Source organism: Ruegeria sp. CRTD044, assembly GCF_059613485.1.
The window spans coordinates 277923-333134 of the sequence record NZ_JBXWSP010000019.1; the positions used below are offsets into that span (position 1 = coordinate 277923).

A 55212-nucleotide genomic window follows, 5' to 3' on the forward strand; every position below is an offset into this window, starting at 1 on the left:
TTCGTCCAGATGGCGCAGCAACTCGGGGATTCCCGGAATCACGGGAACACCCGCGCGCAGCACATCATAGATTTGCGCATAGATCTGCTCGGTCCAGTCATCGGGCAGGTCAGCGCCCATCTTGCGCGCCGTGTCCCGGACGCCTGACATGGTGCCGCCCACGAACATTGACATGCAGTCTTGCAGGGACAGGTTCAGCCCATACCCGGCCAGGTTGTCGACCATTACTTGATTGGAGATCGTTTCACTGTCGACCAACACACCGTCGCAATCAAAGATCACCAGATCGTGCATTGGGCTCTCCGTCGCAGGTTTCGCACCTGCCTAACCCGGGGGAAACGCAGGCTCAAGCCGGACCCCTGGCGGGGTCCCGCCACATCAGCGAGATATGGGTGTCGCCGTATTTGCGCGCATCGTTCAGCGCAAAGCCTTCGGGCGGGGCCATCGGGGCGTTCTCTTCCCAGACCACCAGCGCGTCATCAGCCAGCCAGCCATTTTGCGCGGTCGCCGCCAGCGCCTTTTGCCCCAGACCCTTGCCATAGGGCGGGTCGAGGAAGATCAGGTCATAGGGGGCGCCGGGGTTTTCGCCCAGTCGCGTCGCGTCGCGGCGGATCAAGGTCGTTCGGTCGGCGCTGCGGGTCAGGTCGATATTCCTGCGGATCAGCCCCTGTGCCACCCGCCCGTCATCGACGAAGGTGACATGCGCCGCACCGCGCGACAGCGCCTCGAGCCCCAGCGCGCCGGTGCCGGCGAACAGGTCCAGCACCCGCAGCCCGTCAAAGTCGATCAGGTGGTTCAGCACGTTGAAAAGGCTTTCGCGCACCCGGTCGGTGGTGGGGCGCAGATGCGCGCCTGCATCCCCCTTGCCGACCGAGGCCAGCGCCCGGCCCCGGAAGTCTCCGGCGATGATCCTCACGCCTTGAGCAGCGGTTTCAAATCCGCTGCCGGGTCGGCCACCACCGCCGGATCGGCGGTTTTCCCCGCGTCGATCAGGCGCTTGCCGACCATGTAGGCGCGCGGGTCGTTCATCGCATCCACCGCCAGCAACTGATCGCCCTGGTAATACCAGAACGAGGTGGTCGCCCCCTCGCCCGGTCGGGTCACGACGCGGTCATAGCCCGTGTTCAGCCCGGCGATCTGGAGTTTCACGTCATACTGGTCCGACCAGAACCACGGCGTGGCCAGGTAATCCTTGCCCGCGCCCAGCATGTTCTGCGCCACCACCTCGGCCTGGTCGATCGCGTTGGGCACGCTTTCCAGACGGATGCGCCGCCCCTTGTAGGGGAACGAGGCGCAATCGCCGGCGGCCCAGATCGACGGGTCAGAGGTGCTGCCCTGCGCATCGGCCTTGATGCCGTTCTCGATCTCGAGCCCGGCCAGTTCGGCCAGTTCGGTGGCCGGGGTGATGCCCACGCCGACAACCACGAAATCGACCGCCAGTTCCGTCCCGTCGCCCAGCACCGCGTCGGTGACCTTGCCATCCGTGCCGGTGATCCGGTCAAGCCCGACGCCTTCGCGGATGTCCACCCCATGCGCGCTGTGCAGCGCGCGGAAATAGTCGCTGGTCTCGGGTGCGGCGACACGTTGCAGGATACGGTCGGCCATCTCGACCAGTGTCACCTGCACGCCGCGCTTGGCGCAGACGGCCGCGGCCTCGAGCCCGATATAGCCGCCGCCGACGATCAGCGCCCGGGCGCCTTCGGTCACGGCGGGGGCCATCGCGTCCACATCGGCCAGTGTGCGCACCACATGCACGCCCGTCAGGTCTCCGCCGATGGCGGCAGGCAGGCGGCGCGGGTGCGAGCCGGTGGTCAGGGCAAGCTGGTCGTAGGAGATCACCTCGTCGCCGATGGTCACGGTCTTGGCCACCGGGTCGATCGCCGTCACCTGCTGATCCAGCCGCAGGGTGATGTCATTCTCGGCATAGAAACTCTCGGGGCGCAGGAACAGCCGTTCCAGATCCATCTCGCCCAGCAGATAGGCCTTGGACAAGGGCGGGCGCTGATAGGGCAGCACGGGTTCCGCCCCGATCAGGGTGATCGCCCCATCAAACCCGCCCTTGCGCAGCCCGGCCACCAGGGATGACCCCGCCTGTCCGGCTCCGATCACGACGATATGGCTCATCTGGTCCGCCCCCTGTCGATTTCCCATGGCTTGTGCCACCCGCCCACCTATATTGCGGCAAGGAGCGAGTTTGCAATTTCAATCGACAGGAGCATGAAGATGATTTCAACCGGCGACACCCTGCCCGAAGCAACCCTGATCCAGATGGGCGAAAACGGACCGGAAGAGGTGCGGGTCTCCAGCAAGGTCAAGGGCCGCAAAGTGGTAATCTTTGCCGTGCCCGGCGCGTTCACCCCTACCTGCCACTCGGCCCATGTGCCCAGCTTCATGCGCACCAAGAACCAGTTCGCGGCCAAGGGCGTGGACGAGATCATCTGCGTGTCGGTCAACGACCCCTTCGTGATGAAGGCCTGGGGCGAGGCCACGGGAGCGACCGGGGCCGGGCTGACCATGCTGGCCGATCCGGCCTCGGAATTCACCAAGGCGATCGGCATGGATTTCGACGCCCCGCCCGCCGGCCTGATCGCGCGCTCCAAGCGCTACGCGATGCTGGTCGAAGACGGCAAGGTCGTGGCGCTGAACCTCGAGGAAAGCCCCGGCGCCTGCGAGATTTCGGCCGGCGAAGGCTTGCTCGAAGTCATCTGACAGGACGGCCCCGGTGCGCACCGGGGCCATGCCACAGGTCACGTTGGATGAAGGCCAATTAACTTGGCCCGCACCGTCGGAATGTGTCAGTGTTCCTGCATGGGAACCGGGAGCTCATTCATGAAAAGATTTTTAGCAGTCATTACTTTGGGCGGCGCGGGGCTGTTGACCGCGTGCGGGCCTGCGCCAACACCGCAGCAACAGGCTGCGCGCCAGCACGAGATCGCCTGTCTTGGCGGCACTCTGGGCGGAGCGTTGATCGGCGGCGCCATCGGCAACCAGTTCGGAGGTGGGTCGGGCAAGGATATTCTGACCGCAGCCGGCGCCGTGGCCGGCGGGGTCGAAGGCCAGAGATTCGCATGCTGAGGAGCGCCAGGATGAAACACTCGGTTCTATTGATGTCGGCCCTGATGATGGCAGCACATGCCGCAGCAGACAGCGTGGCCGAACTGAATGAGCGCGAATTGAACGCGATCGACGCCAACAACGACGGTTTCCTGTCGCGCGACGAATTCGATACCTTTTCGGATTACGCCTATCAGGAAATGGACGATGACAAGAACGGCACGCTCGGTCTGGACGAGGCTAAGCCGTTCATGGATCTCAAGATGTTCCAGAAGATTGACCGCAATCGCGACAACTCTATCTCTCGGTCAGAGTATGACTCGCAGATGAATGACGATTTCCTGTCTGCGGACAAAGACCGGAACGGTCAGTTGGATTGAGGCCCGGCGCCCCGGAACGGCTGACCCTGTGACCAACAGGAGCGCAGGCATGAGAGTATTTTATTGGCTTGGTGCGGTCGTTTTGCTGGCAGCGTGCGACGTCCCGCAGGCGCCGGTCGTGACCGGGCCGGACGGGCAAGCGCGCATTCAGATCAATACGGCTGGTCTGACCTGCTATCAGACGCGCTGTCTCGACATCAATCCGGCGGCGCGCAGCGTACGGATGATGGGCAACCGCACCGCCGGGATCCCGCGCGACATCGACGTGAGCGACGGCACCGTGACCCCGGCCGAGTTCCGCCGTCTGGGCGAGGTAGCGATGCTGGCTGGGGGCATGGGGTCGCGGGGCGACCGCGGCTAAAGCAGGCTGTCCATCTTGCGGGCAAGCTTGGCGTCCTGAGACGACAGGCCGCCTACGTCATGGGTGGTCAGCACCACCTCGACCGTGCGGTAGACGTTGGACCATTCGGGGTGGTGGTTCCACTTTTCCGCAAAGATCGCCACCTTGGTCATCCAGCCGAAGGCATCGACGAAATCGTCGAAGATGAAGGTCTTGGTGATCGCGTCACGATCCTTGACCATGGTCCAGCCGTTCTTGAACAGCGGATCCAGCAGCGGGCCACGGGTCTCGGTCGACAGAAGTTCGCTCATTGCTGTTCCTCCGGGTTGGCTTTTCTGAACGGGCCATAGTCCGTCAGAATCTCGATCTCTTCCCCCACCGCGCGGGACTCGGCCTCGAGATACCGCGCGACGGCGTCCGCAAAGCCTGGATCGGCGATCCAGTGCAGGCTGTGCGTGCGCGTGGGCAGATAACCCCGCGCCAGCTTGTGTTCTCCCTGCGCGCCGGCTTCGACCCGGTCCAGACCATGCGCGATGGCAAAGTCGATCGCCCTATAGTAGCACAGTTCGAAATGCAGGCAGGGGTGATGTTCGTTGCAGCCCCAATAGCGCCCGAACAAGGTCTCGCGCCCGATGAAGTTCAGCGCGCCGGCCACCGGGTATCCGCCCCGCTCGGCCAGCACCAGCGCCACGTCATCGGCCATGGTTTCGTGAACGATGTCAAAGAATTGCCGCGTCAGATAGGGTGAGCCCCACTTGCGCGCGCCGGTGTCCTGATAGAATTCCCAGAACGCGTCCCAGTGTTCGGGGCGCAGATCGGCACCGGTCAGTGTGCGGATTTCGCCGCCAAAGGCATTGGCCTGTGCCCGTTCCTTGCGGATGTTCTTGCGCTTGCGCGAGGACAGGGCGCCCAGAAAGGCATCGAAATCGGCATAGCCGTCGTTCAGCCAGTGAAACTGCTGCGAGTCGCGCGCCAGAAGGCCCATCTGCTGCCCGGCCAGCGCCTCGTCCTGGGTGCAGAAGGTAACGTGCAGCGACGACAGGCGATTGTCGGCGGCCAGTTGCACCGCCCCCTGCACCAGCGCCGACATGGCGATCCCGTCATAGCTGGGCCGTGTCAGGAACCGCCGCCCGGTGGCCGGGGTGAAGGGCACCGCGATCTGCAGTTTGGGGTAATACCGCCCGCCCGCGTTTTCATAGGCATGGGCCCAGCTGTGATCGAAGATGTATTCGCCCTGGCTGTGCGACTTGGCATACATCGGCGCGGCCCCGATCAACAGGCCGTCCAGATAGGCGGTCAGGTATTGCGGCTGCCAGCCGGTGCCCCGTCCAACCGAGCCGCTGTCTTCCAGCGCGCGCAGGAACCGGTGCGTGGTGAACGGGTCCAGCGGGCGGGTGCCGTCGGCGGCCTCGGGGCAGGCGCAACTGTCCCATTCGGCCGCCGGGATCTGATCCAGCGTCGACAGAACCCGTATTTCGATCTGTGACTGGTCCATGTGCCCTCCTGCGTCCCCTGAACTATCTGTGACGCCGGCAGCCGGGTTCAACCCGGAATGGCGGCCAGATAGTTCTCGAAGGTCACGTTGTCGGCCACCTTCCGCGCCTCGGCCTCTTGTTCGGCCGAGCGCACCGTCCAGCACAGGATCGGTACGCCTTGCGCCTTCAGCTCGGCCACGCGGGGACGGGACAGATCCTGCACCTCGTGGCTGATGAAGCCGGCGCCAACCCGGTCGAAATCGGGGATGTCGCGCAGGTGGTCGCAGACCGCGGCCGGCAGATGCTCGACTTCGGGCTTGTAGGAACAGGTCGTCACCCCACGCGGAATCTCCGGCGCCAGCCGGGCCAGCTCGGCCACCGAGTTGGGGTTGAATGACATCAGCGCGACCGGACCGTCATAGGACTTCAGCAGCGCGACCGCGTCCTGTTCCAGCCGCCCGTCCACAGGCCCCATCGCACCGTGCTGATCCTTGAACTCGATCAGCAACGGCACGCGGCCCGCCACCAGTTGCAGAACTTCCTCAAGCGAGGGGATCCCCTCGTCCCCGTGCAGCAGCGAAAGGTCCGCGGCCTCGGCCCGGGTGATCTGCTGAATGGCGCCCGGCCGCCCGGTCAGGCGCGTCAGGTCATAGTCGTGGAACACCACGGCATGGCCGTCCGACGTCAGCTGCAGGTCAATCTCGATCCCGTAGCCCGCAGCAATGGCGGCCCGGATGGCAGCCCGGCTGTTTTCCGGGCGGTTCTGGCGAATGTCATGCAGCGCCCGATGCGCGATCGGCGCGCCCATGAACACACGAGGCAGAGACGGTGTCATTGGATCTCGAAAATCCCTTCGATCTCGACGGCCACGCCCAACGGCAGCGACGCGGCGCTGACGGCCGAGCGCGAATGGCGGCCCGCATCGCCCAGCGCCTCGACCAGGAAGTCCGATGCGCCGTTGATCACCTGCGGCTGGTCGGTGAAATCGGCGGTCGAGTTCACGAATCCGGTCAGCTTGATCACCCGCACCAGCTTGTCGATGTCACCACCACAGGCCGCCTTGACCTGGGCCAGCAGGTTGATGGCACAGACCCGCGCCGCCGCCGCACCGGCAGCGACATCCATATCGGCGCCCAGCTTGCCGGTGATCAACGCATCGTCCTTCGAGATCTGACCCGACACATAGACGATGTTGCCCACCCGCACGAACGGGACGTAGTTGGCTGCCGGTGCGGGGGCGTCCGGCAAGGTCACGCCCAGGGATTCCAGTTTGGCTGCGATGCTCATGTGATTGTCCTCAATTTCATGTGACTCGGGCGGACGCTAACCGGGAACACCGCCCACGGAAAGCCGGAAACCGGCAGTTTCGCATTTGCCCGCGATTTGGGCAGGTCTCCACTCATGCGGATGTGTTGAATGCAGGCCACTTTACCCGGGTCCGGCGCGCGGGTTAAACGCTAGGAGTTTCCTTTCGGGTGCGAAACGACTATGTGCCGTTGAATTGGTCCGTTGTGCCAACGAGAAAACGTATTGATTGAGTGTCCGGCTGGATTTCATCCGGACGATCGGGAGTAACCAAGACCGTGTCCAACCGGATCCGTTTCAAGCACATCGTCGCAGTGTCGCTGTTCGCGGTTCTGTCGGCCTGCGCGTCGCAACCTCAGGACGCAGCCGCCCGCGGCGAGGTCTTCGACCCCTACGAAAACGCAAATCGCGGCATTCACAAGTTCAACCTGGGCGTCGACCGGTTCCTGTTCCGCCCGGCCTCGAAGGGCTATGTGAAAATCGTACCCGACCCGATGGTCACCAGCTTCAATAACTTCGCTGAAAACATCTCGTTGCCCGGACAGGCCGTCGACTATCTGTTGCAGGGCAATCTGAAACAATCGGGCAACGCCCTGCTGCGGTTCGTGATCAACTCGACAGTGGGCGGGTTCGGTCTGTCCAAACCGGCGGATGAGTTGAACCTACCGCCGGTTGATACCGATTTCGGCGAAACGCTTCATGTCTGGGGCTTCGGCGAAGGGGCTTATGTCGAACTGCCGTTCTACGGCCCCTCGACGACCCGGGATGCGGTCGGCGTTGTGGTCAACCTGTTCTCGAACCCGATCAACTTCTCGCCGACGCGACCGGCCGACAACCTGGGCGTCTATGCCGAGGTGGTGCGGCGGATGGGCGATCGGGGCAGATTCTCGGACACGGTCGACTCGATTCTCTATGAAAGCGCAGACAGTTACGCTCAGGCCCGCCTGATCTATTTGCAAAACCGCCGGTTCGAACTGGCAAGGGACGATGAGGATGCCTATCTGGGTCTGTATTCCGATCCCTACGCCGATACCGGCACCGACCCGGTCAGGGACCCATACCTTGACCCTTACGAGGACCCATATGAGGACCCCTATGCTGAATAACGCCATGAACCGCCGTACCTTTGCCGCCACCGCCCTGGCCGGGCTGGCCGTGGCTGGCCTTCCGCAGCAGACCCTGGCGTTGACCGAGGCCAGCGCCACGCAACTGGTCAACAACGTCGTTGCCGAAATCACGCGCGTGATCGACTCGGGCAAATCCGAAAGCGCCATGTTGCGCGATTTCGAAAAGATCTTCGTGCAGTATGCCGACGTTCCGATCATGGCGCGCTATGCGCTGGGCGCCGACGCGCGCAGCGCCAGCAAGGCGCAGATGCGCGAATTCACCAAGGCTTTCCAAGGGTATATCTCGCGCAAATACGGTCGACGCTTCCGCGAGTTTATCGGGGGTGAGGTCACCGTGAAGAATGCCCGCAAGATAAAGGCCGGCTACGAGGTTCGCAGCAGCGTCAAGCTGCGCGGCGAAGCGCCGTTCGAGGTGACCTTCCTGGTGTCGGACAAGTCGGGTCGCGACAAGTTCTACAACATGTTCATCGAAGGCGTGAACCTGCTGCTGACAGAGCGGACCGAGATCGGCGCCATGCTGGATGCGCGCAAGGGGAACCTGGATCAGCTGATCAATGACCTGAAAAAGACCGGCTGAACCAACCGTTCAGAGTAGTGATGACGCCGCGCAGGATCCCTGCGCGGCGTTTTTTGTGGCTCAGTTCAGGCGTTCGCCTGTCGCTTTCGCAAAATAGGATACTTTGCTCATGTCAAAGGCCAGGTTCAGCATCTGACCGGCCTTGGCACTGGTTTCGGCATGCAGGCGCGCGGTGACCTGTTTGCCGCCGAGTTCCGACACGACATAGGTGTCCGCGCCCGCCGGCTCGACCATGTCGACCAGGCAGGCGGCCTCTTGCACACCGGCACCAGCGCGGAACCCGGCCTCGGCGATGTCCTCGGGGCGCAGGCCCAGGATCACCTCTTCGGGCAGGTCCAGATCGCGCGTATCCGTCAGCACGATCGGGTCAGCCCCATCCCGCGCAATGGCGACCTGCGTGCCGGTCCCGTTGCGCTGGACCCGCGCCGGGATCAAGTTCATCGCCGGCGAGCCCATGAAATCGGCCACGAACAGGTTGGCGGGGCGATTGTAGATCTCGGCCGGGGTGCCGATCTGCTGCACCACGCCGCCCTTCAGCACCACGATCTTGGTGGCCAGGGTCATCGCTTCGATCTGATCATGGGTCACATAGACGATCGAGGCATCCAGCGTCTGATGCAGCTTCTTGATTTCGGTCCGCATCTCGACCCGCAGCTTGGCGTCTAGGTTTGACAGCGGTTCGTCGAACAGGAACAGCTTGGGGTCGCGCACCAGAGCCCGGCCCATCGCCACGCGCTGACGCTGGCCACCCGACAGTTGGCTGGGGCGGCGGTTCAGCAGCGGCTCGATCTGTAGCAGCGAGGCGACCTCTTTCAGCTTGGCGTCCTGTGTGGCCTGATCGACGCCGCGCACTTTCATGCCAAAGGTGATGTTCTTGGCCACCGACATGGTCGGGTACAGGGCGTAGGACTGGAACACCATCGCGATGTCGCGGTCCTTGGGGCTGACATGGGTCATGTCCTTGCCGCCGATCGACAGCGTCCCGCCTGAGATCGGCTCGAGCCCGGCGATGCAGTTCAGCAGGGTCGACTTGCCACAGCCCGAAGGGCCGACCAGAACCAGGAAATCTCCCGGTTCGATCGAGATGTTGATGTCCTTCAGAATCTCGGTTGCGCCGTAATTCTTGTATAGGTTTTGGATATCGAGGATGGGAGCCATGGGTTATCCCTTCACGGAACCGGCGGTCAAGCCGCGGATGAAATACTTACCGGCAACGACATAAACGAGCAGCGTCGGCAGCCCCGCGATGATCGCGGCGGCCATGTCGACGTTGTACTCTTTGACGCCGGTGGTTGAGTTGACGATGTTGTTGAGCGCCACGGTCACGGGCTGCGTGCCCGCCTGGCTGAACGAGACGCCGAACAGAAAGTCATTCCAGATCTGGGTGAACTGCCAGATCACGGTCACCACGATGATGGGCAGCGACAGCGGCAGGAAGATCGACCAGAAGATCCGAAAGAACCCGGCACCATCCACCCGCGCCGCCTTTGTCAGCTCGGCCGGGATGGTGACGTAGTAGTTGCGGAAGAATAGCGTGGTGAAGCCAAGCCCATAGATCACGTGGACGAAGATCAGGCCCGGAATGGTTCCGGCAATCCCCATCAGGCCCAGCAGACGCGCCATCGGCAGCAGGACCACCTGGAATGGGATGAAGCAACCGAACAGCATCAGAGAAAAGATGATGTTGGCCCCTTTGAAACGCCACTGCGCGACGACAAATCCGTTCAACGCCCCCAGAAGGGTCGAGATTGCCACGGCAGGGACCGCAATCAGGACCGAGTTCCAGAAATAGGGCCGCAGGCCTTCGCACTGGATACCGGTGCAGGCGCCTGACCACGCGGTTTTCCAGGCATCCAGACTGACCTCGCGCGGCAGCGAGATCAGCGATCCCGTACGAATTTCCTCGAGGCTTTTGAGCGATGTGGTCAGCATCACGAAAAGCGGCATCAGGTAGTAGAGCGCAAAAAGACCAAGCAGGACATACAGCAACCAACGCAGGGCAATCTTGCCCGTGGCACTCTGGCTGCGGGTTCGGGTTTGGGGCATCGACAGATCAGTCATTTTTCGCCCTCAGTTCTGAGTAGAGGTAAGGAACCACGATGGCAAAGACGACCAGCATCATGATCATTGCGGACGCCGCCGCCTGGCCGATATCGCCGCGCGAAAACGCCATGGCATACATGTATGTTGCGGGCAGATCGGTCGCATAACCCGGACCGCCGCCTGTCAGGGCGATGACAAGGTCAAAGCTCTTGATCGCGAGGTGGGCCAACACGATGAAGGCCGACAGAAAGATCGGAGCCATCGACGGAATGATGATTGCCGTATAGATCCGCCAGGTGGGGATGCCATCGACCTGTGCGGCCTTGATGATCTCACCATCCACCGACCGCAGTCCGGCCAGGAACAGAGCCATGACAAAACCCGAACTCTGCCAGATCGCGGCGATGACGATCGTGTAGATCGCGTAGTCCGGGTTCACCAGCCAGTCGAACTTGAAATTCGGAAAGCCCCAGCCTTGGACCATGGCCTCGATACCCAGACCCGGGTTCAGGATCCACTTCCACGCGGTGCCGGTCACGATCATCGACAGCGCCATCGGGTACAGGTAGATCGTACGGATCGCGCCTTCGACGCGGATCTTCTGATCCAGCAGGATCGCCAGCAGCAGGCCCAGAACCATCGCGATCACGATGAACAGCGCGCCAAAGACGTAAAGGTTGTTGATCGCCGTGTCCCAGCGGGGCGAGTCAAACAGGCGTTCATATTGGATGAAGCCCTTGATCTCGTATTTCGGCAGAAGTTTCGATCGGGTCAGCGACACCCAGGCGGTCCATCCGATAAATCCGTAGACAAAAATCAATACGGCGATGAACGACGGTGCCAGCACCACCTTTGGAAGGTGGTTTTCCAGCCATTCAGACATTTTTTCCTCCGGGGAAAGATGCTCTGCCCCGCAGTATAGGGGGCAGAGCGTGTTGGATCAGTAGCTGTTTGCCACCGCGTCCGCCAGTTGCTGAACCGCGTCAGCCGAGGACATATCCGAGTTGAAATGCGCGGTCACGACGTCGGTGATCGCACCGGCCTGCGCACCGCGCAGCGCCATACCATGCGCGTAGGACGGCAGCAGCGAGCCATTGGCGGACGAAGCGCCCATGTCTTCGGCCGAGATCTTGGCGCAAATGTCGAACTTGTCCAGCGCCACATCGGTCCGCGCCGGGATCGAACCCTTGTTCAGGTTGAACACTTCCTGGAACTTGGGGGCAACGATCAGCTTGGCCAGCAGTTCCTGACCGGCGCGCTTGTCGTCGCCGTCCACGTCGAACATGGCAAAGCTGTCGACGTTGTACAGGTATCCGTCACCGGGGGTCGAGCCACACAGGAAGTCTTCGCCCGGGACTTTGCCCGCGGCCAGGAATTCACCCTTGGCCCAGTCACCCATGATCTGGAAGGCGGCCTCGCCGTTCATGACCATCGCGGTGGCCAGGTTCCAGTCGCGGCCCGAGAAGTTCTCATCAACGAACCCGCGCAGGGTGCGCATCTGGTCAAAAATCTGAACCATCGTGTCCGAGGTCAGAGTCTCGGGGTCCAGATCGACAAAGGCCTTCTTGAAGAACTCGGGTCCACCGATGCCCAGCGCAACTGCTTCGAAAACGGTTGCGTCTTGCCAGGCCTGACCACCGTGGGCCAGCGGGATGATACCTGCGGCCTGCAGCTTCTCGGCAGCGGCGTTGAACTCTTCCCAGGTGGTCGGCATCTCGATGTCATTGGCGGCCAGGATGTCGGCATTTGCCCAGATCCAGTCGATACGGTGCACGTTGACCGGTGCGGCGCACCAGGCGCCTTCGCACTGCATATGCGCCGCGATCGAGGCGGGCAGGACTTCGGCCCAGCCCTCGGCCTCGGCAACGTTCGAGATGTCCGCCAGAACACCCTCTTCGTACCATTCCTGGATCGCCGGGCCTTTCAGCTGAACGGCGGTCGGCGCGTTGCCGGCCAGAACGCGGGCGCGCAGCGCGGTCATCGCCGCGTCTCCGCCGCCGCCCGCAACGGGCATATCCGTCCAGGTGCCGCCATTGGCCGCGAATTCTTCCTGCAGAACGGCGACCGACTTGGCCTCGCCGCCCGACGTCCACCAGTGCAGAACTTCGGCCTGCGGTTCGGCCATTACCGACGTGCCAGCCAGAACGGCCAGCGATGACGCCGTGGCGAGTGCGAAACGTTTCATGTTTGGTATCCTCCCAGATCCTTGTTTGCTGCCGCGGGGCAGCGATGCGGGACATTACCGGCAGCCGCTTGCCGTCTGGCAATGGCAAATTCCCATGTATCCGGCGCGGGCTGCAAATTTTCCCGCCTTTTGTTACAGCGTGTTACGTTGACCTTGAATCTGTTGCAGTCCGTTACAATTGAGGGCAGCGTCGAGGGGGAAATCGGGGAGGAACAGCGTGAGCATTCCACGTCTGCTGGTTGTGGATGACGATCCGGAAATCCGGTCGATGTTGACCCAGTTCTTTCACCAGAACGGGTTCATTGCCCTGCCAGCAGCAACCGAGCGCGAGGTGCTGGCGCACCTGAAATCAGGCCGCATCGACCTGATCCTGCTGGATGTGATGCTGGGTGATGAAAACGGTGTTGATATCTGCGCCCGGCTGCGCCGCGAACAGGACGTGCCGATCATCTTCGTGTCGGCCCTGTCTGCCGATCATCAGCGTATGGCCGGGTACGAGGTGGGCGCCGATGACTACATCGCCAAGCCGTTCAACCCGCAACTGCTGCTGGCGCGCGTGCGCGCGGTGATGCAGCGCGCGCGGCGCACGCCATCGCTGGCCTATCGCCGGCGGATCCGCACGTTCCGCTTTGGCGGATGGGTCTATGACGGCAAACGCGACGAGGTGCATGCCCCGGACGGGTACCAGGTGTCGCTGTCGCAGCGCGAAACCGCGTTGCTCAAGGTGCTGCTGGCCAACCCGCACATTCCGCTGACCCGCGACGAGATCGCCGCCGCGCTGGACGTGACCGGTACCGGTGACAAGCCCGAAGCGCAGGGTCGGGCCATCGACGTCCTGGTGGGGCGGCTGCGGTCCAAGATCGAGACCAACCCCAAAGATCCGCAGATGCTGCGCACGGCCCGCGGTGTCGGCTATGTCTTCGCCTGCGAGGTCACCGTGGAACAGGAGGCATGACCCTGCGCTTGCGGGATCTGGGCTGGGCCTGGAGCCTGGGTGCGTTTGCTGCCGGGTTGCTGGCGGCAGGACTGTGGTTTTCATCCGTTCGCAACTGGGACTCCTATCTGACCCGGGCCTATGTTGCCGGGTTCTCGGTCTACGAAGATCTGCGCACAGGTCGCGCCTCGCATCCCGACGTGTTGATCACGCCACTGCCGCCCGAGGCCGCAAGTCTTGCCGATGCGGGTGAATTCGAGCAGTTGCCCGACCTTGCAGGACGCCGGTTTCTGACCAACCTGTCCATTCTGACCGACAGTTCCGCGCCGCTCAGCGGGCGGAACCTGACGCTTGCGGCCTTGTCCGACCGGCTGGTCTATCCGGTATCCGACATCGTGTCGGGCAGCGATCAGACCGGACCGCAGAAGATGGGCAACCTGACACGCCTGCTGGCCACCTATTGCAGCGAACCCATTCTGGTGGCCCGGTTCGGACAGGGCGCGTGGCAGAAGATCGACGGTACGCAGGTCTGGGGGTGCGATGCGGCCCCGGCCGACCTGCGCCTGCCTGCGATCTTTCTGGCCGTCGTGGCACTTGCGATCATTCTGACATCAGTCGGCAATGTGACAGACAGCTTTTCGCGGTTCTCGCAGTCGCTGCGTGACCGCCGGCGCAGCGGGGGTCCGGACAGCTACGATATGTCCGGGCCGGCCGAACTGCGCGACATCGTATCGGCGGTCAATACGCATCTTGAGGACGAACGCGCACAGCTGGAGAAGCGTGCCACGGTCCTGTCCGGCGTCAGCCACGACCTTGGGACGCCAGCAGCCCGCGTGCGTCTGCGCGCGGCGCTGATCCCGGACGCCGAGTTGCGAGAGAAGCTGGAGTCCGATGTCGACCAGATGACAGGCATGATCGAAAGCGTGTTGACCTACACCCGCTCGGAACTGAGCATCGAGGACCCGCGCCAGATCTCACTCACCTCACTGGTCGAGTCGCTGGTTGCCGACTATCAGGACATGGATCTGCCTGTGACCCTGAAACAGGTCGCCCCGGTCGAGGTGGAGGGCGCGGCGTCGCTCTTCATGTCGCGGCGCGGGCATGGCTCGCTTCCAGAGACCCGCCGCATCCTTGTCATGGCCAGGCCGATCTCATTGAAACGGGCGTTGACGAACCTGATCGACAACGCGCTGAAATACGGGCGCCACGCGACGGTTGAACTGGCAACCGACGCGGAAACCGCCACGATTGTCGTCGAAGACAAGGGAACCAACTTGTCCGTCTCGGATATCGAGGCGCTGATGGCCCCGTTCCGGCGCGGTTCGAACATCGGGTCGTCCGACGGGTTCGGGCTGGGCCTGACAATCGTTGCAACCGTGGCAGAGCAGCATGGCGGCTCGCTGCGCTTTGAAGCGGGTGATCAGGGTCTGCGGGCACGGCTGCAGATCCGGCGCTGAGACCGTCCACACGCAGGCTAGGAATAGCTTCGCACCAAGGCGCTGGCGATCAGGGACCACCCATCCGCAATCACGAAAAACGCCAGTTTGAACGGCAGCGAAACCGTGGCGGGCGGCACCATCATCATCCCCATCGACATGAGTACCGCGGCCACTACAAGATCGATGATCAGAAACGGTAGAAATATCAGGAATCCGATCTGGAACGCGCGGGCAACCTCGGACAGCATGAACGACGGCATGAGAACCGACAGAGGCGCCTCCGGCGACAGCTCCATCGACGCGGTGTCGGGGCGCAAGGCCGCCATGGCCCGAAACGTCTCACCGTCCAGCCGCGCCGCCATGAACTCGCGGAACGGCACCATCGCACGTTCCAATGCAGGCTCTACCGCAAGCGTTTCTTCGACCATCGGGCGGATTCCGGTGTCCCAAGCCTGGGCAAAGACCGGCTCCATGATGAAGTAGGTCAGAAACAGCGCCAGGCTGACGATCAGCATGTTGGGCGGGGACTGTTGCAATCCGATCCCCTGCCGCAGAATGGCCAGTACCGTGACCAAAAAGGGGAAACAGGTCACCATGATCGCAAGGCCGGGTGCCAGGCTGAGCACCGTGATCAGCAGGATCAACTGAATGGTTCGCGCCGATATGGATCCGCCGTCGCCCAACGACAGCGACAGCTCCTGAGCCGATCCCACTGCTGGTGTCAGCACAAGGATCGCCAATGCACACCAGGCCGCCCGACACATCATCCAAGTCCGTTCTGGAAATCCGAAATCTCGGTCAGACGCACCGCCAATTGGCCGGCATTGTCCCCCTCCATTTCCTCGAGCAAACCACGGGCGACCAATTGGTCGCCGACATATAGATCCACCGGATCTTCGACCCGTTTGTCCAAGGTCAGAACGGCGTTCTCACCCATGCTCAACAGGTCGCGTATCAGGGGGCGCGCCCGACCGACGGAAACCGTCACCTCGATGGGAACGGCTTCGAACGGATTGGGTCTTTCAGGTTTGGATGCAGGTGCGTCACTCATTTGACAAAGCCTCTTTTGCCTCAAAAACATATGCGTCGAAAGCGGCGGCGATCGCGTCCAGCAGCGCGGTGCAATCAACCTCGGACCGGGCGGTGCCGACCTGCAACCGCGCCTGACCCGGCAGCAACTCGGGGTCCGCGACGACCTTGGGGAGAGGCGTTATGTCGGCGGGCAACATTGCATCGACATCCCCTTCAACACCGGGTGGAACCAACAGAAGGATCGGTTGTGCAACCTGCGCCTTGGCCATTTCGTTCAACTGCTCGATCACGCGGGTGGCAAGCCCCCGATCCAACGCCTGGGGAAGGACGGTCTGAACCAGAGCACTGAACATCGGTTCAAGCGACAAGGTCATCCGGGTCAGAGCTTCCTGGTAGGTGAAGGACATGTCGGAGAAAGCCGCCCGCATATCCTCGGTCATTGCAGCACGACCTTGGGCTTGGGCCTGCAACGCATCCTCCCACCCCGCACCATATCCGCGTTCGAAAGCGGCGAGCCGCTCTTCCTCCAATGCCTCTTCGTCCAGCAACCGCAGATTCGCGCCGTCGGCCTGAGCCGTGAAATCCTCGAGCAGGTGGGCGATCGACATCACACCTTCTCCTTGTTTTCTTCCAGCCAGCTCCGCAGAATTTCGACCGTCTCTTCCTGTTTGTCCCCGATCATGGCGCGCAGACGGCCGACCGCATCTTCGCTTGCCGACGAGCCAATCGCAGGCACAGAGCCTCCGTTTTCACCCTGGCCTGTGAGAGCGCTGAATTCCTGTCCATCCGCATCCGAGATTTCACCGACAAGATATGGCGCGCCGCCCTCGGCAGGGGCCGCGGCAGGCGGCAAGGCTGGCACTGCGGCCGAACCGGTCAGGATCGGCCGGATCACGAACAGCCCCATGATCAGCGAGACCATGGCCAACACTGCCATCTGTATCAGCGACATTGTATCCAGATGGATGCTTTGCCAGACCGAAGCGGTCGCCAATGTTCCCTGCGGTTCGACATTGGGCAGTTCCAGGGATTTCAGCGTGATGACATCCCCGCGATCCGCGTTGAAGCCCACGGCCGAGGCGACAAGCTCTTCCAGAGCGTCCAGTTCCGGCTGTGCCATCGGTACAAAAACCTCGGCTCCGGTGGCGTCCGTTGTGCGGGTACCGTTGACGAGAACGGCAACCGTCAGACGTTTGATGGCCCCGGGCACCCGCAGAACTTCAAGCTCGGTCTCTGAAACCTCATAGTTGATCCGCTCGCGGGTTTGCGTGGCTGAAGAATTCGATTCATCGCTGCCATTGCCGTCCCCGTCCGGCAGGTTGGACGCGACCGTCACATCAGACGACTGATTGCGGGAGGTATCCGACCGTTCCTCGACATCGGTGCTGATTGCGACACGGCCCTTGGGGTCGAACCGCCGCTCTCTTATGGATTCTGTCTCGGTGACCGTGTCGACGCTGACTTCGACCACCGCATTGCCGGGTCCGACGCGCGCCTCGACCAGCCGCAGGACGCGGTCGCGCAGGACCTTGGCCTTGTCATCGGCAGTGTCGGCGGCGACCGCCGTCTCTTGGGGGCCGATCACCGCACCGTTGGAGTCGATCACCGCAACATCCTCGGGCGCGAGGCCGGTCACGGCGGAGGCCACCAGAAAACGGATCGCCTTGGCCTGTTCGACCGTGATCTTGGCCCCGGATGGCACCAGATAGACTGAAGCAGTTGGCGGAACGCTGGGCTGGAACGGGCTTGTGGACCCGCTGGCAATGTGAACCCGCGCCTGCCCCACATGAGGACTGCTGACGATGGTTCGCGCCAGTTCACCCTCCTTGGCGCGCCAATAGGCAGCGTCGAACATCTGCGAGGTCGTACCGAACCCACTCAGCGTGTCCAGCAGCTCATAACCCCGGTTGCCATTTGCAGGCAGACCCTCGCTTGCCAGGGTCATGCGCAACTCGTCGCGTTGCGAGCCCGGAACATAGATTGAGCCGCCACGAATCTCGTAGGTGACACCGCGTTGATCCAGGGCCCGGACGATATCCCCCGCTGCCCCGCTTTCAAGCCCCGCATAGAGAAGTGTCATGGACGGAGATGTCACCAACCGCGACATCGCCAAGACACTCAGGAACACGACGACAGCCGCCCCCGCCACGATGATTTGTTTGCGCCTGCCCAAACTTGCCCAGACAGTTCCGATCTGCTGCACGCTCACCTCCGACTCGCCGACATTCTGTGCGGCTCGTGCCCTGTTTGACCGATTGCCCTTAACAATCGGTTAGTCCCTGCGGGGTTATGACGGGTGCCGAACGCAAGAATGAGGACGCCATGACAGACGCGACCGTGGATGAGGCAGAAGGCCCGAAGAAGTCGGGCAAAAAGGGACTGATGATTGGCGCGGTTCTGGCGCTGCTGGGTGCCGCGGGCGGGTACTATGTGACCTCGTCCGGGCTTTTGGGCAAAGCACCCGAAGCCGAAGGAAAAACAGCGGAAAATGCGGACGCCGGAGATGCGATCGATGCGTTGCCGGACGTCGGGTTCGTCGACCTGCCGCCCGTGATCGTGTCCGTGAATTCCGGCGATTCGCGGCATCTGAAATTCCACGCTCAACTTGAGGTGGCCGCCGGTCACGAGGCCGAGGTGGAAAAGATGATTCCCCGCATCATGGACGTGATGAACGGCTATCTCCGGGCCATCAACCTGTCCGACCTCGAAGACTCGCTGGCCCTGGTTCGCATCCGCGGGCACCTGCTGCGGCGCATCGGCATCGTCGTTGGCGAAGGTCGGGTACGTGACGTTCTGGTCACGGAATTCGTATTGAACTAGGAGGCGAAATTGGAACTGATCTCGGACATTCTGCTGGTCGCCGGCGCCTTGGGGGCCGGGTTGTACTGTTTTGTTCTGGCCCGACGCCTCAGGCGGTTCACGGATCTGGAGCGGGGCGTCGGTGGCGCGGTATCCGTTCTGTCCGCACAGGCGGAAGAACTGAAAAAATCCCTGGATGCCGCGCGGGCGGCATCTGACCAATCCGGACACAAACTGCAGGATCTGACCGAGCGCGCCGAGTCAGTCGCACAGCGGCTTGAGTTGATCATGGCGTCGATGCACGACGTGATCCCCGAGGACAAACCCGCGGCTGAAGAGCCTGCAAATTCCTCGGACGAAATCAAAAAGCCGTCACCTCTCGAGGCGGAACCGGTTTCGCTGAAAGCGGAATCCGGGCCCCAAGCACCCAGGCAACCCGCCGAGCCTGAGGCGGTGGAACAAATGCCATCCAGGCCGGAAGCCGAGGTCAAATCCACCAACGACCCCGCAGAGGATCCGGGCCCGATTCCCAAGGGCGTGTTGTTCTTCAGGCACAAGGCTCAAGGTAGCGAGGCCCGATCCTGATGCGCAGCCTGCAACCTGCCCAACGTCGACCGCGTGGTGGCGTTCTGACCCTCATTTCAGCCTTGATGATCAGTGCCGCCATCATACGGCTGGGGCTGGAGGCTGGGCCGGCTTTGGCAAGGGGGCCTGACCCCTCGGAACTCTCGGCACACAGTGCCGGCTCGGACGAAAAGCCGGACATGCAAACCTTGCTGACCGAATTGCTGCGTCGGGAAGCGGCCGTCAAACATCGTGAGAGCGCGCTGCGCGACAGGGAGCGTGCCCTGGAGATTGCCAACGAGGCCATTTCGACGCGTCTCTCTGCTTTGCAAGAGGCCGAGGCATCGCTGCGCGAGACATTGGCCGTGGCGGACAAGGCGGCTGAAAACGACCTTACCCGTCTGACCGATGTCTATCAGAACATGAAGCCCAAGGACGCCGCGGCGCTTTTCGAAACGATGGATCCGGTTTTTGCGGCCGGTTTCCTGTCGCGTATGCCGCCTGAGGCTGCTGCGGGTGTGATGGCCGGTCTCAGCCCCGAGGCCGCCTATACCATCAGCGTCGTAATGGCCGGACGCAACGCCAACGCCCCCACTGAGTAGCCGCCATGAGCCCCACCCTCAAAGACCGCTCTGCCGGAGAGACCACATGATCGGAATTCTTGGAATCGTCTTTATTTTCGTAATGGTGTTCGGCGGCTACCTCGCCGCCGGCGGCAAGATGGCGATCATCCTCAAATCTCTGCCGTTCGAGGTGATGATGATCGGCGGGGCCGCCATCGGCGCTTTTCTGATCAGCAATGACCTGTCGGCGGTCAAACACACGATCAAGGATCTGGGCAAGGTTTTCAAAGGCCCGAAATGGAAGCCCGAAGACTACCGCGATCTGCTGTGCCTTCTGTTCTCGCTGATCCGGCTTGCCCGTTCAAATCCGGTCGAGCTCGAGCAGCATATCGAAGACCATGAAAACTCGGCCATTTTTGCGGCCTTCCCCAAGATACAGGCGGACAAAGAGGCGGTTGACCTGATTTGCGACACCATGCGGTCGGCGGCGATGAACTATGACGATCCCCATCAGGTTGAAGAGGTTCTGGAAAAGCGGATGGATGCCAATTTCCACCACGCCATGCATTCCAGCCACGCCCTGCAAACCGTGGCGGACGGGTTGCCGGCACTGGGGATCGTCGCGGCCGTTCTGGGCGTGATCAAGACCATGGGCTCGATCGACCAACCGCCCGAGGTCTTGGGCAAGTTGATCGGAGGTGCCCTTGTCGGGACTTTCTTGGGCGTCTTTCTGGCCTACGGGCTGGTCGGCCCCTTCGCCGGAAAGCTGAAAGCGGTCGTGGAGGAAGACAATCACTTCTATCAACTGATCCGGGAAGTTCTGGTTGCCAACCTGCACAATCACAACCCCGCTATGTGTATCGAGGTTGGTCGCCAGAACACGCCGACCCACAATCGCCCCGGCTTCACCGAATTGGAAGAAGCCTTGAAAGAGATCAAGCAGGCGGCAGCATGATCCGGGTTTTGCTCCTGACCCTTGGCCTGAGCGCATTGGCAACTGGAGTGCTGGCGAAGGACGTTCCGGTGCGGTCCGGCGAACATGACGGCTTCACGCGGCTTGTTCTCAGCGTTCCTGCGGGCACCACCTGGAGCCTCGCCCACCGGAAAAACGGCGCTCGCCTGGCGGTCGATTTGGACGACGTGGAATTCAAGACCGGATCGGTCTTTGCACGATTGTCCGCAGGCCGGCTTGAGGCCATATCGCAGGCCGATCCCGGCGCGCCGCTTGAGCTGGACTTCGGCTGTGATTGCGCGGCGACCGCTTTTTTGTACAAGGATACGATGATCGTTGTGGACATCGCGGCACAAAAAACCTTGCCTCCGCCAAGTCTGGACATTCCATCGATTGTGATCCCAGAGCAGACTTCTGAAGGTCTTCCGCCGGCCGAAGCCCCATCAATTGAATTGGTTGCCCCCCTTCTGCAACTGGATCGTGATGACCTGCAGCAGCGCCTTTCGACCCGTCTGTTGCAAGGCGCAGATCGCGAGCTTGTCGACCTGAATGTCACACCTCCGGGTCCGCGTGCCTCGGCGACTGAAACGCTTCCGGGCATCGCGCGGGATTTGCCTGCCCATATCCGGGTAAGCTCGATCCTTGACGAGTTGGGCAAACTGGGAGAGCCACCACTGCAACCTCTGGAGTCGCTGCCAGCCTGTATTTCGGATGCCGAATTAGGGTTCGACACCTGGTCTGACGGTCGGCCCTTTGCGCATCAGGTGGCTGAGCTGCGTGCAAGGCTGTTCCTAGAGTTCGACAGGGTCGACAGATCCATCGCACTCAAGCTTGCAAAGCTGTTGGCACACTGGGGTTTCGGTTCAGAGGCCATTCAGGTTCTGCAGTTGATGGAAGATGCATCGCCGGAACAGGAATGGGTTCGAGCGGTCGCGCAAATAATTGATGATCAGCCTGTATCAGAGCCTAACCAACTGCTTGGGTTGCAACGCTGCGACGGCGCGGTTGCCATGTGGGCCGCGATGGCGGATGGCCAGTTGCAGGATTATGCGCAGCAGGAACGGATGGAACAGGCGTACCTGAGGCTTCCTGAGCATCTACGCCGGATCCTTGGGCCCCGGCTGGCCGACATATTCGTCAAATCCGGTCAGCTTGAGGCCGCCCGGCGGGTATTACGTTCGGTGGATCGCGTCCAAACTCTGCAAGACCCCGAGGTGACACTCGTGCAGGCAACTGTTGCTGCCGCTGAGGGTGATGCGGACACCAGCGACATTTTGTTGAACGACGTCATCGACAACCCAAGCTCGGATTTGGAAGCCCCGCTTGCCCTGGCCCGGCTTGTTGAAAAGAAGTGGGCAGAGGGTGGCGCCGTTTCGCGACGGCAAATCGACCTGATCTCGGGCTATGCAATCGAACTGCGCAATTCTGAATTGGGTCCGGTCATGGCCCGCGGTCACGCCCTGGCGCTTGCCCTGAGCGGCGAGTTTTCCGCGGCCTTCGATATTCTTGATGCCCATAGCCGAGACGAGACCTGGTCCGGCACGCGCAATCGTATCTTGCAGCTGGCAGCAGAGCGCGCGGATGACCTGACCTTCCTACGGTATGCAAGCATCCTAAAAAATCACGAATTAGAGTCTGCTTCGACCGAGACTTCGCTGTTGCTAGCCAAGCGTTTTGCGGACCTCGGCTTTGCCAAGCAAGCCCGAGACTTGACGGGCGCAGGTTCGGATGGGACGCGCAGGCGCGAACGCGCCATCCTTCGGGCACGGGCCGCGCTGCTGGAAAACCGACCGGATCTGGCCCTGCGCGAATTGGCCGACGATCCCTCCGATGACGCTGAAAGGCAGCGGGCCCAAGCCCTGACGGATATGGGAAATTTCGCGGCCGCCGTTGAGGCTTGGCGGGACATAGGGGATGAGGATACCGCCGCGCGCCTGTCATGGTGGGCAGGGTTCAACTTGGAAGAGTTTGGGGCGAAGGACACCACGCTGGGGCGGGTCATAGATCTGAGCTCGACCCTGCGTGCGCCAGTGCAGCGAACACCGGACAAGCCGATTTTGGATGCAGAACAGCTGCTTGAGGTCAGCGCCGACGCGCGACAGAAGATAGCCGAATTGCTGAACGTGACAACTGAATTGGAATAGTCAGGATCGGCGCGACGAACGGCCGGCTTATGCGGCTCGCATTGAGAGCATGCGCTTGTCTGAAAATGCAAGCACCGGCAGACTGCCCAGCAAATTCAACCTTATCCAGATCAGGGGCAACGGATGTCCGGAGCGCTCATTCGGTGTTTTGTCGCCATTCCCGTATCTTCCGAAATCGCCCAGCTATGCACCGACGTCGCGCGCGCAGCACATAGCGGTCGAAGTTTGCCTGCTGAAAACCTTCATCTGACGCTGGCTTTCCTGGGCGACCGGACCCGGGACGCCTTGATTGAACTGAATGATCATCTCGAGGCGATTAAGTGCCGGACCTTTTCCATCAGACTGTCCGGGCTGGGCAGCTTCGGCAACTCGCTGCACATGGCGGTAGAGCCCGATCCCGAACTCCTGCACCTGCATGAAAGCGTCCTGCAGTGCATTAGGCTGGCCAGGATGAGGCTGCAACGCCGCCGCTTTCGACCACATATCACCATCGTTCGGGGTATTGAATCGGCTCTAAACAGGGGCTTTTTGCAAATCCCAGTTCCCCAAGCCACCATGTTCGTGACCCAGTTCAACCTGAAGTCGTCGACATTACGGCCGGACGGGGCACGATATGAAACGCTGTCGACCTATCCTCTGCAGCTGCAAGGTTGGTCCGGTCAGGCTGACGACTTGGCCGACCGGTAGAGAGGCTGCACCATGTCACTAAACCGGGTGCCGGGATCGGTAAGGTTCAAAACCGCCCTGCTCAGATTCTTGGCAGCAAACTCTCCGATTTCCGGAGAAGAAAACTCGACAAACTTGTCGATGACGTCCTGTCGCGACATCGGAGCCTCAGGCCCGCCCCGGGCATGGATGTCACCCGAGCGGAAAACGCGACCGTCTTGCGTCGTTACCTGAACGTCGGCCCAGCGCCCGGCGGGAAAGCGGGAATTATGGCGGTCCGACTCGGATACGGTGATGCGGTTCAGGAAATCGGCGACGATCGGATCGGATAGCCCATCGCCGCTGATGTGCTCTACCCCGATCCGCCCGTGTACTGCAAAAGTCGAGACGGCAAATGGCAGCGAGTATTGCGCCTGCGACGTTGTCTCGGGCATCCCCGAATACAGTTGAACCGCTTCGTGAAAACTATTGATCTCGACGCGGGCGATCTGGTCATGGGTCAGACCGTGCGCGTTCATCACAGTGCGCAGCCCGTCGATGGCGGCATGGGCCCAGCGGCAGATCGGATAGGGTTTCACGTATTGATGTTCCATCTGCCAAAACGTGCCGAGGTCCTGCCAATAGGGTGCGGCGCGGTCTTCCTCGATGGTGATCGCGGGGGCGCCGGTAAAGCCGCGCTCGGCCAGAATCGCCGCCGACAAGCCTACCATCGCGCCCCAGCCCGAGCCGTCATGCAGCATGGTCGGGTTGGCGATTTCGCGCATCATCTGGCTGCGGGGACCGTGATATTCGGCAATGCCAAGGCCTTGGCGCAACTGGTCCGGTGAATGGCCCCGCAAGCGGGCGGCCATGGCAACCACGCCCAGTGCGTTCCACGCCCCCGAGGTGTGGTAGTCACTGACGGTGGCGTGCAGCGCGATACCCGCGCGGCCCGCAATTTCGTAGCCGGTGATGACGGCGGCCAATGCATCGGGTCCCGACAGATCAGGGCAGTGCTCGGCCAATGCGCACAGCGCGGGCACGACCACCACGCCGATATGCCCCTTGGTCGGGTTGTAGCCGTCGTGCCCGTCGAGATTGTCGGTCTGCGTGGCGGCCGCGTAGGCCGCGCCCGCCAGACTGACCCGACGCCCATCACACAGCATCCGCGCTGAGAACGCAGAGTCGGTCGTTCCGTACAGCAATGCCGCAGTGTCGCGGGCGATCACGCCGGCCTCAATCGGGGTCGATGCGATCACGATGCCCAAAGTATCCAGCAGCATCAGGGCCGCCGCTTCGCGCGCACTGTCGGGCATCTGGTCCGCCGGGCGGTTCAGAACAAACTCGGCAACGCGGGCGAAGGTTTCGGTCACTTGGCACCCTCCATCGCCGGTTTTTGGTCACGCAGGCGCAGGCCCTTGGGGTCGAACGGAGGCGCATGCAGGATCCGCGCCCTGTGCGGCTTGCCCAGGATGAAAACATGCACCTCGTCACCCGGCTGAGCCACGGCTGGGTTGGCATAACCAATGGCCAGCGACTTGCCGACCGTATAGCCATAGGCGCCCGAAGTGACGCGCCCCACGGGCGCACCATCTGGGGTGAAGATCGGCTCGCCTCCGCTGGCATCGGCATCGTGGGTGACATCGACCTCGAAAATCGACAGCACCTCGCGCGCGGGATTGTCCTTGATCGCCAGCCAGGCCGCCTTGTGCAGGAAATCCTTGTCTGGCTTGATCAACCCATCCAGACCGACCTCGTGCGGCCAGTACTCCTGCGAATACTCACGACCCCACGAGCCATAGCCTTTTTCGATCCGCAACGCGCCCAGAGCCCGGCTGCCGACCGGCCCGCCACCGCAGGCGCGGGCCGCGTCCAGAAGCGCTGTGTAGAGTCTGATCTGATCACTTTCGGCGCAGTGCAGCTCCCACCCCAGATCGCCGGTGAAGCTGACGCGGATGGCCAAGCAGGTGACCCCGGCAACTTCGATCGTGGCCGAGCGCATGAAGCGGAACGCCTCATTCGACAGGTCGGCGTTGGTCAGCCGTTGCAAGGCCTCGCGCGATTTCGGGCCAGCGATGTTGAAGCCCGCGATGCGGTTGGTGGCAACTTCGAAGGTGGTGCCCTCGGGCAGGTCCACCATGTTGAAGAACCGTTGGTGATAGCGTTCGGCCATACCCGAACCAATCATCATGTAGTCGTCGTGGGCCGTCTTGGTGATGGTGAAATCACCCGCCACGCCGCCACGCACGGAAATCAGCGGGGTCAGGCATGAACGTCCCACTTCGGTCGGCACCCGGTTGGCCACCAGCCGATCCAGCCAGTCACGCGCGCCCGGCCCTTTGATGACGTAGTTGGCAAAGTTCGAGATGTCGATCACGCCCACGCGCTCGCGCAGCATCCGGGCCTCCTGCCCCACCGGTTCGAACCAGTTCTGGCGGGTAAAGCCACTGGTCTCGACCGTTCCGGGTTGATCGGCGAACCAAAACGGGTGTTCCCAGCCGCAGTTCAGGCCGAAGACCGCGCCCATCTGCTTCTGCAACTCGTAGGCGGGGCGCACGCGGGCCGGACGGCCGGCGCTGCGTTCCTCGTTCGGGAAATGGATGGCGAAGCGGTGGGAATACTGGTCGGCGACCCGCGCCTTGGTGAAGTTCTTGTCGGCCCAGTCGCCGAATCGCGCCAGATCCCAGGCGAACATGTCGTATTGCGGCTCGCCCTCGATCATCCATTGCGCGGCCAGCAGGCCCAGCCCACCCGATTGCGAAAAGCCGGGGATGATACCGGTGCAGCAGAAATAGTTGCGCAGTTCGGGCACCGGCCCCCAGATGGCGTTGGAGTCCGGCGACCAGATCATCGGGCCGTTGATCACCCGTTTCACGCCTGCGGTCGCGGCCACCGGCACACGTTCGGTCGCGCGGATCACGTTCTCCATGATCCGGTCCAAGTCGTCGGGAAACAGGTCATGGGCGAAATCCAGCGGCGTGCCGTCTTCGGCCCAGAACCGCATGTCTTTTTCATAGGCGCCGATCAGCAACCCGTTGCCTTCCTGCCGGAAATAATACTCGCCGTCGCGGTCGGCGATCGAGGGCAGGCGGCGGCCAAGGGTTGCGACCTCGTCAATCGCTTCGGTCACGAAATACTGGTGCTCGGTCGGTTGCAGCGGCAGGGCCAGCCCGGCCAAAGCCGCCACCTCACGCCCCCACAACCCGGCTGCGTTGACCACCCAATGGGTGTGGATGTCGCCCTTTTCCGTGCGTACGATCCACGAGCCGTCGGGCTGCGGTTCAGTCCCGATTACGGGGCAAAACCGCTGAATCTCGGCCCCCAGCGCCCGCGCCCCGGCCGCATAGGCGTGGGTCACCCCCGAGGGGTCCACGTTGCCGCCGTCGGGTTCATACATGATGCAGCGGACATCATCGAACTGCGCCAGCGGGTGCAGCTCCATCGCCTGCTCGCGGCTGATCTCATGGAAGTTCAGGCAATAGAACCGCGCCTTGGCCTCTTGCAGGCGCAGCTGGTGCTCGCGCGCTTCGGTCTGGGCCAGATACAGCGAGCCCGGCTGGAACACACCGCAGCCCTGCCCGGTTTCCTGCTCCAGCTGCTTGTAGAGGTTCATCGTGTAGTGCTGGATGCGGGTAACGTTGTTGTTGTCGTGCAGCCCGTGGATATTGGCCGCCGCATGCCAGGTGGAACCGCTGGTCAGCTCGTCCCGTTCCAGCAGGATCACGTCGGTCCAGCCCAGCTTGGCAAGGTGGTAGAGGATCGAACATCCGACAAGGCCCCCTCCGATCACGACGGCCTGTGCATGGGTTCTCATTGGACTTCTCTCCTGACTGGCGGGGGCGCGTCACCCCTCTGCATCAGAAGTCAGCCACAGTGTCCGCACACCGTATGCTCTGTTCCCGACCCCAAATGTCGGGAACAGTGCAAGTTGGGCCGGAATCCCGGTTTGGGATCGCCTAGTAGGGTGCCTCGACGTCGTTCATCGAGACATAGACGGTTTTCATTTCCGAATAGTGGTTGATCGCCAGCTTCGAATTCTCGCGCCCGACGCCTGACATTTTCGACCCGCCGAACGGCGCTTCGACCGGGGCCAGGTTGTAGGTGTTGATGTAGCAGGTGCCCGCCTCGAACCCGGCCACCACGCGATGAGCGCGGGTCAGGTCGTTGGTGAAGACGCCGGCGGCCAAGCCGAACTCGGTGGCGTTGGCGCGGGCCATCACCTCGTCTTCGGTTTCGAAATCCAGCACCGACATGACGGGGCCAAAGATCTCCTCGCGGGCGATGGTCATGTCGTCGGTCACGTCGGCAAAGACCGTGGGCTGAATGTAGAAGCCTTCGCGGTCCAGCCGCGCTCCGCCATGGACCAATCGCGCGCCCTCGGCCTTGCCCTTCTCGATATAGCCCAGAACGATGTTCATCTGGGCCTCGCTGACCATCGGGCCGAAATTCACGGCCTCGTCCATCGGGTCGCCGATCTTCACATTGGCAAGGCGTTCGGTCAGACGGGTCAGGAAGGCTTCTTTGATGCCTTTCTGCACGAAGACCCGCGTGCCGTTGGAACAGACCTGACCCGAGGAATAGAAGTTGCCCAAGATCGCACCCGAGACGGCGTTTTCGATGTCGGCGTCGTCGAACACGATCAGGGGCGACTTGCCGCCCAGTTCCATCGTGACGTGTTTCATGCCCTCGGCCGCGGCGGCATAGACCTTGCGGCCCGTGGGCACCGAGCCCGTCAGCGACACCTTGGCCACGCGCGGGTCGGTGACCAGCGCGGCGCCCACATCGCCATAGCCCTGAACCACGTTGTAGATACCCTTGGGCGCGCCGGCCTCGATCAGGATCTCGGCGACTTTCAACGCCGACAGGGGCGTGGTTTCCGAGGGTTTGAACACCATCGCATTGCCGCAGGCCAGCGCCGGGGCGCCTTTCCAGCAGGCGATCTGGGTCGGGTAGTTCCACGCGCCGATCCCGACACAGACGCCCAGCGCCTCGCGGATGGTATAGACGAAATCGCCGCCGCCCAGCGGGATATGCTCACCGGTCAGTGACCCGGCCAGCCCGCCGAAATATTCCAGCGCATCCGCGCCCGAGGTCGCATCGGCCACAAGCGTTTCCTGCAACGGTTTGCCGGTGTCATGGGTTTCGAGGATCGACAGCTCGCGGTTGCGCTCGCGCATGATGTCGGCGGCGCGGCGCAGGACGCGGCCGCGTTCGGTCCCGGTCATGGCCGCCCACGCCTTTTGCGCCCTTTTTGCGCTGTTTAGAGCCTGTTCAATGATCTGCGGCGTCGCCGAATGCAGGCGAGCGATGACCTCGCCCGTGGCCGGATAGATCACGTCGATCGGGGTGCCTGCGGTGTCTTCGACATATTCGCCATCAATAAAGTGGCTGGCCTTGGGCTGAACATTCATTGCGGATCCTTTTTTCTCGGGCCCCGGGGAGCCAGGTGCCGGTCGGTTTCATCCGCAGGTAATGATTATTGATTGATCAGTCAATAAAGTGCTGCCTTGGGCGAATTCTTGCCAACAAAAAAAGGGGTCCTCTTGAAAAAAATGGTTAATGTTCCATTTCTGTTCTACATGATCGGAGGATCACCAGATGGAACAGTCATTGCGCAAATCCACCCCGATGGGGCCGACCGACGACTACCACATTCTGCCCGTCACGGACCGTCAGATGCGCTATGCGCGCGCGATCGCCCAGCAGTCCGCTCTGGAGATCCCGGTCGAGGCGCAGCGCGACCGGCGATCCATGTCCGATTGGATCTCGGCGCACAAGCCGCACGATCCCTCCCCCTTTGCCGACTACCCGACGGGTAAACAGGTGGCCTTTGCCGAGCGGATCTCGCGCACAAAACGCCGCCCGATCCCCAGCGAGTGCTTCCGCGACAAACGTGCGATGTCGCAATGGATTGATCGGAACAAGTGAAGAAGTGTGGCCGGCGGGCTCAGGCGTCTTTGTCATGGCGATGGCGATGCGACCGACCATACAGCCCCACGGCCGCTGCCACGAACAGACCCAGTAGAATATAGCCGGTAATCGCCTCAGCTACGGCAAGGGCGCGGCACACACCAACTGGCCGCAAGTCACCAAAACCAACCGTCGTGAAGGTAACATACGAGAAATACAGGACATCCGCCGGACCGCGGGCGCCTTCAACGCACAGATCGAAGTACCCGTATGACCCGTAGACTGCAGCGAACAGAAACGGCACGACCTGGATGAAGGAAATTCCCATCAGCAGCAACTGCCGCTTGGGCGAGCGCACAAGCGCCATGTAGTACCAGGTTTGAGAGAACAGCCAAATCGCCAACCCGATGGTGGCCGCGGCTCCGATCGTGTCGCCGGCGGCGGATTCGGTCAGGTGTGAAAGGATGTACCAAGCCAGAGCACTGAGCATGACAAGGCCCATCGCTGCGATCAGCGTGGGCTTCCAATCCTGCAATGTGGTTGGATCATGCGCCATCGTCCCCCCTCCCCAAGCACGGGTACCGGCCATATTTTAACGCCGGGCGCATCATCGCAAGCTTTTTTGCGGGATTCGAAGCTATTGTCCGCCGATATGCTCTTCGCCCCGCGCCCGTGCCAGCGTGATCTGTTTCTGCCGTTCGCGGAACCGCGCCTTGTCGGCCTCGGACGTCTCGTGGATGCACTGGTGGCAGGACACGCCATGCTCGTATTCGGGGCGGTCCCTGTCCTGAGGCAGGATCGGGCGGCGGCAGCCATGACACAGCTGGTGCGGCCCCTCGACCAGCCCGTGCCCGACCGAGACGCGATTGTCGAACACGAAGCATTCGCCCTTCCAGGTGCTGTCCTCAGGCGGGACCTCCTCAAGATAGCGCAGGATGCCGCCTTTCAGGTGGTACACATCCTCGACCCCCTGCCCAAGCAAATAGTTGGTGGATTTCTCGCAGCGGATGCCTCCGGTGCAGAACATGGCGACGCGCTTGTTGTGGAATCGGTGCTTGTTCTGCTCCCACCAGGTGGGAAAATCGCGAAAACTGGCCGTTTTAGGGTCGATTGCGCCGTCGAACGTGCCGATCGACACCTCATAGTCATTGCGCGTGTCGATCACCACCACATCATCCGAACGGATCAGATCGTTCCAATCCTGCGGCTCGACATAATGGCCGGTGCGGGCGCGCGGATCGACATCCGGCTGGCCCATGGTCACGATCTCTTTCTTCAGGCGCACCTTCATCTTGCCAAAGGGCGGCTGGCTGGCGGTGGCCTCTTTCCATTCCAGATCGGCACAGCCCGGCAGCGCCCGGATATGCGCCAGCACCGCGTCGATCCCGGCGCGGGGGCCGGCAATGGTGCCGTTGATGCCTTCATGCGCCAGCAGCAGTGTGCCCTTGACCGACTGCGCGCGGCACAGCTCCAGCAGCGGCACACGCAAGGCCTCCGGGTCGGCAAAACGGGTAAAGTGATACAGTGCGGCAATCGTGTACATGGCCGCGATCTAATGCGCGGCCCCCCGCAACGCAAGAGACCGCATTGACGACCCCTGCCCGCCCCCCTACCGATAGGACACGCAAAGGAGGCCGCCATGACCCATGCCCTGATCGTGATCGATGTCCAGAACGACTTCTGCCCCGGCGGCGCGCTGGCGGTTCCCAGCGGGGATGAGATCGTCGCCCCGATCAACGCCATGATGCCCGATTTCGATGCGGTGATCCTGACGCAGGACTGGCACCCGGCGGGTCATTCCTCGTTCGCGTCATCCCATCCGGACAAGGCGCCTTATGATGTGGTCGAGATGGCCTATGGCCCGCAGGTTCTGTGGCCCGACCATTGCGTGCAGGGCACGCCCGGCGCCGAATTCCACCCCGACCTGCGCACCGACGCCGACCTGATCCTGCGCAAGGGCTTCCGCAGTGCCATCGACAGCTATTCGGCCTTCTTCGAAAACGACCGCACCACCCCTACCGGCCTGGAAGGCTATTTGCGCACGCGCGGGATCGACCGGTTGACGCTGGTGGGGCTGGCGACGGATTTCTGCGTGCATTATTCGGCGGTGGATGCGGCCCGGCTGGGCTTTGACGTGACCGTCAGAACCGCCGCCTGCCGCGCAATCGATCTGGATGGGTCGCTCGCAGCGGCGGAACAGGCCATGCACGACTCGGGCGTTACGCTGGCTTAGCGGTTCAGGGCGTCGCTCCGGCCGCAGCCAGATATTTCAGCAGGACGAACACGATAACCGCAAGGCCAAGGGCAAAGCCAATACGCCCAGGCACGGTTCTTCGGTCAGGTTTTGCGGGCGCAGGTGTGGCCGGTCGCGGGCGGCGCACCGGATCGCGGCGTTTGATGCCGATCCCAGGCTGCGCGGTGCGGACATGGCGCAGAAAGCCGCGCAGATCGAATTCACCGCAATACTGGCCGCGCAATCCCGTGGCCCGAATATTTGCAAACAGCTGGCGCAGGACCTTTTCGCGGGCCGCGGCGTCTTCGGGCGGATAGAAACCACGCGATTCACCACTGCCGTGGCTGTCCAGAATGAATCCGGCATCTACGAACACCTGACGCAGATTCGGTGACGCCCCCCTCAGAGCATCAGCCGTCTTCACATCGCGAAAACGCGCGCAGACCGTTGCGGTTTTCGGCTCAGTCGTAGCCGACGAACCGCAATCGCCCCCATCTTTTGCAATCGTTACAATATCAAAGTCGTAAGCCAGACCCATTCAACCAACTACTACCTTCTCGTACCATCCCACCGTTTAACTAGACCGCGAAAAGAACAGACATTATGCCCGCATTATGGCCTGTCCTTGGCATTGTTACCAAATCCGCGACTCTTGCCATTCACCGCCCCGATTGATCTAACAACGGAAATGGCAGGAGTTCCCCATGGTCGACATCGCGACCCGTGTCTACAATCACAAATGGAAGATCGACCCGATTGTCCGGTCTTTGATCGACACAGACTTCTACAAACTGCTGATGTGCCAGTCAGTGTTTCGAAACCGACCTCAAACAACGGTCGAGTTTTCCTTGATCAACCGGTCGAATCACGTCCCCCTGGCCAATCTGATCGACGAGGGCGAGTTGCGCGAACAGCTGGATCACATCCGCTCGCTCAGCCTCAGCCGGGGTGAAAGCACCTGGCTGCGAGGCAACACCTTCTACGGCAAACGCCAGATGTTCCGCCCCGATTTCATGGAATGGTTCGAGAATCTGCGCCTGCCGCCCTATCACCTCGAACGCCGCGGCGATCAGTACGAGCTGACCTTCGAGGGCAAATGGCACGAGGTCATGCTGTGGGAGATCCCTGCCTTGGCGGTGCTGATGGAGCTCCGCTCACGCGCGGTTCTGAACGACATGCGCCGGTTCGAGCTTCAGGTTCTCTATGCCCGCGCCATGACCCGTGTCTGGGAAAAAATCGAAACGCTGCGCGGCATTCCCGGTTTGGGGATCGCAGATTTCGGCACCCGGCGGCGGCATTCCTTCCTGTGGCAGGACTGGTGCGTGCAGGCGATGATCGAAGGGCTGGGCCCGGCCTTCACGGGAACGTCGAACTGCCTGATCGCCATGCGGCGCGAGGTCGAGGCGATCGGCACCAATGCGCATGAACTGCCGATGGTCTATTCGGCGCTGGCCGAAACCGACGAAGAACTGGCCCGCGCGCCCTATGACGTGCTGAGCGACTGGCATGACGAACATGACGGCAACCTGCGGATCATCCTGCCCGACACCTATGGCACCAAGGGGTTTCTGGACCGCGCGCCCGACTGGCTGGCCGGCTGGACCGGTATCCGCATCGACAGCGGCGATCCGGCCAAGGGCGCCGAGATCGCAATCGACTGGTGGAAATCGCGCGGCGAGGATCCCAGCCAGAAGCGGATCATATTCTCGGACGGGCTCGATGTGGACAAGATCCGCGAATTGCACGGCCAATTCGCGGGCCGGGTGAAGGTCTCGTTCGGGTGGGGCACGTTGCTGACCAACGATTTCCGCGGTCTGGTGCCGGGGGATGCGCTGGCGCCGTTCTCGCTGGTGTGCAAGGCGGTCTCGGCCAATGGGCGGCCGACGGTGAAACTGTCGGACAACCCCGAAAAGGCGATGGGGCCGAAAGAGGAGATCGAACGCTACAAGCGTGTCTTTGGCGTAGGGGACCAAGAGGCGATCGAAGTGATCGTCTAGCCCGGCTCAGCCATGATGCGCGGCTACGGTTTTCAACTGGGAAAAACCGTACAGCGCCTCGAACCCCTTTTCGCGGCCATGGCCCGATTTTCCGACCCCGCCGAACGGCAGCTCGACCCCGCCGCCCGCGCCGTAATTGTTGATGAACACCTGCCCCGCGCGCAGCCGTTTGGCCAGCCGCATCTGCCGCGCGCCGTCCCGCGTCCAGACCCCGGCCACCAGCCCATAGTCGGTGCCGTTGGCGATTTGAATGGCCTGCTCCTCGGTGTCGAAGGGGATCAGAACCTGGACCGGGCCAAAGATTTCCTGCTGCGCCAGCGGATGATCGGGCGGCACGTCACCAAACAGCATCGGGCGCACATAAGCCCCGCCCGGCGGCGCGTGATCCACGATCCGGCCTTGTGCTGCGATCTCAAGATCGGCCCCCTGCGCCAGAAAGCCGGTCACGATCTGCTTCTGCCGGTCCGAGATCAGCGGCCCGACACGCAGATCCTCGGTCGCGGGGCCGACGGTCAGGTCGGCATAGGCGGCGGCCATGCGCGCCTTGACCTCGGCATAGACGCCGCGCTGCACCAGAACACGCGACCCGGCCGAGCAGGTCTGACCCGCATTCTGGATGCCCGCATTCACCAGAAACGGCAACGCGGCCTCCAGATCGGCATCATCGAAAACCAATTGCGGAGATTTCCCGCCCAGTTCCAGCGTCACCGGCACCACGTTGCGCCCCGCCGCCCGCTGCACCAGCGCGCCCGTCGCCACGGACCCGGTGAACGAAATGTGATTCGCACCCGGATGGCCGGACAGCGCCGCCCCCGCCTCAGCCCCGATGCCGGGCACCACGTTCAAAGCCCCGGGCGGCAGACCGACCTCGGTTGCCAGATGGGCAAAGGCCAGTGCTGTCAAACCGGCCTCTTCCGCCGGTTTCAGCACGCAGGCATTGCCCATCGCCAGCGCCGCCCCGACCGAGCGGCCGATGATCTGCATCGGATAGTTCCACGGCACGATATGGCCGGTCACGCCATGCGGCTCGCGCAGGGTATAGACGGTGTATCCGTCCAGATAAGGGATGGTCTCGCCCGTCACCTTGTCCGCCGCACCGCCGTAGAATTCGCAATACCGCGCCAACGCCAGCGCATCGGCGCGCGCCTGGGTCAGCGGTTTTCCAACATCCAACGCTTCGAGCAGCGCGAGTTCTTCGATCCGGTCCTGCACCAACTGTCCAAGACGGGTCAGGATGCGGCCCCGCTCCAGCGCGGTCATCCGGCCCCAGTCGCCGTCCAGCGCGGCCTGCGCGGCCTGCACGGCGGCATCGATCTGCGGCACCCCACCACGCGCGATCCGGCAGAGCGGCGTGCCGTCGGACGGGTTGGTCAAATCCAGCGTGTCTTCGGTCGCGACCCAATCGCCGCCGATCAGGCACAGGGTGGGATCAAACCAGATGGGATTTTGCATATCTGCCTCCAAAACAGGCTCTAACAAAGCGGTATCATGCCGCGCCCTGCCCGATCTGGGGCAATTTCGGCACGGCTTGGATCAGGGTTTGCGTATAGGGGTGCTGCGGGTCCGCGAAAACGCGCTCGGTCTCGCCCTGTTCGACGATCCGGCCCGCCTGCATCACCATCACCCGGTCGGTGATGGTGCGCACCACGCTCAGGTCGTGGCTGATGAACAGATAGGTCAGGTCATAGGCCGCACACAGCTCGGCCAGCAGATCGAGGATCTGCGCCCGCACGGACACGTCGAGTGCCGAGACGGCTTCGTCGAACAGGATCAACTCGGGCCGGATGATCAGGGCGCGGGCGATGGCGATGCGCTGGCGCTGCCCGCCCGAGAATTCGTGGATGTATTTGCCTGCATCGTCGGGCGAGAGCCCCACGGCGGTCAGCATCTCAGCGATGCGATCCTGCCGTTCAGACCCGGTGGGCGGCGTTTCAATCAGGTGGAAAGGCTCGGTGATCAGGCGGGCGACCCGGTGGCGGGGGTTGAAGCTGCCGAACGGGTCCTGGAACACCACCTGCATCTTGCGACGCACGGCCAGATTGGGTTTGTGCCCGGTGAACACCGGCTGGCCGTCCAGCAGGATCTGCCCGCCCTGCACCTCCTCAAGCCCCAAAATGGCCCGTGTTAGGGTCGATTTTCCGCAACCGGACTCTCCAACAAGCCCAAGGCGCTCACCCCGGTTCAGCGTGAAACTGACATGGTCCACGGCGCGATGATGGCCGGGCTTTTCGAACAGCCGCGCACGCGGCAGGCGATAGTCGCGCTCCACCTTCGAGACCGAAAGCAGAGGCGCCGGGGCCGCCGGGGCGGGCAGTTCGACTTGGTGGTTCGAGGCCTCGAACAGCATCCGCGTATAGGGATGCTGCATGTTGGTCAGCAGCTGACCCGTAGGCCCGGCCTCGACCACTTCGCCGTTGCGCATCACCACGATCCGGTCGGCCATGTCCGCCACCACGGCCAGATCATGGGTGATCATCAGCAGGCCCATGCCGTATTCCGTGACCAGACCCTTGAGCAGATCGAGGATCTGCGCCTGCGTGGTCACGTCCAGCGCCGTCGTCGGCTCGTCCGCGATCAGCAGCCGGGGGCGCAGCGCGATGGCCATGGCGATCACCACCCGCTGGCGCTGCCCGCCCGACAACTCGTGCGGGTAGCGGTCCAGCGGGAACCTCTCGGGCGGCAGGCCGACGCGGGTCAAAACCTCGCGGGCACGGGCCTCGGCCTGATCGGGCGGCATCGCCTTGTGGATCAGGATGGTCTCCATCACCTGCGCCCCGATGGTCTTCACCGGATTGAGCGCCGTCATAGGTTCCTGAAACACCATCCCGACGACCGCGCCGCGCAAGGCGCACATTTCGTCCTCGGGGCTGTTCAGAACCTCGTGCCCTTCAAGGCGGACCGAGCCGCCGGCCACGGCCCCTGCGGGCAGCAACTGCATCACCGCCAATGCTGTCATCGACTTGCCCGAGCCGCTCTCACCGGTGACGGCCACGATCTGACCGGGGTCGATGGACAGGCTGACCTGGTCCAGAACGGGGACCCCGTGGATCGAAAGCGACAGGTTATGGATTTCCAGCAAGCTCATGCGCGGGCCACCCGGATTCGAGGGTCCAGCCAATCGCGCAGCCCGTCGCCCAGCAGGTTCAACCCCAGCACCGTCACGATGATCGCCAACCCCGGAATCAGAGCCAAATGCGGGGCAAAACTGACCATCGTCTGCGCATCCGCCAGCATCCGGCCCCAGCTGGGCGTGGGTGGTTGCGCGCCGAGTCCGACATAGCTGAGGCCCGCCTCGGCCAGAATGCCCAAGCTGAACTGGATGGTGCCCTGCACGATCAGCAAATTGGCGACGTTGGGCAGGATGTGCTCGGCCGAGATCCGCGTCGCGCCCTTGCCCGCGACACGGGCGGCCAGGATGAACTCGCGCTCCCACAGGGACAGCGCCGCGCCGCGGGTGATGCGGGCGAAGACGGGGATGTTGAAGATGCCGATGGCGATGATCGCGTTCACCGCACCGGGGCCGAAGACGGCAGTGATTAGGATGGCAATCACCAGCGAAGGGAAGGCAAAGACCAGATCGTTGCCGCGCATGATCAGCTCATCCAGCCAAGACCCCTTGCGCGCCGCGGCCGTCAGGCCCAATGGCACGCCGAACCCCATGCCAATGCCCACCGCCACCAGCGCCACCGCGATCGAGGTACGCGCACCCACCATGATCATCGAGAACATGTCGCGCCCGAAATGATCGGTACCGAACCAGTGCTGTGCGTTGGGCGGCTGCAGCTTGTCTGGGATGTTCAGCGCGGCGTGATCAAAGGGTGTCCAGACGAAGGACAGCAGGGCCATCAGCACCACCACCGAGGTCAGCCCCGCCCCAAGGATCAGCGCGCGGCTCATGTGCGGCTCCGCAACCGGGGATCGACCGCGGCATAGGCCAGATCGACCAGGAAGTTCACCGTGATGACCGCAAAGACCAGCAGCATCACCACCGACTCCACAACGATCAGGTCCCGCGCCGAGATCGCCTGGAACACCAGCCGCCCCAGCCCGGGCAGGTAGAAGACCTGCTCGATGATGATCGACCCGGCCAGCAGAAACGAGAACTGCAGCCCGATGATCGTCAGCACTGGGATAAGCGCATTGCGCACCCCGTGCCGCCACAGCGCCTGGCGGCGCGACAGCCCTTTGGCGCGGGCGGTGCGCATGAAATCCTCACCCAGAATGTCCAGCAGCGCCGAGCGCATGACCCGCGACAGAATCGCCGCCTGCGGCAGGGCCAGCGCGATTGCCGGCAGCGTCAGCGAGTGCAGCCCGGCCCACAGGCCGTTGTCCCACCCCGCGAACCCGCCCGCGTTGAACCAGCGCAAATTGATGGCGAAGATCAGCACCAGCATCATCGCGAACCAGAAGTTCGGCACCGCGATGCCCAGCTGCGTGGCTCCCATCACCGCAAGATCGCCCGGTTTCCCCCGGCGCGCGGCGGCATAGATGCCGACCGGAAAGGCGATCAGCGTCGACAGTGTCAGCGCATAGAGCGCCAGCGGCAGCGACACCCACAGCCGGTCGGCCACCATCTGCGCCACAGGCGTGCGATAGGTGTACGAGGTGCCGAAATCTCCGGCCAGCATGCCGCTGACCCAGTTCAGGTAGCGCTGCGGCCGTGACACGTCCAAGCCCAGCTCGGCGCGCAGGGCGGCCAGCGTTTCGGGCTGGGCGTTCACCCCCAGCATGAACGAGGCCGGATCCCCCGGCGCCACCTCGATCACCGCGAAGATGACCACCGAAGCGATAGCCAGGCTGAGTGCCAGCGAAATCAGACGTTTGAGCGCATATCGGAGCATTGCCGCCACGTTAGGCCGGGATTGGCCGCCGGTCCAGCGGCACAGCGCGTCAGGACTGCATCAGAAACGCCCAGACCGCGTAGCCCACGATCGCGGCATAGCCCAGCGGATAGATCCACTTGATCGCGTAGTTGTCCAGCTTGCGCGCCGTGTCCTCGCGCCCCGAGACCTTGAGCCGCCGCAGCATAACGTTGAACACCACCAGCGCCCCGGTCATCAGGAACATGCATTGCAGGATGAAATCCAGAAAGGTCAGATAGCCCAACTTGGGCAGATCGGCCGAGATCGCCCAGTTGAAGGCGACAAAGACCAGCAGGTTGGCCCCGGCGATGTCGATCCGCTTGCGGTATTCGTCCAGAAAGAACAGCGCCCAGCCGACCAGAACCAACACCAGCATCGGCAAGAACACCCGGATGACATAGTAGGTCAGGTGGCGCTTGCCCTCGAAGACCAGCGACACCTGATCGCTTTCATTGCCCGACAGGCCCGTCGTGGTCGAGGCCAGCATACGGGCGTTGCCCAAAATCCACTCCTCTTCGCCCAGCGTGTCGCCCAGCCCCGAGAACTGGTCCAGCGCGTAGTAGTGCACGAAGTCGGACGGAAAGACCGAGACGACCTCGAAGTGGAACTCCTGCGTGTCGAAGGGGAACCTGAGGAAGTTGAAATGCGGCGCCTGCAGCGTCAGCGAGGATTTCTCGACAAACGTCACATGCCCATCATGGCGCAGAGCGGCCGCGGATTCGTGCACCCAGCGGTTGGATTGCTGGTTGTGGATGACGAAGGCCGGAACCACCGCATCCCGGGCGGCCGCATGGCGCACGAAGGCCGGCGGATCGAATACGCGGAAATCGCGGCCCAGTTCATCCGGATCGAACGCCAGGGCCGGATCGCTCCATTCAAACCGCAGCACGACCACAGCGCCATAGTTCTCGGCCTTCTGATCGACCGAGGTGATCTGATCGATCCTGATGCCGACGCCGACCTCGACCGGGTTTTCCGGGGTGCCCAACAGCGCGCTGTGGCCATCCTGAAACAACCCTTGCGCGCCCGAGGGTCCCGACAGGGCCAGGGCGACCATGAAGAAAAACACCGAAACCAGGCAACGTGTCATCTGAAAAAGACCCTAAATTGGGGGGAACGGGCCCGCAGGGCGGACCCGCAGGGCTCATTCCGCCCAGCTGATCGCGGTCAGGTCAATGGCCGCCGTGGGCGCGTTTTCCCACAGGCCCTGAACGCCGGCCGTGGCCACGCCCAGCTTGGCCAGCTGGAACAGATAGGCGTTGACGTAATCCTCGGCGATCATGCGCTGCGCCTCGCCCATAAGGCGGGTGCGTTCATCGGGGTCGGTGGTCGCGTTCAGCGTCGCCATCAGGGCCTGGAAATCCGGGTTGTCATACTGGAAGTAGTAATCCGGCCGGGCATAGATGCCGATGTCCATCGGCTCGGTATGGCTGACGATGGTCAGGGCGAAATCCTTGCCCTTGAACACGGTTTCCAGCCACTGCGCCCATTCCACGTTGATGATCTCGGCCTTGATGCCTACCTCGGCCAGCTGCGCGGCCACGATCTCGCCCCCGCGGCGGGCGTAGGAGGGCGGCGGCAAGTGCAACGTGGTTTCGAACCCGTCCGCGAATCCGGCCTCGGCCAGCAGGGCGCGGGCCTTGTCCGGGTCATGTGCCGAATTGCCGGTCAGATCGACATAGGCCGGGTTGTGCGGCGCGAAATGCGTGCCGATCGGCGTGCCATAACCGAACATCGCACCATCGATGATCGCCTGACGGTCGATCGCATGGGCCAGCGCCTGCCGCACCCGCACGTCGTCGAAGGGCGGCTTCTTGTTGTTGGTCGCCAGAATGGTTTCGCCCTCGGTCGAACCGACAAGCACCTGAAACCGCGGGTCGGCCTCGAATTGCGGCAGGTTCTCGGGGGCGGGGAAATTGTCAAACACGTCCACGTCCTCGGCCATCATCGCGGCAAAGGCGGCGGTGGGGTCCGAGATGAACTTGAACGTGGCTTTCTCCAGCGCGGGTTGGTCACCCCAGTAATCGGGGTTGCGCTCTAACGTGATGCGGTCGCCCTGGACCCATTCGGCGAACTTGTAGGCGCCGGTGCCCACGGGGTTGGTCTTGATGCCCTCGATGCTTTCGGGCGCCACGATCACCGCGTCGCCCCAGGCCAGGTTGAACAGGAAACTGCCGTTGGGTTCCGCCAGAGTGATTCTGACGGTCAGCGGGTCCACGACCTCGACGCCTTCGATCCCGGCGAACAGGGCCTTCTGCGCATTGGCGCTGTCCTCGGCGGTGGCGCGGTCGAGGCTGAACTTCACGTCCTCGGCATCCATCGTGGTGCCATCATGGAATGTGACGCCATCGTGCAGCGTGAAGGTATAGACCTTTCCGTCCTCGGAAATCTCCCAGCTATCGGCCAGCCCGGGCACGACCGAGCCATCGCCCATGAAGCGGGTCAGCCCTTCGAACACGTTGGTGTAGACGACCGAATCGATGGCTTGCGCGGCGGCGCTGGTCGGGTCCAGATGCGGCGGCTCCAGCTGCATGGCGATGGTGATGTCCGACCGGGCCATGGCCTGCGAGGCGAGCAGCCCCACGCCCAGCGCCATGGCGCCGGCAAAGGTGCGAAAGAACGGCTTGGTCATGTAAATTCCCTCCCAGAATGTGCGGATGGGCGGCGGATGACGCGGCCCTGACGGAAACAATGTCCCTGCAAACCTTGGGTCATTCAAGGAAATGTTCGCGCAACCGGGGTTTCTCTGGCCCCTGCCGATCTGCTATGCCGCGCTGCAACATGAACCCCGCGAGGAGCGAGCATGAGCGCCACCGCCCGCAAGAAAGCCCCGAATGCCGAGGATATCCGCGCCCGCAAAGGGGGCGATCCGCTGGTCAGCCTGACTGCCTATACCACGCCGATGGCCCGGCTGATGGACCCGCATTGCGATTTCGTCCTGGTGGGCGACAGCGTGGGCATGGTGCTGCACGGGCTGAGCTCGACCCTGGGCGTGACGATGGAGATGATGATCCTGCACGGTCAGGCCGTCGCCCGCGGGCTCGAGACGGCGATGATGGTCATCGACATGCCCTTTGCCAGCTATGAAAAAAGCCCCGAACAGGCCTTCCGCAACGCGGCCCGGCTGATGGCCGAGACCGGCGCCGGCGCGGTCAAGTTGGAAGGCGGGGTCGAGATGGCCGAGACGATCCGCTTTCTGGTCAAGCGCGGCATCCCGGTGATGGCGCATGTGGGTCTGACGCCGCAATCGATCAACACTCTGGGCGGCTACAAGGTGCAGGGCCGCGACGAACAGGCCGATGCGGTGCTGGCCGACGCCCGCGCCGTGGCCGAGGCCGGGGCGTTTTCGGTCGTGCTCGAGAAGGTTCCGCAGGGTCTGGCCGACCGGATCACCGCCGAGGTGCCCATCCCCACCATCGGCATCGGGGCCTCGGCCGGTTGTGACGGGCAGATCCTGGTGGTCGACGACATGCTGGGCTTTTTCACGGCCTTCAAACCGAAATTCGTCAAACGCTATGCCGATCTGGGCCCGCTGGCCGAGGCCGCCATCGCCGAATACGCCGCCGAGGTGCGCGCCCGCACCTTCCCCACGGCCGAGCATGTGTTTGCCGATCAGGCCCCTGCCAATGGGGGCAAGGCATGACCGCGCCCATCCTGCGCACCCTTTCGGAGCTGCGCGCCAAGACCCAGGCCTGGCGCCGGGCGGGCCAGACCATCGGCGTGGTGCCCACCATGGGCGCGCTGCATCAGGGGCACCTGTCGCTGGCACAGGCGGCGCGGGCCGATTGCGACCGGGTGATCGTGACGATCTTCGTCAACCCCAAGCAGTTCAACAACCCCGAGGATCTGGCCAAGTACCCCCGCACCGAGCAGGACGACGCGGCCAAGCTGGCGCCGCTGGAGGTCGATGCGATCTATGTCCCCGACCCGGACCAGATCTATCCGGACGGGTTCGCCACCACCGTCTCCGTCGCCGGCCTGACCGACGTGATGGAGGGCGAATTCCGCCCCGGACATTTCGACGGCGTGGCAACCGTCGTGGCAAAACTGTTCCTGCAGACGCAGGCGGACAGGGCCTATTTCGGCGAAAAGGACTATCAGCAGTTGATGGTCGTGCGCCGCATGGCCCGTGATTTGGACATCCCGATCGAGGTGATCGGCTGCCCCACCGTGCGCGAGCCTTCGGGGCTGGCGATGTCCTCGCGCAATCTGCGTCTGTCGGACCAGGGGCTGGCGACCGGGGCTCGGATGCAAGCGGTGATGCAGGACATGGCCGGGCAACTGGCGCAGGGGGCCGCATTCGCGGATCTGGTGGGGCCGGCTCGCGACACGCTGCTGACGGCGGGCTTTTCCGAGGTGGAATATATCGACCTGCGCTGCGCCGAAACGCTTGCGCCGCTGGCCGCCGCCACCCGCCCCGCGCGCCTGTTCGCCACCGCCTGGCTGGAGGGCGTGCGCCTGATCGACAATATCGACGTGCCAACAGCCTGAAACTGGGGTCTGGAACGGCCCCGACCAATCGCCTAATGTCCCCTGAAAATGAAGACCGGGGGAGCACGGGCATGACCTATATTCTGGCAATCGATCAGGGCACCACGTCCTCGCGCGCGATCCTGTTCGACGCGCAGATGCAGCGCGTGGGCACTGCACAGCAGGAATTCACCCAGTATTTTCCGCAGGAAGGCTGGGTCGAGCACGACCCCGAGGAAATCTGGGACAGTGTCCTGAACGTCTGCCGGCAGGTGATGAACGAGGTGGGCGCCTCGGCCGACCAGATCGCCGGGATCGGCATCACCAACCAGCGCGAAACCACCGTGGTCTGGAACAAGACGACCGGCAAGGCCATCCACAATGCCATCGTCTGGCAGGACCGCCGCACCGCCGAGATCTGCCAGCGGTTCCGCGACGCGGGCTGCGAGGATGACGTGACCGCTCAGACCGGCCTGCTGCTCGACCCGTATTTCTCGGGCACCAAGGTCAAGTGGATACTCGACACCGTACCCGGCGCGCGCGATCGGGCCGAGGCGGGCGAGCTGCTGTTCGGCACCATCGACAGTTTCCTGATCTGGCGCCTGACCGAGGGCCGCGTCCACGCCACCGACGCCACAAACGCCGCGCGCACCCTGCTGTTCGACATCCACAAGGGCAACTGGAGCGCCGAGATCTGCGATCTGCTGGACGTGCCGCTGTCGATACTGCCCGAAGTGCGCGACTGCGCGGCCGATTTCGGCCAGACCGGCCTGTTCGGCGGGGCGATCCCGATTCTGGGCGTGGCCGGCGACCAGCAGGCCGCCACGATCGGGCAGGCCTGTTTCCAGCCTGGGATGATGAAATCCACCTATGGCACGGGCTGTTTCGCGCTGCTGAACACCGGCACGCAGCCGGTGGAGTCGAAAAACCGCCTGCTGACCACCATCGCCTATCAGCTGGACGGTCAGCGGACCTATGCGCTGGAAGGCTCGATCTTCATCGCGGGCGCGGCGGTGCAGTGGCTGCGCGACGCGCTGCAAATCATCGACTCGGCCCCGCAAAGCGGCGAACTGGCCGCGCAGTCCGACCCCAACCAGCATGTGGTGCTGGTGCCCGCCTTCACCGGGCTGGGCGCGCCCTATTGGAAGCCCGACTGCCGCGGCGCCATGTTCGGCCTGACCCGCAACTCGGGCCGGGCCGAGATCGCACGGGCCACGCTGGAAAGCATCGCCTTCCAGACCCGCGACCTGTGGCACGCGATGCAGGGCGATTGGGGCGCCGACGCGGACGTGATTCTGCGGGTCGATGGCGGGATGAGCGCTTCCGACTGGGCGATGCAGGGCCTGTCGGACATTCTGGGCGCGCCGGTCGACCGGCCGGTGATGCAGGAAACCACGGCGCTGGGCGCAGCCTGGCTGGCGGGGATGAAGGCCGGGGTCTACCCCAATCAGGCCGGATTTGCCGAGACCTGGGCGCTGGACCAACGGTTCGAACCGATCCTGCCCGAGGCTGACCGCGAAGCGGCCTATGCGCGCTGGCAGCGGGCGGTTCGGGCCACCATGGCGTTCTGATCCATCCTGACCCGCGGCGCAGCCCGGGTCAGCTGTGATCCTTCAGCAGGCGCTGTTTCTGGCGCGACCAGTCGCGCTTGGCCTGGGTTTCGCGCTTGTCGTGGATCTTCTTGCCCTTGGCGATGCCGATCTTCAGCTTGGCCCGACCCTTGTGGTTGAAATACAGCACCAGCGGCACCAGCGTCATGCCCTTGCGCTGCGTGGCGTTCCACAGGTTCGACAGCTCTTTGCGGGACACCAGCAGCTTGCGCCGGCGGCGCTCTTCATGCTTGAACGCCTTGGCCTGCTCGTAGGGCGCGATGTAGCTGTTGATCAGCCACAGTTCGCCATCCTCGACCGAGGCATAGCTTTCGGCGATGTTCGCCCCGCCCGCGCGCAGAGACTTGACCTCGGACCCTTCCAGCACGATGCCGCACTCGATATCCTCTTCGATCGCGTAATCGAAGCGGGCCCGCCGGTTTTCGGCGATCACCTTGTAGTTTGGGTCTGTCTTCTGCTTGGCCATGACGCCGTGATGTATGCGGCTTCGTCAGTCCTTGCAAGATGGGCGCGTCAGGATTTGGCCGAGATGATCAGGTCGGGGCCAAAGATCGTGTCGGCGTGGTTGTGCAGGTAAATCTTCAGCCACGGGGTGAACCGTTCGGGGTGGCGGCGCACTTCGGCCAGCAGATCGTGGTAGTCGATCCAGCGGATCTCCATCACCTCATCGGGGTTGGGCTCGATCTTCAGCGGCCCGCGCACATGCGCCAAGAACACATCCACGACCTCGTTCTCGACCATCCCGTTGCCGACATCCGCATGATATTCCAGCCGGTGCCGGTATTCAGGATACAGCCCGGTGATGCCCAACTCCTCGCGCAGGCGGCGCACGGCGCAGTCCGAGGAGTTTTCGTCCCAGTCGGGATGGGTGCAACAGGTGTTCGCCCACAGGCCGGGCGTGTGATACTTGCCCAGCGCGCGGCGCTGCATCAGAATCTCGGTGCCCCGCACGACGAAGACCGAGACTGCCTTGTGCTTGAGCCCCTTTTCGTGGGCTTCCAGCTTGTCCACGGGTGTCAGCTCGCCATGAACCCAAGCCGGGATCATGATTCCCATCTGTCCTCTCCTGGTGTGACTGCGTCGGTCTGGCGGCATCGGCGACCGGGCGCGATGCGCTGGCGGATTGGGCGCAGTGTTTTTTTGGTCTGCGACAAAACTGGCGATGATCGACGTTGCAATCAAGCGCACGAAAGGCCGCAGGGCTGCGGCCTTTTGTACTTGTTCCGGTTTTTTGGCAAGTGCGGCTTATTCGGCCGAAACGCTTTGCAGATAGGCAAAGACGTCCTCGCCGCCCTTCTTCAGCTTGAAGGTCATCTTCGACTTGGCCGAGGTTTCACCTAGGTAGTCCTTCAGGAACGCCTTGGGGTCCTGAACATAGGCAACAAAGCTTTCCTCGTCCCAGACCAGACCTTTTTCACCGGCCGCGACTAGGCTGTCGCCGTATTTGAAGCCTTCCTCTGCACCTGCGGCGCGGCCAGCGATACCGTACAGGTTCGGCCCGGTCTTGCCGCCCTTGACGATGGCTTCGCCGTCGGGCGTTGCGATCATGTGGCAGGACTTGCACTTGTTGAAGGTCTTGGCACCGGCTTCGGCGTCGCCTTCGGCCAGGGCCGGCACGGCCAGCAGGCCGGCGATGGCAGTCGCGATGATACGTTTCATTGGCGTTGCTCCGATATGAATTGGCTGCCCCTTAACCAGTATCAAACGCGCGCAGAGTCAATGCGCAATTTGACGCGCGGCGGCGACCTGACGCAGCCGAAAAGGTATATTTTCAAGGCGTATTTTGCAGATCCGACCAGCACGGCAACAGGTCGCCCGGCGCCGGTTTCGCATGATAGACCGCGCGCGCGATAGCGCGGGCCAGGCATAGGGCTGCGACGTGACCCAGCAGGGCCAGGTCGGTCTCGGCCGGAGGGATCCGCCCCGTGCTGACGCCGAACACCAGGTCACCGTCGCCCGGTGTGTGGGCGGGCAGGATGGCGCGGGCGATCCCGTCATGGGCGGCAACCGCCATGCGCTGGCATTGCGGTTTGGTCAGGGCGGCATCGGTGGCGACGATGGCGATGGTCGTGTTGGCCTTGTCGGGCGGTGGATGGCCCATTGCCCGAGCCTTGTGGCTGGGCGCAGGGTCCCCCAGACCGGTCGCCGCATCCGGCCCCAGCCCGCCGAACTCGGCCCCGATCTCGAACGGGGAGGCCCAGAAATGCCGGTCGCCCGGGGTGGTGACGCTGCCCAGCGGGTTGGCCGCAACCAGCGCACCCACGGTCACGCCGCCCAGCAACACCGCCGAGGCCGAGCCCAGCCCACCCTTGCACATGGCCGTCAGCGCGCCGGTTCCGGCCCCGGCGCTGCCCAGATCGAACGTCTCAGCTGCGGAGTCAAATGCGGCCTGGCCCAAGGCGCGGTACGGGTTTTCACCCCACGCCTTGTCGCCGCCGTTCAGCAGGTCGAACAGAATCGCCCCGGGTACGATCGGCACCACGGCTGACCCCACCTGAAACCCGCGTCCCTGTGCATGCAGCGCGTCCATCACGCCCGAACAGGCATCCAGCCCGAAGGCCGAGCCTCCTGAAAGCACGATCGCATCCACCCGGTCGACGGTCTTGTCGGCGGCCAGCAGATCGGTCTCACGCGTGCCGGGGGCGCCCCCCATCACATGCACCGAGGCCCGCAGCGATTGATCTCCGGTCAGGACGGTGACGCCGGATTTCAGGGCCGCGTCCTGTGCGTTGCCCACCAGCAGGCCGGGCACGTCGGTGATCAGGTTTCTGGGTCCGGGGGTCATTGAAGTTTGTCCTTTACTGCGGGAAAGCGGGCTGCCTCTGGCGGGGATATCTCTAGCCAGATGAAGGACAGGCTCAGATGCAGCGGCCCCCGTCCACCTCGAGCGCGGTGCCGGTGATCATGCTGGCCTCATCCGAGCACAGGAAACAGGCGGCGTTGCCCATGTCCTGCGGGGTCGAGAACCGGCCCAACGGGATAGTCGACAGGAACCTGGCGCGGATTTCGGGCGTGTCCTCGCCCATGAAGGATTTCAAAAGCGGCGTTTCCCCCGCCACCGGGCAGATCGCGTTCACGCGCACACCGGACGGGGCCAGCTCGACCGCCATGGTCTTGGTCGCGGTGATCATCCAGCCCTTTGAGGCGTTGTACCAGTTCAGGTTCGGGCGCGGCGACAATCCGGCGGTCGAGGCGACGTTCAGGATCGCCCCCGACCCGCGCGATTTCATATGCGGCACCAGCGTCCGCGCGGTCAGAAAGACCGACTTCATGTTCACGCGATAGACGCGGTCGAAATCTTCTTCGCTGACTTCCTCCAGCGGCGTCGGCAGGTGGGTCACACCGGCATTGTTCACCAGAATGTCCAGATGGCCGTAGAGTCCCAGCGCCGCATCCGCCATCGCCTGGACCGAGTCGCCGTCGGAGACATCCACCTGGCAGTGTTCGGCCAGCGGGCCCAGCGTTGCCGCCATGTGACGCGCGGCATCCCCGTTGATATCGGCGATCATCACCCGTGCGCCCTCGGTCAGGAATTTCTGCACGATCCCGGCCCCGAACCCGGATGCGCCGCCGGTCACGATTGCGGTTTTTCCCTCCAGCCTCATGGCCTTGCCTCCCTGCCGCCTGTTGCGGTCAGACTAGCAACGGCAGGGAAAGATGCCAGATCAATCTTCCGCCACCTTGCCGCGCAGCGCCTTGACGTCGGACCGGGCCTTTTTCGCCGCCAGCCGGCGCTTGACCGAGCCATAGGTGGGCTTCGTCGCGATCCGCCGCTTGGGTTTGACCAGCGCCTTGCCGATCAGCTCGGCCAGACGGGCGCGGGCGATCTCGCGGTTGCGGGCCTGGCTGCGGGTCTCGTCGCATTGGATGATGATCGCGCCATCCTTGGTCCAGCGCCGCCCGGCCAGCCGTTTCAGCCGCGCCTTGACCGGATCGGGCAGCGAGGGCGAGCGCGCCGCCTCGAAGCGCAGCTCGACCGCGGTCGAGACCTTGTTCACGTTCTGCCCGCCGGGACCCGAGGCGCGGATGAAGCTCTCGGTCATTTCCCAATCGTACAGGGTGATATCGTCGGTGATGCGCAACATAGACGCGACCTTACAGGCGCCACCCGGAAACAGAAAGGGCCGCCCCGGCGGGACGGCCCTTCGAAAGTTCAGGAGGTCGGGTCGGTTAGATCAATCGACCAGCCGGAGCGCACGCTCGGCCAAGGGCTGCCCTAGCAGGCGGTCCCCCCGGTTGTTCCGACACCTCTCTCCAATCTCTTTCTCGACACTGGATCACCTCCTTTTCTATCTATTGCGGTTGAAAAGGATGGTGACACAACTTGTGCCATTCTCAAAGCGTTTTTTTACGCGGGCTGTGCAGTCAGGCGCGCGACGATCACCTTGAAAGGGATCAGCGCGACCAGGGCCAGCGACAGCTTCACCAGCCAGTCGGCAAAGGCCAGCGTCACCCACAGTGGCGCCTCGGGGCCCGACAGCATGAAGGGCACAGGCTCCCACGCCCAGTTGATGGCCGCATCCGCATCGGCGCCGAAGACGGTCACCGAGACCGAGAACGCGATTGTGAAGAAGATCGCTGTATCCAGCGCCGACCCGACCAGTGTGGACACCAGCGGCGCGCGCCACCAGCGGCCTTCACGCATGGCGTTGAACACGGTGACGTCGGTCAGCTGCGCGATCAGGAACGCGGTTCCCGAAGCCACGGCGATGCGCAACGGCACGGCGGCGTAGGTGAAGCCGTCACCCTGCAGCATGATCTGGCTGCCGATCAGCGAGCAGATCACGCCGGTGACGAAGCCGGCGAACACGACCTTGCGGGCCGGGCCCACGCCATAGACGCGGTTCATGATGTCGGTGACCAGAAAGGCCAGCGGATAGGTGAAGGCACCCCAGGTCAACAGCCCGTCAAAGATCAGGAACTGGACCAGGATGTTCGAGGCCACGACGATGGCGGCCATGGCAAGAATGCCGGGGATAAAGTTGCGTTGCATGTTCTGATGCCCGTTTTGACAAGGTAGCGGCGACTTGGCCAAGGGACCGTCCCAAGGCAAGCCGCGCTTCTAGACCCGGGATCGGCCCGTGTCAATCCGGAAGCAGATATTCGACCAGTTCGGTGCGTTGCAGCGCCAGAAAGTTGTCGTCCGAGATCATCGTGGCCCGCAACCGCCCCTGCCCGTCGCGCCAGACCGAAAGCCCCTCGAGGTTGTCATGGGTTCCGGTTCCGGTCTGGAACAGGATTTCCTCGGCCGTAGGTGTATCACCCTCGATCTGCCACCGACGCAGACGCGATCGGAACCCGGTCAGCGAGACCGCGCGTTCCAGAACGTAGAACCGCCCGTCCGGGCCGAAATCGGCCGCTACGGGCAGAAAACCGTCCCGCTGGATAAGGACGAAGGGCGTGGACCAGGCGCGCCCGTCCCAGCGATAGACCGGAATGTCGCCATTTGCCGTTCGGCTTTTCTCGGGCAGCGTGTACAGGCGGCCCTGCGTGTCGATGGCCAGCCCCTCGAACGAACCATTCTGGTCGAGCGCGTCAAAGGCCTTGGGTCGCGGCAGCACCTGCGCATGGGCACCGGGCGCAGCATAACGGGCCACGCGATGCACGCCTTCGAACGAAATGTAGAAGCTGCCATCCGGCGCCAGCGCCAGCCCCTCGGAGTCACCCGAGCTGCCGGGCATGATCCGTCCCCGGCTGGACAGCACCGGCCAGTGGTCAACAATACGGATGCCGACAATCTGATCGCCATCCCGGTCGATGCGGATCGATGCCAGAGTGGAGCGGTCGCTCAGCACCCATGCGCGCTGCCCGTCATCCGAGATATGGATGGCGGAAAACCCACCGAACCAGTCATGACCGGCGCGCCATGCAAAGCTGCCCAGATATTCAGCCGATTTGACTTCGACCGCCCAGGCGGAGCCGGCCAGAAACAGGCTGGCGATCAGTTGGATTGCAAGACGGCGGCGCATTGCTGGGGCAGATCCGCCAGAACATACTCACGCCGTTTCTTCGGAGGCGGCGCGTTGGGGTCGGGCGGCGGCGGGTTCAGGATGTTGCGCACCCACTGTTCGGCCTCGGCGCAGCCGTCACCCTTGGGCGGCGGATCCTGATTGACGCACCCGCGCGAGCCGCGCGGGCAGTTCAGCCGGACGTGGAAGTGATAATGATGCCCCCACCAGGGCCGGATCTTGCGCAGATAGGCGCGATTGCCCTTTTCTTCCTTGCACATCTGCACCTTGGCGCCCGGAAACACGAAGATACGGGCCACGCGTTTGTCCTTGGCCGCCTCGCGCAGGATGGCGTGGTGCTGTTTCGTCCAGTTGCCGTTCACATAGGCGCCGTTCGCGCGCCGCAAGGAGACCGACGAGATGTTCTCGCGCGCCTTGCGCGACAGGCGCATGTTGTCACCGGGCAGCATCCAGATGTCGATGTCCAGGCCCAGCTGGTGGCTGCGGTGGCCCGAGGTCATCGGCCCGCCGCGCGGCTGGCTGATATCCCCGATGTAAAGCCCGTTCCATCCCGGTTGTCTCGCCGCAAAACGGCTGAGGTCCTGCACAAAGTCGATGGCTTGCGGATGGCCCCAGTTGCGGTTGCGCGACAGACGCATCGCCTGCCAGGTGGGTCCGGTTTCGGGCAGTTGCACCGATCCGGCGGCGCAGCCGCGCGAATAACTGCCGAAAGCGGCCGGTTTTTGTTGCGAACTGTACTTCTGAGCCCCGAACAACTGCTTGGCCAGCGGTTGGGCCCCAGCCGCCCCGGCCAGCGCAATTCCTGCCAAAAATACCAAAAAACGTAATGAAATCATCTGCTCTGATCCCCTTCCGGTTTGACCCAGCGCATTAGGAACAATCCCAGAATAAACAACCCGACGATCGGAGACACCCCCAACCGCGCGCTGCCGGTCGCGGTTGTTGCAATTCCGATCATCAATGGCGCGGCAAAAGCGGTGGCGCGGCCCGACAGACCATAGAGACCAAAACTCTCGACCGGGGTGGCCGGGTCGGTGTGGCGCACCATCAACGACCGGCTGGCCGATTGCAGAATGCCACCCATCCCGCCGATCAGGATGCCACAGCCAAAGAACACCATGTCCGGCAGTCCCGAGCCTTGTGGCAAGGCGATGCCGAAGATCTGCGTCCGGTCCATCGACACGATGGTGGTGCAGACTAGGATCAGAACCCAAATCGCGGTCAGGATCACCGGCTTGGGGCCGAATTTCCGGTCCAGCTTGCCGCCGATCCAGGCGAAGACCGCCGAGGCCAGCACGCTGATGATGCCGAAGACGCCGATCTTGATCAGGTCCCATTCCAGCACCAGCCGCGCATAGACGCCGCCGAAACTGTACAGCCCGTTCAGCGCATCCCGGTAGAACATCGACGAGCCCAGATAGCTGGCAAGGCTGACACGGCGCCGCAAGGCGGCCACGGATTTGCCCAGCAGGCGCAGCGCCTCGGATACGCTGCCCTTTTTGTCGGTTGCGGGATCGTCGCGAACCCACAGAAAATACGGGACCATGAACAGGATGAACCACCCGGCGGTGAACGGCCCCACAAAGCGCGTTCCTTCGCGCGCGCCGCCGTCCAGCCCGAACAACGGCTCCATCCCGATCAGCGTCTTGCCGTTGGGCTGCTCGACGAACAGCGCCAGCATGATCGCAAGGGAAATCAGCCCGCCGAAATAGCCGAAGGCAAAGCCCGAGCCCGAGATCTCGCCCACCTCGCTGTCGTCCCCCAGATCGGGCAGTTGCGAGTTGATGAAGATCAGCGCGTATTCCGCCCCCACGAAGCCCAGACCGAAGGCCGACAGCATCAGCCACATGTTCGACCCGTCCGGCAGCGTGAACCACAGCGCCGCAGACCCCACGGCATACATCACCGAAAAGGCAAAGATCCACGGGATGCGCCGCCCCGAGACATCGGCCATCGCCCCCAAGAGCGGCGCGCCGAAGGCGATGATCAGCCCGGTGATCGTCAGGCAGTTGGCCCAGACCGTCTGCGCCTGCGCGGCGGCGGCTTCGGCATCCATCCCGGCGGTTGCATAATATTCGGCGGCAACGCCGGCGAAATACGGACCAAAGACAAAGGTTACCAACAGGGTGTGATACGGCTGGCTGGCCCAGTCGAAGAACCACCAGCCCCAGATGCGCCTGCGCTTGGAAATCTCTGCCATCTCTGCCCCTTGCCTGCTTTTGATTTCATAAGACGGGCCTTTGGGGCATTTCGCAAGCGTTCTGTGACTGCGGGCTTGCCTAATGCCACTTGGGCACTTAGGTCTCAGGCCGTACGGAAAACGAGGTGCCCATGCTGTCGCTGATCCAAATCCTGCTGCTGATCCTGGACATCGTCTGGTTCATCATCCTGGCCCATGTGATCATGAGCTGGCTGATCAACTTCCAGGTCCTGAACCTGCATCAACAGCTGGTCGCCCAGATCTGGTACGGACTGAACCGCCTGCTCGAACCGATCTACGGCCCGATCCGCCGCATTCTGCCCAACATGGGCGGTCTGGACCTGACGCCGCTGGTGGTGCTGATCGGCGTCTATGCGCTGCGGATCGTCCTCATCAACAACGCGGTCTATTTCTACTGACCTCTTGTTCCCCGATTCCGACTGTGTGATTGTCCGTTCAAGAGCAGTCAAATCTTGAAACAGGGCACCCCCGCACATGTTCGACGCCGCGCCTCTGCTGCGAGATGTCTTTGGATTCGATGAGTTCCGCCCCGGGCAGGAAGAGATCGTCGATGCCGTGACCGTCGGCGAGAACGTGCTGGCCATCATGCCCACCGGGGGCGGTAAATCCCTGTGTTTCCAACTGCCTGCCCTGCTGCGCGACGGCGTCACGGTGGTGATTTCGCCGCTGATCGCCCTGATGCGCGACCAGGTGCGGGGGCTGCAAGAGGCCGGGGTCGAGGCCGGCGCGCTGACCTCGGGCAACACGCCGGAGGAAACCGACGCCGTGTGGGAGGCGCTCGAGGCCGGGCGGCTGAAGCTGCTGTATATGGCACCCGAACGGCTGGCGGCGGGTTCGGCGCTGGGGATGCTGCGGCGGATCAATGTCAGCCTGATCGCCGTGGACGAGGCCCATTGCGTCAGCCAGTGGGGCCATGATTTCCGCCCCGACTATCTGCGGATCGGAGAGCTGCGGCGCGCGCTGAACGTGCCCTTGGCCGCCTTCACCGCCACGGCGGATGCCGAAACCCAGGACGAAATCGTCGAGAAACTGTTCGACGGCACGCCCCCGCGCAAGTTCCTGCGCGGCTTCGACCGGCCGAACATCCATCTGGCCTTTGCCGCCAAGGACAGCCCGCGCAAGCAGATCCTGGATTTCGCCGATGCCCGCCGCGGCCAGTCGGGCATCGTCTATTGCGGTACCCGCAACAAGACCGAAGTGCTGGCGCAGGCGCTGTGCGAACAGGGCCACAGCGCCTGCCACTATCACGGCGGGATGGAGGCCGAGGACCGCCGCATCGTCGAAACCCGCTTCGCGCGCGAAGACGGGCTGATCGTGGTGGCCACCGTGGCCTTTGGCATGGGCATCGACAAGCCCGACATCCGCTGGGTCGCCCATGCGGACCTGCCGAAATCGATCGAGGCCTATTACCAGGAAATCGGCCGCGCCGGCCGCGACGGCGGCCCGGCCGAGACCCTGACCCTGTTCGGCCCCGACGACATCCGCCTGCGCCGCAGCCAGATCGACGAGGGGTTGGCCCCGCCCGAACGCCGCGCCGCCGACCATGCCCGCCTGAACGCTCTGCTGGGTCTGGCGGAGGCGCTCCACTGCCGCCGGCAGACCCTGCTGGGCTATTTCGGGGAAGAGGCCCAGCCCTGCGGCAAATGCGATCTGTGCGAAAGCCCGCCCGAGCTGTTCGACGGCACTACGCCGGTGCGCATGGCCCTTTCGGCGATCCTGCGCACCGAGGAATGGTTCGGTTCGGGCCACCTGATCGACATCCTGCTGGGCAATGACACCGACAAGATCCGCGCCCGGCGGCATGACGAATTGCCCACCTACGGCATCGGCAAGGACTGGTCGCGCCCGCAATGGCAGGCGATCTTCCGGCAGATGATGGGCCATGACCTGGTCCGCCCCGACCCTGAACGCCACGGCGCCCTGCGCATGACCGAGGCCGCCAAGCCGATCCTGATGGGCGAGGCGCAGATCACCCTGCGCAAGGATACGCTGCGCAAGGCCACCCGCCGGCCCGCGGTCAAGATGATGGTCTCGGAAGAGGATGCGCCCCTGCTGTCGGCGCTCAAGGCCAAGCGCCGCGCCCTGGCCGAGGCCACCCGCGTGGCCGCCTATGTCATCTTCCCTGACCGAACGCTGATCGAGATGGCGGAAAAACGCCCCATGACCCTGGACGAGATGGCCCGGATCGGCGGCGTGGGCGCAAAAAAACTGGACCGCTATGGCGACACCTTCCTCGAAGTAATCGCGGGCGAGGCGCAGGCGGTCCACCCGGCGCGCCGCAAGCTGGCCGGGCGTGAACAGGGCAATATCTACGACCGTCTGCTCGAGGTGCAGGCACAGCTGGCCCGAGGCCCGGACGGGATCGACAAACCATTGAGCTGT

General features: G+C 63.3%; 59 protein-coding genes (2 of these 59 running past the window's edge). 22 read left to right on the top strand and 37 right to left on the bottom strand.

The window, feature by feature from the left end; translation table 11 throughout:
* The 3 genes in view from AC2FNL_RS17635 to AC2FNL_RS17645 are tightly spaced (at most 52 nt apart) and all read right to left on the bottom strand, a layout consistent with a single transcriptional unit that may run on beyond the window.
* Positions 1–294, bottom strand: the 5' end (the start) of a protein-coding gene (locus tag AC2FNL_RS17635; RefSeq protein ID WP_496834526.1) for an HAD family hydrolase. Its footprint begins 342 nt before the window's first position; only the first 294 of its 636 coding nucleotides appear in the window; its start codon is at positions 292–294; its stop codon lies beyond the left edge, outside the window.
* A 52-nt stretch (positions 295–346) separates the two neighbouring features.
* Complete coding sequence (gene rsmD / locus AC2FNL_RS17640) at positions 347–916, bottom strand: 16S rRNA (guanine(966)-N(2))-methyltransferase RsmD (RefSeq protein WP_496834527.1); 570 nt, start codon at positions 914–916, stop codon at positions 347–349.
* On the bottom strand, positions 913–2124 hold the full coding sequence (locus tag AC2FNL_RS17645; RefSeq protein WP_496834528.1) for an NAD(P)/FAD-dependent oxidoreductase: 1212 nt from the start codon (positions 2122–2124) through the stop codon (positions 913–915). Before AC2FNL_RS17645 ends, rsmD begins: the two co-directional genes overlap by 4 nt.
* 99 nt (positions 2125–2223) lie before the next feature.
* Between AC2FNL_RS17645 and AC2FNL_RS17650 the strand changes: the two genes are divergently transcribed.
* The 4 genes from AC2FNL_RS17650 to AC2FNL_RS17665 all read left to right on the top strand — a co-directional run bounded on the left by AC2FNL_RS17650 (position 2224) and on the right by AC2FNL_RS17665 (position 3795).
* A complete protein-coding gene (locus AC2FNL_RS17650; RefSeq protein WP_093964394.1) occupies positions 2224–2709 on the top strand; it encodes a peroxiredoxin in 486 nt (161 codons plus the stop codon).
* A 120-nt stretch (positions 2710–2829) separates the two neighbouring features.
* On the top strand, positions 2830–3075 hold the full coding sequence (locus AC2FNL_RS17655; protein WP_093964393.1) for a glycine zipper 2TM domain-containing protein: 246 nt from the start codon (positions 2830–2832) through the stop codon (positions 3073–3075).
* 11 nt (positions 3076–3086) lie between these two features.
* A complete protein-coding gene (locus AC2FNL_RS17660; RefSeq protein ID WP_496834529.1) occupies positions 3087–3434 on the top strand; it encodes an EF-hand domain-containing protein in 348 nt (115 codons plus the stop codon).
* Between the two features lie 49 nt (positions 3435–3483).
* Positions 3484–3795 carry a hypothetical protein gene (locus tag AC2FNL_RS17665; RefSeq protein WP_093964392.1) on the top strand — a complete coding sequence of 104 codons (312 nt, stop codon included), beginning with the start codon at positions 3484–3486 and terminating at the stop codon, positions 3793–3795.
* Here AC2FNL_RS17665 and AC2FNL_RS17670 read toward each other — a convergent pair.
* Genes AC2FNL_RS17670 through AC2FNL_RS17685 form a run of 4 tightly spaced genes read right to left on the bottom strand, consistent with a single transcriptional unit; the run spans position 3792 to position 6536 of the window.
* Positions 3792–4085: a 4a-hydroxytetrahydrobiopterin dehydratase gene (locus AC2FNL_RS17670; RefSeq protein ID WP_093964109.1), complete on the bottom strand. Its 294-nt coding sequence runs from the start codon at positions 4083–4085 to the stop codon at positions 3792–3794. The genes AC2FNL_RS17665 and AC2FNL_RS17670 overlap by 4 nt on opposite strands.
* On the bottom strand, positions 4082–5269 hold the full coding sequence (locus AC2FNL_RS17675) for a GNAT family N-acetyltransferase (protein WP_496834530.1): 1188 nt from the start codon (positions 5267–5269) through the stop codon (positions 4082–4084). Before AC2FNL_RS17675 ends, AC2FNL_RS17670 begins: the two co-directional genes overlap by 4 nt.
* Before the next feature lie 47 nt (positions 5270–5316).
* Positions 5317–6084, bottom strand: coding sequence for a glycerophosphodiester phosphodiesterase family protein (locus AC2FNL_RS17680; protein ID WP_496834531.1), 768 nt, complete (start codon positions 6082–6084; stop codon positions 5317–5319).
* Positions 6081–6536 (bottom strand): RidA family protein, encoded by a 456-nt coding sequence (locus AC2FNL_RS17685; RefSeq protein ID WP_005980179.1) that lies wholly within the window; start codon positions 6534–6536, stop codon positions 6081–6083. The genes AC2FNL_RS17680 and AC2FNL_RS17685 overlap by 4 nt, the downstream gene beginning before the upstream one ends.
* 296 nt (positions 6537–6832) lie before the next feature.
* On the opposite strand from AC2FNL_RS17685, the gene AC2FNL_RS17690 reads away from it, so the two are divergent.
* Both AC2FNL_RS17690 and AC2FNL_RS17695 read left to right on the top strand, forming a co-directional pair.
* Positions 6833–7660, top strand: coding sequence for an MlaA family lipoprotein (locus AC2FNL_RS17690; RefSeq protein ID WP_170341043.1), 828 nt, complete (start codon positions 6833–6835; stop codon positions 7658–7660).
* On the top strand, positions 7650–8258 hold the full coding sequence (locus tag AC2FNL_RS17695; RefSeq protein WP_093964105.1) for an MlaC/ttg2D family ABC transporter substrate-binding protein: 609 nt from the start codon (positions 7650–7652) through the stop codon (positions 8256–8258). The genes AC2FNL_RS17690 and AC2FNL_RS17695 overlap by 11 nt, the downstream gene beginning before the upstream one ends.
* Before the next feature lie 60 nt (positions 8259–8318).
* Here AC2FNL_RS17695 and AC2FNL_RS17700 read toward each other — a convergent pair whose 3' ends face one another.
* The 4 genes from AC2FNL_RS17700 to AC2FNL_RS17715 are packed head-to-tail and all read right to left on the bottom strand — an operon-like array spanning position 8319 to position 12486.
* Complete coding sequence (locus tag AC2FNL_RS17700; RefSeq protein ID WP_496834532.1) at positions 8319–9416, bottom strand: ABC transporter ATP-binding protein; 1098 nt, start codon at positions 9414–9416, stop codon at positions 8319–8321.
* 3 nt (positions 9417–9419) lie between these two features.
* The gene (locus AC2FNL_RS17705; protein ID WP_093964103.1) at positions 9420–10319 is read right to left on the bottom strand and encodes a carbohydrate ABC transporter permease; all 900 of its coding nucleotides are present in this window, start codon (positions 10317–10319) and stop codon (positions 9420–9422) included.
* On the bottom strand, positions 10312–11184 hold the full coding sequence (locus AC2FNL_RS17710; RefSeq protein WP_093964102.1) for a carbohydrate ABC transporter permease: 873 nt from the start codon (positions 11182–11184) through the stop codon (positions 10312–10314). The genes AC2FNL_RS17705 and AC2FNL_RS17710 overlap by 8 nt, the downstream gene beginning before the upstream one ends.
* Positions 11185–11241: 57 nt before the next feature.
* A complete protein-coding gene (locus tag AC2FNL_RS17715; protein WP_496834533.1) occupies positions 11242–12486 on the bottom strand; it encodes an ABC transporter substrate-binding protein in 1245 nt (414 codons plus the stop codon).
* A 217-nt stretch (positions 12487–12703) separates the two neighbouring features.
* On the opposite strand from AC2FNL_RS17715, the gene AC2FNL_RS17720 reads away from it, so the two are divergent.
* On the top strand, positions 12704–13441 hold the full coding sequence (locus AC2FNL_RS17720) for a response regulator transcription factor (protein ID WP_496834534.1): 738 nt from the start codon (positions 12704–12706) through the stop codon (positions 13439–13441).
* A complete protein-coding gene (locus AC2FNL_RS17725; protein WP_496834535.1) occupies positions 13438–14877 on the top strand; it encodes a sensor histidine kinase in 1440 nt (479 codons plus the stop codon). The genes AC2FNL_RS17720 and AC2FNL_RS17725 overlap by 4 nt, the downstream gene beginning before the upstream one ends.
* Positions 14878–14894: 17 nt before the next feature.
* Here AC2FNL_RS17725 and fliP read toward each other — a convergent pair whose 3' ends face one another.
* From fliP to fliF, 4 genes are read right to left on the bottom strand one after another with little or no spacing between them, the layout of a single operon-like run.
* The gene (gene fliP / locus AC2FNL_RS17730) at positions 14895–15623 is read right to left on the bottom strand and encodes a flagellar type III secretion system pore protein FliP (protein WP_093964098.1); all 729 of its coding nucleotides are present in this window, start codon (positions 15621–15623) and stop codon (positions 14895–14897) included.
* Positions 15623–15910, bottom strand: coding sequence for a FliM/FliN family flagellar motor switch protein (locus AC2FNL_RS17735; protein WP_093964097.1), 288 nt, complete (start codon positions 15908–15910; stop codon positions 15623–15625). The genes fliP and AC2FNL_RS17735 overlap by 1 nt, the downstream gene beginning before the upstream one ends.
* Positions 15903–16499, bottom strand: coding sequence for a FliH/SctL family protein (locus AC2FNL_RS17740; protein ID WP_496834536.1), 597 nt, complete (start codon positions 16497–16499; stop codon positions 15903–15905). Before AC2FNL_RS17740 ends, AC2FNL_RS17735 begins: the two co-directional genes overlap by 8 nt.
* Entirely contained in the window at positions 16499–18094 is a 1596-nt protein-coding gene (gene fliF / locus AC2FNL_RS17745) for a flagellar basal-body MS-ring/collar protein FliF (RefSeq protein ID WP_496834537.1), read from the bottom strand. The genes AC2FNL_RS17740 and fliF overlap by 1 nt, the downstream gene beginning before the upstream one ends.
* Before the next feature lie 119 nt (positions 18095–18213).
* Between fliF and AC2FNL_RS17750 the strand changes: the two genes are divergently transcribed.
* The 6 genes from AC2FNL_RS17750 to thpR all read left to right on the top strand — a co-directional run bounded on the left by AC2FNL_RS17750 (position 18214) and on the right by thpR (position 23600).
* Positions 18214–18711 (top strand): flagellar basal body-associated FliL family protein, encoded by a 498-nt coding sequence (locus AC2FNL_RS17750; RefSeq protein ID WP_170588388.1) that lies wholly within the window; start codon positions 18214–18216, stop codon positions 18709–18711.
* A 9-nt stretch (positions 18712–18720) separates the two neighbouring features.
* Positions 18721–19275 (top strand): hypothetical protein, encoded by a 555-nt coding sequence (locus AC2FNL_RS17755; protein ID WP_093964095.1) that lies wholly within the window; start codon positions 18721–18723, stop codon positions 19273–19275.
* Positions 19275–19856 carry a MotE family protein gene (locus tag AC2FNL_RS17760; RefSeq protein WP_496834538.1) on the top strand — a complete coding sequence of 194 codons (582 nt, stop codon included), beginning with the start codon at positions 19275–19277 and terminating at the stop codon, positions 19854–19856. Before AC2FNL_RS17755 ends, AC2FNL_RS17760 begins: the two co-directional genes overlap by 1 nt.
* A 46-nt stretch (positions 19857–19902) precedes the next feature.
* Positions 19903–20772, top strand: coding sequence for a flagellar motor stator protein MotA (gene motA / locus AC2FNL_RS17765; RefSeq protein WP_496834539.1), 870 nt, complete (start codon positions 19903–19905; stop codon positions 20770–20772).
* Positions 20769–22913 carry a hypothetical protein gene (locus AC2FNL_RS17770; protein ID WP_496834540.1) on the top strand — a complete coding sequence of 715 codons (2145 nt, stop codon included), beginning with the start codon at positions 20769–20771 and terminating at the stop codon, positions 22911–22913. The genes motA and AC2FNL_RS17770 overlap by 4 nt, the downstream gene beginning before the upstream one ends.
* Positions 22914–23036: 123 nt before the next feature.
* The gene (gene thpR, locus AC2FNL_RS17775) at positions 23037–23600 is read left to right on the top strand and encodes an RNA 2',3'-cyclic phosphodiesterase (protein ID WP_496834541.1); all 564 of its coding nucleotides are present in this window, start codon (positions 23037–23039) and stop codon (positions 23598–23600) included.
* On the opposite strand, the gene AC2FNL_RS17780 is transcribed toward thpR, so the two are convergent.
* The 3 genes from AC2FNL_RS17780 to betB all read right to left on the bottom strand — a co-directional run bounded on the left by AC2FNL_RS17780 (position 23573) and on the right by betB (position 28969).
* Positions 23573–24931 carry an MmgE/PrpD family protein gene (locus AC2FNL_RS17780; RefSeq protein WP_496834542.1) on the bottom strand — a complete coding sequence of 453 codons (1359 nt, stop codon included), beginning with the start codon at positions 24929–24931 and terminating at the stop codon, positions 23573–23575. The two genes, thpR and AC2FNL_RS17780, sit on opposite strands and share 28 nt — an antisense overlap.
* Positions 24928–27372 carry a GcvT family protein gene (locus tag AC2FNL_RS17785; RefSeq protein WP_496834543.1) on the bottom strand — a complete coding sequence of 815 codons (2445 nt, stop codon included), beginning with the start codon at positions 27370–27372 and terminating at the stop codon, positions 24928–24930. Before AC2FNL_RS17785 ends, AC2FNL_RS17780 begins: the two co-directional genes overlap by 4 nt.
* A 142-nt stretch (positions 27373–27514) precedes the next feature.
* Positions 27515–28969, bottom strand: coding sequence for a betaine-aldehyde dehydrogenase (gene betB, locus AC2FNL_RS17790; protein ID WP_496834544.1), 1455 nt, complete (start codon positions 28967–28969; stop codon positions 27515–27517).
* A 187-nt stretch (positions 28970–29156) separates the two neighbouring features.
* Here betB and AC2FNL_RS17795 point away from each other — a divergent pair, with 187 nt between their 5' ends.
* A complete protein-coding gene (locus AC2FNL_RS17795; RefSeq protein ID WP_496834545.1) occupies positions 29157–29486 on the top strand; it encodes a hypothetical protein in 330 nt (109 codons plus the stop codon).
* A gap of 19 nt (positions 29487–29505) precedes the next feature.
* On the opposite strand, the gene AC2FNL_RS17800 is transcribed toward AC2FNL_RS17795, so the two are convergent.
* Both AC2FNL_RS17800 and trhO read right to left on the bottom strand, forming a co-directional pair.
* On the bottom strand, positions 29506–30024 hold the full coding sequence (locus AC2FNL_RS17800) for a potassium channel family protein (RefSeq protein WP_170525631.1): 519 nt from the start codon (positions 30022–30024) through the stop codon (positions 29506–29508).
* Positions 30025–30105: 81 nt separating this feature from the next.
* A complete protein-coding gene (gene trhO, locus AC2FNL_RS17805; protein ID WP_496834546.1) occupies positions 30106–31011 on the bottom strand; it encodes an oxygen-dependent tRNA uridine(34) hydroxylase TrhO in 906 nt (301 codons plus the stop codon).
* A 96-nt stretch (positions 31012–31107) separates the two neighbouring features.
* On the opposite strand from trhO, the gene pncA reads away from it, so the two are divergent.
* The gene (pncA, locus tag AC2FNL_RS17810) at positions 31108–31701 is read left to right on the top strand and encodes a bifunctional nicotinamidase/pyrazinamidase (RefSeq protein ID WP_496834547.1); all 594 of its coding nucleotides are present in this window, start codon (positions 31108–31110) and stop codon (positions 31699–31701) included.
* Between the two features lie 4 nt (positions 31702–31705).
* Here the strand turns inward: pncA and AC2FNL_RS17815 are convergent, their stop codons facing one another.
* The gene (locus AC2FNL_RS17815; RefSeq protein ID WP_496834548.1) at positions 31706–32077 is read right to left on the bottom strand and encodes a hypothetical protein; all 372 of its coding nucleotides are present in this window, start codon (positions 32075–32077) and stop codon (positions 31706–31708) included.
* Positions 32078–32405: 328 nt separating this feature from the next.
* On the opposite strand from AC2FNL_RS17815, the gene pncB reads away from it, so the two are divergent.
* Positions 32406–33698, top strand: a complete 1293-nt coding sequence (pncB, locus tag AC2FNL_RS17820) for a nicotinate phosphoribosyltransferase (RefSeq protein ID WP_496834549.1) — start codon at positions 32406–32408, stop codon at positions 33696–33698.
* A gap of 6 nt (positions 33699–33704) precedes the next feature.
* Here the strand turns inward: pncB and AC2FNL_RS17825 are convergent, their stop codons facing one another.
* Genes AC2FNL_RS17825 through AC2FNL_RS17850 form a run of 6 tightly spaced genes read right to left on the bottom strand, consistent with a single transcriptional unit; the run spans position 33705 to position 41192 of the window.
* The gene (locus AC2FNL_RS17825; protein ID WP_496834550.1) at positions 33705–35150 is read right to left on the bottom strand and encodes an aldehyde dehydrogenase family protein; all 1446 of its coding nucleotides are present in this window, start codon (positions 35148–35150) and stop codon (positions 33705–33707) included.
* Positions 35151–35184: 34 nt separating this feature from the next.
* Entirely contained in the window at positions 35185–36783 is a 1599-nt protein-coding gene (locus AC2FNL_RS17830) for an ABC transporter ATP-binding protein (protein ID WP_496834551.1), read from the bottom strand.
* Entirely contained in the window at positions 36780–37595 is an 816-nt protein-coding gene (locus AC2FNL_RS17835) for an ABC transporter permease (RefSeq protein ID WP_496834552.1), read from the bottom strand. Before AC2FNL_RS17835 ends, AC2FNL_RS17830 begins: the two co-directional genes overlap by 4 nt.
* Positions 37592–38539, bottom strand: a complete 948-nt coding sequence (locus AC2FNL_RS17840; protein WP_093964078.1) for an ABC transporter permease — start codon at positions 38537–38539, stop codon at positions 37592–37594. The genes AC2FNL_RS17835 and AC2FNL_RS17840 overlap by 4 nt, the downstream gene beginning before the upstream one ends.
* Before the next feature lie 49 nt (positions 38540–38588).
* Positions 38589–39650 carry a ligand-gated ion channel gene (locus AC2FNL_RS17845; protein ID WP_093964077.1) on the bottom strand — a complete coding sequence of 354 codons (1062 nt, stop codon included), beginning with the start codon at positions 39648–39650 and terminating at the stop codon, positions 38589–38591.
* A 54-nt stretch (positions 39651–39704) separates the two neighbouring features.
* Positions 39705–41192 carry an ABC transporter substrate-binding protein gene (locus AC2FNL_RS17850; RefSeq protein WP_093964076.1) on the bottom strand — a complete coding sequence of 496 codons (1488 nt, stop codon included), beginning with the start codon at positions 41190–41192 and terminating at the stop codon, positions 39705–39707.
* Between the two features lie 171 nt (positions 41193–41363).
* Between AC2FNL_RS17850 and panB the strand changes: the two genes are divergently transcribed.
* The 3 genes from panB to glpK all read left to right on the top strand — a co-directional run bounded on the left by panB (position 41364) and on the right by glpK (position 44601).
* Positions 41364–42203: a 3-methyl-2-oxobutanoate hydroxymethyltransferase gene (panB, locus tag AC2FNL_RS17855; RefSeq protein WP_496834553.1), complete on the top strand. Its 840-nt coding sequence runs from the start codon at positions 41364–41366 to the stop codon at positions 42201–42203.
* A complete protein-coding gene (gene panC / locus AC2FNL_RS17860) occupies positions 42200–43051 on the top strand; it encodes a pantoate--beta-alanine ligase (RefSeq protein WP_496834554.1) in 852 nt (283 codons plus the stop codon). The genes panB and panC overlap by 4 nt, the downstream gene beginning before the upstream one ends.
* A gap of 71 nt (positions 43052–43122) precedes the next feature.
* Entirely contained in the window at positions 43123–44601 is a 1479-nt protein-coding gene (gene glpK / locus AC2FNL_RS17865; protein ID WP_093964073.1) for a glycerol kinase GlpK, read from the top strand.
* A gap of 28 nt (positions 44602–44629) precedes the next feature.
* Here glpK and smpB read toward each other — a convergent pair whose 3' ends face one another.
* The 10 genes from smpB to AC2FNL_RS17915 all read right to left on the bottom strand — a co-directional run bounded on the left by smpB (position 44630) and on the right by AC2FNL_RS17915 (position 52809).
* Positions 44630–45106: an SsrA-binding protein SmpB gene (gene smpB, locus AC2FNL_RS17870; RefSeq protein WP_093964072.1), complete on the bottom strand. Its 477-nt coding sequence runs from the start codon at positions 45104–45106 to the stop codon at positions 44630–44632.
* Positions 45107–45153: 47 nt separating this feature from the next.
* Positions 45154–45696: an isopentenyl-diphosphate Delta-isomerase gene (gene idi, locus AC2FNL_RS17875; RefSeq protein ID WP_093964071.1), complete on the bottom strand. Its 543-nt coding sequence runs from the start codon at positions 45694–45696 to the stop codon at positions 45154–45156.
* A 189-nt stretch (positions 45697–45885) separates the two neighbouring features.
* Positions 45886–46299 carry a c-type cytochrome gene (locus tag AC2FNL_RS17880; RefSeq protein ID WP_093964070.1) on the bottom strand — a complete coding sequence of 138 codons (414 nt, stop codon included), beginning with the start codon at positions 46297–46299 and terminating at the stop codon, positions 45886–45888.
* Between the two features lie 112 nt (positions 46300–46411).
* The gene (locus AC2FNL_RS17885; protein WP_496834555.1) at positions 46412–47425 is read right to left on the bottom strand and encodes a P1 family peptidase; all 1014 of its coding nucleotides are present in this window, start codon (positions 47423–47425) and stop codon (positions 46412–46414) included.
* 73 nt (positions 47426–47498) lie between these two features.
* Entirely contained in the window at positions 47499–48245 is a 747-nt protein-coding gene (locus tag AC2FNL_RS17890) for an SDR family oxidoreductase (RefSeq protein ID WP_496834556.1), read from the bottom strand.
* A gap of 60 nt (positions 48246–48305) precedes the next feature.
* Positions 48306–48725, bottom strand: a complete 420-nt coding sequence (gene arfB, locus AC2FNL_RS17895; protein WP_170341862.1) for an alternative ribosome rescue aminoacyl-tRNA hydrolase ArfB — start codon at positions 48723–48725, stop codon at positions 48306–48308.
* Between the two features lie 263 nt (positions 48726–48988).
* The gene (locus AC2FNL_RS17900) at positions 48989–49633 is read right to left on the bottom strand and encodes a queuosine precursor transporter (protein WP_496834557.1); all 645 of its coding nucleotides are present in this window, start codon (positions 49631–49633) and stop codon (positions 48989–48991) included.
* Positions 49634–49724: 91 nt separating this feature from the next.
* On the bottom strand, positions 49725–50609 hold the full coding sequence (locus AC2FNL_RS17905) for an esterase-like activity of phytase family protein (RefSeq protein ID WP_496834558.1): 885 nt from the start codon (positions 50607–50609) through the stop codon (positions 49725–49727).
* Positions 50582–51445, bottom strand: coding sequence for a penicillin-insensitive murein endopeptidase (mepA, locus tag AC2FNL_RS17910; RefSeq protein WP_496834559.1), 864 nt, complete (start codon positions 51443–51445; stop codon positions 50582–50584). The genes AC2FNL_RS17905 and mepA overlap by 28 nt, the downstream gene beginning before the upstream one ends.
* Positions 51442–52809, bottom strand: a complete 1368-nt coding sequence (locus tag AC2FNL_RS17915; RefSeq protein ID WP_496834560.1) for an MFS transporter — start codon at positions 52807–52809, stop codon at positions 51442–51444. The genes mepA and AC2FNL_RS17915 overlap by 4 nt, the downstream gene beginning before the upstream one ends.
* A 131-nt stretch (positions 52810–52940) precedes the next feature.
* On the opposite strand from AC2FNL_RS17915, the gene AC2FNL_RS17920 reads away from it, so the two are divergent.
* A complete protein-coding gene (locus AC2FNL_RS17920; RefSeq protein WP_008757771.1) occupies positions 52941–53228 on the top strand; it encodes a YggT family protein in 288 nt (95 codons plus the stop codon).
* Between the two features lie 76 nt (positions 53229–53304).
* Positions 53305–55212, top strand: partial view of a DNA helicase RecQ gene (recQ, locus tag AC2FNL_RS17925; protein WP_496834561.1) — the 5' portion only. The gene runs 132 nt beyond the window's last position; the window shows 1908 of its 2040 coding nt (coding positions 1–1908); its start codon is at positions 53305–53307; its stop codon lies beyond the right edge, outside the window.

Coding starts and splice junctions, on each gene's coding strand:
- AC2FNL_RS17740 (WP_496834536.1), bottom strand. CDS start 16,499: ATGTCGATCGCCCACCTGCTCGAGGATTTCACGGCTCAGGCCGACGGC.
- mepA (WP_496834559.1), bottom strand. CDS start 51,445: ATGATTTCATTACGTTTTTTGGTATTTTTGGCAGGAATTGCGCTGGCC.
- AC2FNL_RS17665 (WP_093964392.1), top strand. CDS start 3,484: ATGAGAGTATTTTATTGGCTTGGTGCGGTCGTTTTGCTGGCAGCGTGC.
- AC2FNL_RS17920 (WP_008757771.1), top strand. CDS start 52,941: ATGCTGTCGCTGATCCAAATCCTGCTGCTGATCCTGGACATCGTCTGG.
- AC2FNL_RS17675 (WP_496834530.1), bottom strand. CDS start 5,269: ATGGACCAGTCACAGATCGAAATACGGGTTCTGTCGACGCTGGATCAG.
- AC2FNL_RS17845 (WP_093964077.1), bottom strand. CDS start 39,650: ATGACACGTTGCCTGGTTTCGGTGTTTTTCTTCATGGTCGCCCTGGCC.
- AC2FNL_RS17695 (WP_093964105.1), top strand. CDS start 7,650: ATGCTGAATAACGCCATGAACCGCCGTACCTTTGCCGCCACCGCCCTG.
- trhO (WP_496834546.1), bottom strand. CDS start 31,011: ATGTACACGATTGCCGCACTGTATCACTTTACCCGTTTTGCCGACCCG.
- AC2FNL_RS17685 (WP_005980179.1), bottom strand. CDS start 6,536: ATGAGCATCGCAGCCAAACTGGAATCCCTGGGCGTGACCTTGCCGGAC.
- AC2FNL_RS17825 (WP_496834550.1), bottom strand. CDS start 35,150: ATGCAAAATCCCATCTGGTTTGATCCCACCCTGTGCCTGATCGGCGGC.
- AC2FNL_RS17760 (WP_496834538.1), top strand. CDS start 19,275: ATGCGCAGCCTGCAACCTGCCCAACGTCGACCGCGTGGTGGCGTTCTG.
- AC2FNL_RS17915 (WP_496834560.1), bottom strand. CDS start 52,809: ATGGCAGAGATTTCCAAGCGCAGGCGCATCTGGGGCTGGTGGTTCTTC.
- AC2FNL_RS17840 (WP_093964078.1), bottom strand. CDS start 38,539: ATGCTCCGATATGCGCTCAAACGTCTGATTTCGCTGGCACTCAGCCTG.
- AC2FNL_RS17770 (WP_496834540.1), top strand. CDS start 20,769: ATGATCCGGGTTTTGCTCCTGACCCTTGGCCTGAGCGCATTGGCAACT.
- AC2FNL_RS17680 (WP_496834531.1), bottom strand. CDS start 6,084: ATGACACCGTCTCTGCCTCGTGTGTTCATGGGCGCGCCGATCGCGCAT.
- AC2FNL_RS17725 (WP_496834535.1), top strand. CDS start 13,438: ATGACCCTGCGCTTGCGGGATCTGGGCTGGGCCTGGAGCCTGGGTGCG.
- AC2FNL_RS17795 (WP_496834545.1), top strand. CDS start 29,157: ATGGAACAGTCATTGCGCAAATCCACCCCGATGGGGCCGACCGACGAC.
- glpK (WP_093964073.1), top strand. CDS start 43,123: ATGACCTATATTCTGGCAATCGATCAGGGCACCACGTCCTCGCGCGCG.
- AC2FNL_RS17880 (WP_093964070.1), bottom strand. CDS start 46,299: ATGAAACGTATCATCGCGACTGCCATCGCCGGCCTGCTGGCCGTGCCG.
- AC2FNL_RS17655 (WP_093964393.1), top strand. CDS start 2,830: ATGAAAAGATTTTTAGCAGTCATTACTTTGGGCGGCGCGGGGCTGTTG.
- AC2FNL_RS17650 (WP_093964394.1), top strand. CDS start 2,224: ATGATTTCAACCGGCGACACCCTGCCCGAAGCAACCCTGATCCAGATG.
- smpB (WP_093964072.1), bottom strand. CDS start 45,106: ATGGCCAAGCAGAAGACAGACCCAAACTACAAGGTGATCGCCGAAAAC.
- pncA (WP_496834547.1), top strand. CDS start 31,108: ATGACCCATGCCCTGATCGTGATCGATGTCCAGAACGACTTCTGCCCC.
- thpR (WP_496834541.1), top strand. CDS start 23,037: ATGTCCGGAGCGCTCATTCGGTGTTTTGTCGCCATTCCCGTATCTTCC.
- AC2FNL_RS17800 (WP_170525631.1), bottom strand. CDS start 30,024: ATGGCGCATGATCCAACCACATTGCAGGATTGGAAGCCCACGCTGATC.
- AC2FNL_RS17900 (WP_496834557.1), bottom strand. CDS start 49,633: ATGCAACGCAACTTTATCCCCGGCATTCTTGCCATGGCCGCCATCGTC.
- panC (WP_496834554.1), top strand. CDS start 42,200: ATGACCGCGCCCATCCTGCGCACCCTTTCGGAGCTGCGCGCCAAGACC.
- AC2FNL_RS17890 (WP_496834556.1), bottom strand. CDS start 48,245: ATGAGGCTGGAGGGAAAAACCGCAATCGTGACCGGCGGCGCATCCGGG.
- motA (WP_496834539.1), top strand. CDS start 19,903: ATGATCGGAATTCTTGGAATCGTCTTTATTTTCGTAATGGTGTTCGGC.
- fliP (WP_093964098.1), bottom strand. CDS start 15,623: ATGTGTCGGGCGGCCTGGTGTGCATTGGCGATCCTTGTGCTGACACCA.
- idi (WP_093964071.1), bottom strand. CDS start 45,696: ATGGGAATCATGATCCCGGCTTGGGTTCATGGCGAGCTGACACCCGTG.
- AC2FNL_RS17750 (WP_170588388.1), top strand. CDS start 18,214: ATGACAGACGCGACCGTGGATGAGGCAGAAGGCCCGAAGAAGTCGGGC.
- AC2FNL_RS17660 (WP_496834529.1), top strand. CDS start 3,087: ATGAAACACTCGGTTCTATTGATGTCGGCCCTGATGATGGCAGCACAT.
- AC2FNL_RS17785 (WP_496834543.1), bottom strand. CDS start 27,372: ATGAGAACCCATGCACAGGCCGTCGTGATCGGAGGGGGCCTTGTCGGA.
- AC2FNL_RS17715 (WP_496834533.1), bottom strand. CDS start 12,486: ATGAAACGTTTCGCACTCGCCACGGCGTCATCGCTGGCCGTTCTGGCT.
- AC2FNL_RS17885 (WP_496834555.1), bottom strand. CDS start 47,425: ATGACCCCCGGACCCAGAAACCTGATCACCGACGTGCCCGGCCTGCTG.
- AC2FNL_RS17850 (WP_093964076.1), bottom strand. CDS start 41,192: ATGACCAAGCCGTTCTTTCGCACCTTTGCCGGCGCCATGGCGCTGGGC.
- AC2FNL_RS17705 (WP_093964103.1), bottom strand. CDS start 10,319: ATGACTGATCTGTCGATGCCCCAAACCCGAACCCGCAGCCAGAGTGCC.
- AC2FNL_RS17670 (WP_093964109.1), bottom strand. CDS start 4,085: ATGAGCGAACTTCTGTCGACCGAGACCCGTGGCCCGCTGCTGGATCCG.
- betB (WP_496834544.1), bottom strand. CDS start 28,969: ATGAATGTTCAGCCCAAGGCCAGCCACTTTATTGATGGCGAATATGTC.
- AC2FNL_RS17700 (WP_496834532.1), bottom strand. CDS start 9,416: ATGGCTCCCATCCTCGATATCCAAAACCTATACAAGAATTACGGCGCA.
- AC2FNL_RS17710 (WP_093964102.1), bottom strand. CDS start 11,184: ATGTCTGAATGGCTGGAAAACCACCTTCCAAAGGTGGTGCTGGCACCG.
- panB (WP_496834553.1), top strand. CDS start 41,364: ATGAGCGCCACCGCCCGCAAGAAAGCCCCGAATGCCGAGGATATCCGC.
- AC2FNL_RS17645 (WP_496834528.1), bottom strand. CDS start 2,124: ATGAGCCATATCGTCGTGATCGGAGCCGGACAGGCGGGGTCATCCCTG.
- arfB (WP_170341862.1), bottom strand. CDS start 48,725: ATGTTGCGCATCACCGACGATATCACCCTGTACGATTGGGAAATGACC.
- AC2FNL_RS17830 (WP_496834551.1), bottom strand. CDS start 36,783: ATGAGCTTGCTGGAAATCCATAACCTGTCGCTTTCGATCCACGGGGTC.
- pncB (WP_496834549.1), top strand. CDS start 32,406: ATGGTCGACATCGCGACCCGTGTCTACAATCACAAATGGAAGATCGAC.
- AC2FNL_RS17835 (WP_496834552.1), bottom strand. CDS start 37,595: ATGAGCCGCGCGCTGATCCTTGGGGCGGGGCTGACCTCGGTGGTGGTG.
- AC2FNL_RS17735 (WP_093964097.1), bottom strand. CDS start 15,910: ATGAGTGACGCACCTGCATCCAAACCTGAAAGACCCAATCCGTTCGAA.
- AC2FNL_RS17905 (WP_496834558.1), bottom strand. CDS start 50,609: ATGCGCCGCCGTCTTGCAATCCAACTGATCGCCAGCCTGTTTCTGGCC.